This is a genomic window from Nocardia sp. NPDC059691 (assembly GCF_042733915.1).
GTDB classification, from domain to species: Bacteria; Actinomycetota; Actinomycetes; order Mycobacteriales; family Mycobacteriaceae; genus Nocardia; species Nocardia sichangensis.
In genome coordinates, this window is sequence record NZ_JBHWFB010000002.1 from 226,841 (window position 1) to 284,387 (window position 57,547).

General features: G+C 68.9%; 52 protein-coding genes (1 of these 52 only partly in view). 31 read left to right on the forward strand and 21 right to left on the reverse strand.

The annotated features are described in order from the left end of the window. Positions 1-938 precede the first annotated feature (938 nt). The gene (locus ACFV2O_RS05445) at positions 939-2,651 is read left to right on the forward strand and encodes a glycoside hydrolase domain-containing protein (protein WP_379250395.1); all 1,713 of its coding nucleotides are present in this window, start codon (positions 939-941) and stop codon (positions 2,649-2,651) included. Between the two features lie 193 nt (positions 2,652-2,844). Here ACFV2O_RS05445 and ACFV2O_RS05450 read toward each other — a convergent pair whose 3' ends face one another. Further along, the gene (locus tag ACFV2O_RS05450; RefSeq protein ID WP_356963645.1) at positions 2,845-3,270 is read right to left on the reverse strand and encodes an HIT family protein; all 426 of its coding nucleotides are present in this window, start codon (positions 3,268-3,270) and stop codon (positions 2,845-2,847) included. 50 nt (positions 3,271-3,320) lie between these two features. Next, the gene (locus ACFV2O_RS05455) at positions 3,321-3,698 is read right to left on the reverse strand and encodes a PH domain-containing protein (RefSeq protein ID WP_356963646.1); all 378 of its coding nucleotides are present in this window, start codon (positions 3,696-3,698) and stop codon (positions 3,321-3,323) included. Positions 3,699-3,879: 181 nt separating this feature from the next. Here ACFV2O_RS05455 and purD point away from each other — a divergent pair, with 181 nt between their 5' ends. After that, complete coding sequence (gene purD, locus ACFV2O_RS05460) at positions 3,880-5,151, forward strand: phosphoribosylamine--glycine ligase (RefSeq protein ID WP_379250396.1); 1,272 nt, start codon at positions 3,880-3,882, stop codon at positions 5,149-5,151. Between the two features lie 363 nt (positions 5,152-5,514). Here purD and ACFV2O_RS05465 read toward each other — a convergent pair whose 3' ends face one another. Beyond that, on the reverse strand, positions 5,515-6,492 hold the full coding sequence (locus tag ACFV2O_RS05465; RefSeq protein WP_379250397.1) for a M23 family metallopeptidase: 978 nt from the start codon (positions 6,490-6,492) through the stop codon (positions 5,515-5,517). Between the two features lie 53 nt (positions 6,493-6,545). On the opposite strand from ACFV2O_RS05465, the gene ACFV2O_RS05470 reads away from it, so the two are divergent. The 4 genes from ACFV2O_RS05470 to ACFV2O_RS05485 all read left to right on the forward strand — a co-directional run bounded on the left by ACFV2O_RS05470 (position 6,546) and on the right by ACFV2O_RS05485 (position 10,485). Further along, a complete protein-coding gene (locus ACFV2O_RS05470; protein ID WP_379250398.1) occupies positions 6,546-7,712 on the forward strand; it encodes a pyridoxal phosphate-dependent aminotransferase in 1,167 nt (388 codons plus the stop codon). Positions 7,713-7,840: 128 nt separating this feature from the next. Beyond that, on the forward strand, positions 7,841-8,539 hold the full coding sequence (locus ACFV2O_RS05475; protein WP_355076926.1) for a TetR family transcriptional regulator: 699 nt from the start codon (positions 7,841-7,843) through the stop codon (positions 8,537-8,539). Between the two features lie 6 nt (positions 8,540-8,545). After that, positions 8,546-9,967, forward strand: a complete 1,422-nt coding sequence (gene purB, locus ACFV2O_RS05480; protein ID WP_379250399.1) for an adenylosuccinate lyase — start codon at positions 8,546-8,548, stop codon at positions 9,965-9,967. Positions 9,968-10,065: 98 nt separating this feature from the next. Continuing rightward, a complete protein-coding gene (locus ACFV2O_RS05485; protein ID WP_379250400.1) occupies positions 10,066-10,485 on the forward strand; it encodes an HIT family protein in 420 nt (139 codons plus the stop codon). Between the two features lie 132 nt (positions 10,486-10,617). On the opposite strand, the gene ACFV2O_RS05490 is transcribed toward ACFV2O_RS05485, so the two are convergent. Beyond that, complete coding sequence (locus ACFV2O_RS05490; protein WP_379250401.1) at positions 10,618-11,706, reverse strand: alkene reductase; 1,089 nt, start codon at positions 11,704-11,706, stop codon at positions 10,618-10,620. Positions 11,707-11,752: 46 nt separating this feature from the next. Here ACFV2O_RS05490 and ACFV2O_RS05495 point away from each other — a divergent pair, with 46 nt between their 5' ends. From ACFV2O_RS05495 to ACFV2O_RS05505, 3 genes are all read left to right on the forward strand, one after another. Beyond that, positions 11,753-12,124, forward strand: a complete 372-nt coding sequence (locus ACFV2O_RS05495) for a MerR family transcriptional regulator (protein ID WP_355077056.1) — start codon at positions 11,753-11,755, stop codon at positions 12,122-12,124. Between the two features lie 10 nt (positions 12,125-12,134). After that, positions 12,135-14,303 (forward strand): S9 family peptidase, encoded by a 2,169-nt coding sequence (locus ACFV2O_RS05500; RefSeq protein WP_379250402.1) that lies wholly within the window; start codon positions 12,135-12,137, stop codon positions 14,301-14,303. A 144-nt stretch (positions 14,304-14,447) separates the two neighbouring features. Then, positions 14,448-15,149 (forward strand): DUF2334 domain-containing protein, encoded by a 702-nt coding sequence (locus ACFV2O_RS05505; protein WP_379250403.1) that lies wholly within the window; start codon positions 14,448-14,450, stop codon positions 15,147-15,149. 121 nt (positions 15,150-15,270) lie between these two features. On the opposite strand, the gene ACFV2O_RS05510 is transcribed toward ACFV2O_RS05505, so the two are convergent. Further along, positions 15,271-16,662 (reverse strand): glutamate decarboxylase, encoded by a 1,392-nt coding sequence (locus tag ACFV2O_RS05510; RefSeq protein ID WP_379250404.1) that lies wholly within the window; start codon positions 16,660-16,662, stop codon positions 15,271-15,273. Positions 16,663-16,855: 193 nt separating this feature from the next. Here ACFV2O_RS05510 and ACFV2O_RS05515 point away from each other — a divergent pair, with 193 nt between their 5' ends. After that, positions 16,856-18,211, forward strand: a complete 1,356-nt coding sequence (locus tag ACFV2O_RS05515; protein WP_379250405.1) for a dipeptidase — start codon at positions 16,856-16,858, stop codon at positions 18,209-18,211. 2 nt (positions 18,212-18,213) lie between these two features. Here the strand turns inward: ACFV2O_RS05515 and ACFV2O_RS05520 are convergent, their stop codons facing one another. After that, positions 18,214-18,858, reverse strand: a complete 645-nt coding sequence (locus ACFV2O_RS05520; protein WP_356963656.1) for an MBL fold metallo-hydrolase — start codon at positions 18,856-18,858, stop codon at positions 18,214-18,216. A gap of 131 nt (positions 18,859-18,989) precedes the next feature. Between ACFV2O_RS05520 and purS the strand changes: the two genes are divergently transcribed. Together purS and purQ are read left to right on the forward strand one after the other, a co-directional pair. Continuing rightward, complete coding sequence (purS, locus tag ACFV2O_RS05525) at positions 18,990-19,226, forward strand: phosphoribosylformylglycinamidine synthase subunit PurS (protein ID WP_195078153.1); 237 nt, start codon at positions 18,990-18,992, stop codon at positions 19,224-19,226. Continuing rightward, positions 19,223-19,900 carry a phosphoribosylformylglycinamidine synthase subunit PurQ gene (purQ, locus tag ACFV2O_RS05530; protein WP_379250406.1) on the forward strand — a complete coding sequence of 226 codons (678 nt, stop codon included), beginning with the start codon at positions 19,223-19,225 and terminating at the stop codon, positions 19,898-19,900. Before purS ends, purQ begins: the two co-directional genes overlap by 4 nt. Positions 19,901-19,918: 18 nt before the next feature. Here the strand turns inward: purQ and ACFV2O_RS05535 are convergent, their stop codons facing one another. After that, positions 19,919-20,995: a substrate-binding domain-containing protein gene (locus tag ACFV2O_RS05535; RefSeq protein WP_355076945.1), complete on the reverse strand. Its 1,077-nt coding sequence runs from the start codon at positions 20,993-20,995 to the stop codon at positions 19,919-19,921. Between the two features lie 49 nt (positions 20,996-21,044). On the opposite strand from ACFV2O_RS05535, the gene ACFV2O_RS05540 reads away from it, so the two are divergent. Next, positions 21,045-21,476, forward strand: a complete 432-nt coding sequence (locus tag ACFV2O_RS05540) for a MarR family winged helix-turn-helix transcriptional regulator (RefSeq protein WP_379250407.1) — start codon at positions 21,045-21,047, stop codon at positions 21,474-21,476. A gap of 228 nt (positions 21,477-21,704) precedes the next feature. Then, complete coding sequence (locus tag ACFV2O_RS05545; protein WP_379250409.1) at positions 21,705-23,003, forward strand: M18 family aminopeptidase; 1,299 nt, start codon at positions 21,705-21,707, stop codon at positions 23,001-23,003. Here ACFV2O_RS05545 and ACFV2O_RS05550 read toward each other — a convergent pair. Beyond that, positions 22,952-24,265 (reverse strand): glycosyltransferase 87 family protein, encoded by a 1,314-nt coding sequence (locus ACFV2O_RS05550; RefSeq protein ID WP_379250411.1) that lies wholly within the window; start codon positions 24,263-24,265, stop codon positions 22,952-22,954. The two genes, ACFV2O_RS05545 and ACFV2O_RS05550, sit on opposite strands and share 52 nt — an antisense overlap. A 170-nt stretch (positions 24,266-24,435) precedes the next feature. Here ACFV2O_RS05550 and purL point away from each other — a divergent pair, with 170 nt between their 5' ends. After that, positions 24,436-26,730 carry a phosphoribosylformylglycinamidine synthase subunit PurL gene (purL, locus tag ACFV2O_RS05555; RefSeq protein ID WP_379250413.1) on the forward strand — a complete coding sequence of 765 codons (2,295 nt, stop codon included), beginning with the start codon at positions 24,436-24,438 and terminating at the stop codon, positions 26,728-26,730. A gap of 61 nt (positions 26,731-26,791) precedes the next feature. Here the strand turns inward: purL and ACFV2O_RS05560 are convergent, their stop codons facing one another. Then, positions 26,792-27,082, reverse strand: a complete 291-nt coding sequence (locus ACFV2O_RS05560) for a YiaA/YiaB family inner membrane protein (protein WP_355076953.1) — start codon at positions 27,080-27,082, stop codon at positions 26,792-26,794. 185 nt (positions 27,083-27,267) lie between these two features. On the opposite strand from ACFV2O_RS05560, the gene ACFV2O_RS05565 reads away from it, so the two are divergent. The 3 genes from ACFV2O_RS05565 (at position 27,268) to ACFV2O_RS05575 (ending at position 30,248) form a co-directional block, all read left to right on the forward strand. Next, entirely contained in the window at positions 27,268-29,001 is a 1,734-nt protein-coding gene (locus tag ACFV2O_RS05565) for an alpha/beta hydrolase (RefSeq protein WP_379250415.1), read from the forward strand. A 14-nt stretch (positions 29,002-29,015) separates the two neighbouring features. Next, entirely contained in the window at positions 29,016-29,720 is a 705-nt protein-coding gene (locus ACFV2O_RS05570) for a CPBP family intramembrane glutamic endopeptidase (protein WP_379250417.1), read from the forward strand. A gap of 138 nt (positions 29,721-29,858) precedes the next feature. Next, complete coding sequence (locus ACFV2O_RS05575) at positions 29,859-30,248, forward strand: sterol carrier family protein (protein ID WP_355076959.1); 390 nt, start codon at positions 29,859-29,861, stop codon at positions 30,246-30,248. Positions 30,249-30,278: 30 nt separating this feature from the next. Here the strand turns inward: ACFV2O_RS05575 and ACFV2O_RS05580 are convergent, their stop codons facing one another. Continuing rightward, positions 30,279-31,547 (reverse strand): YhgE/Pip domain-containing protein, encoded by a 1,269-nt coding sequence (locus ACFV2O_RS05580; protein ID WP_379250837.1) that lies wholly within the window; start codon positions 31,545-31,547, stop codon positions 30,279-30,281. 205 nt (positions 31,548-31,752) lie between these two features. On the opposite strand from ACFV2O_RS05580, the gene purF reads away from it, so the two are divergent. From purF to purM, 6 genes are all read left to right on the forward strand, one after another. Next, a complete protein-coding gene (gene purF, locus ACFV2O_RS05585) occupies positions 31,753-33,342 on the forward strand; it encodes an amidophosphoribosyltransferase (protein WP_355076960.1) in 1,590 nt (529 codons plus the stop codon). Between the two features lie 411 nt (positions 33,343-33,753). Continuing rightward, entirely contained in the window at positions 33,754-35,325 is a 1,572-nt protein-coding gene (locus ACFV2O_RS05590) for an ABC transporter substrate-binding protein (protein ID WP_379250839.1), read from the forward strand. Between the two features lie 125 nt (positions 35,326-35,450). Next, the gene (locus ACFV2O_RS05595; RefSeq protein ID WP_379250841.1) at positions 35,451-36,461 is read left to right on the forward strand and encodes an ABC transporter permease; all 1,011 of its coding nucleotides are present in this window, start codon (positions 35,451-35,453) and stop codon (positions 36,459-36,461) included. Next, on the forward strand, positions 36,461-37,459 hold the full coding sequence (locus tag ACFV2O_RS05600) for an ABC transporter permease (protein ID WP_379250419.1): 999 nt from the start codon (positions 36,461-36,463) through the stop codon (positions 37,457-37,459). The genes ACFV2O_RS05595 and ACFV2O_RS05600 overlap by 1 nt, the downstream gene beginning before the upstream one ends. Continuing rightward, entirely contained in the window at positions 37,452-39,140 is a 1,689-nt protein-coding gene (locus ACFV2O_RS05605) for an ABC transporter ATP-binding protein (protein ID WP_379250421.1), read from the forward strand. The genes ACFV2O_RS05600 and ACFV2O_RS05605 overlap by 8 nt, the downstream gene beginning before the upstream one ends. Before the next feature lie 130 nt (positions 39,141-39,270). Next, entirely contained in the window at positions 39,271-40,347 is a 1,077-nt protein-coding gene (gene purM, locus ACFV2O_RS05610) for a phosphoribosylformylglycinamidine cyclo-ligase (RefSeq protein WP_355076965.1), read from the forward strand. 149 nt (positions 40,348-40,496) lie between these two features. Here purM and ACFV2O_RS05615 read toward each other — a convergent pair whose 3' ends face one another. The 5 genes from ACFV2O_RS05615 to ACFV2O_RS05635 form a co-directional block, all read right to left on the reverse strand. Then, on the reverse strand, positions 40,497-40,709 hold the full coding sequence (locus ACFV2O_RS05615) for a DUF3073 domain-containing protein (protein WP_039794982.1): 213 nt from the start codon (positions 40,707-40,709) through the stop codon (positions 40,497-40,499). Between the two features lie 175 nt (positions 40,710-40,884). Continuing rightward, entirely contained in the window at positions 40,885-41,838 is a 954-nt protein-coding gene (locus ACFV2O_RS05620) for an asparaginase (protein ID WP_379250423.1), read from the reverse strand. Further along, entirely contained in the window at positions 41,835-42,551 is a 717-nt protein-coding gene (locus ACFV2O_RS05625; RefSeq protein WP_379250425.1) for an MOSC domain-containing protein, read from the reverse strand. The genes ACFV2O_RS05620 and ACFV2O_RS05625 overlap by 4 nt, the downstream gene beginning before the upstream one ends. Before the next feature lie 101 nt (positions 42,552-42,652). Continuing rightward, positions 42,653-43,765 (reverse strand): YgfZ/GcvT domain-containing protein, encoded by a 1,113-nt coding sequence (locus ACFV2O_RS05630; protein ID WP_379250427.1) that lies wholly within the window; start codon positions 43,763-43,765, stop codon positions 42,653-42,655. An 89-nt stretch (positions 43,766-43,854) separates the two neighbouring features. Then, entirely contained in the window at positions 43,855-44,100 is a 246-nt protein-coding gene (locus ACFV2O_RS05635; protein ID WP_355077071.1) for a hypothetical protein, read from the reverse strand. Here ACFV2O_RS05635 and ACFV2O_RS05640 point away from each other — a divergent pair. The 5 genes from ACFV2O_RS05640 to cydC all read left to right on the forward strand — a co-directional run bounded on the left by ACFV2O_RS05640 (position 44,008) and on the right by cydC (position 51,449). After that, positions 44,008-44,868, forward strand: coding sequence for an aminodeoxychorismate lyase (locus ACFV2O_RS05640; protein WP_356963894.1), 861 nt, complete (start codon positions 44,008-44,010; stop codon positions 44,866-44,868). The genes ACFV2O_RS05635 and ACFV2O_RS05640 overlap by 93 nt on opposite strands. A gap of 176 nt (positions 44,869-45,044) precedes the next feature. Next, positions 45,045-46,535 (forward strand): cytochrome ubiquinol oxidase subunit I, encoded by a 1,491-nt coding sequence (locus ACFV2O_RS05645; protein WP_379250428.1) that lies wholly within the window; start codon positions 45,045-45,047, stop codon positions 46,533-46,535. A 9-nt stretch (positions 46,536-46,544) separates the two neighbouring features. Continuing rightward, on the forward strand, positions 46,545-47,576 hold the full coding sequence (cydB, locus tag ACFV2O_RS05650) for a cytochrome d ubiquinol oxidase subunit II (protein WP_379250430.1): 1,032 nt from the start codon (positions 46,545-46,547) through the stop codon (positions 47,574-47,576). A gap of 4 nt (positions 47,577-47,580) precedes the next feature. Continuing rightward, positions 47,581-49,668 (forward strand): ABC transporter ATP-binding protein/permease, encoded by a 2,088-nt coding sequence (locus tag ACFV2O_RS05655; protein ID WP_379250432.1) that lies wholly within the window; start codon positions 47,581-47,583, stop codon positions 49,666-49,668. A 71-nt stretch (positions 49,669-49,739) separates the two neighbouring features. Further along, on the forward strand, positions 49,740-51,449 hold the full coding sequence (gene cydC, locus ACFV2O_RS05660; protein ID WP_379250843.1) for a thiol reductant ABC exporter subunit CydC: 1,710 nt from the start codon (positions 49,740-49,742) through the stop codon (positions 51,447-51,449). 476 nt (positions 51,450-51,925) lie between these two features. Here the strand turns inward: cydC and ACFV2O_RS05665 are convergent, their stop codons facing one another. From ACFV2O_RS05665 to ACFV2O_RS05690, 6 genes are all read right to left on the reverse strand, one after another. Continuing rightward, positions 51,926-52,633: an FABP family protein gene (locus ACFV2O_RS05665; protein ID WP_355076977.1), complete on the reverse strand. Its 708-nt coding sequence runs from the start codon at positions 52,631-52,633 to the stop codon at positions 51,926-51,928. A gap of 189 nt (positions 52,634-52,822) precedes the next feature. Beyond that, positions 52,823-53,128, reverse strand: a complete 306-nt coding sequence (locus ACFV2O_RS05670) for a DUF1416 domain-containing protein (protein WP_063023277.1) — start codon at positions 53,126-53,128, stop codon at positions 52,823-52,825. Positions 53,129-53,133: 5 nt separating this feature from the next. Continuing rightward, complete coding sequence (locus ACFV2O_RS05675) at positions 53,134-53,967, reverse strand: sulfurtransferase (RefSeq protein ID WP_355076979.1); 834 nt, start codon at positions 53,965-53,967, stop codon at positions 53,134-53,136. A 29-nt stretch (positions 53,968-53,996) separates the two neighbouring features. Continuing rightward, entirely contained in the window at positions 53,997-54,491 is a 495-nt protein-coding gene (locus tag ACFV2O_RS05680) for a DUF4395 domain-containing protein (RefSeq protein ID WP_364425042.1), read from the reverse strand. Between the two features lie 288 nt (positions 54,492-54,779). Then, on the reverse strand, positions 54,780-55,223 hold the full coding sequence (locus tag ACFV2O_RS05685) for a thioredoxin family protein (protein WP_379250435.1): 444 nt from the start codon (positions 55,221-55,223) through the stop codon (positions 54,780-54,782). After that, on the reverse strand, positions 55,220-56,020 hold the full coding sequence (locus tag ACFV2O_RS05690) for an LmeA family phospholipid-binding protein (protein WP_379250437.1): 801 nt from the start codon (positions 56,018-56,020) through the stop codon (positions 55,220-55,222). The genes ACFV2O_RS05685 and ACFV2O_RS05690 overlap by 4 nt, the downstream gene beginning before the upstream one ends. A gap of 294 nt (positions 56,021-56,314) precedes the next feature. Between ACFV2O_RS05690 and ACFV2O_RS05695 the strand changes: the two genes are divergently transcribed. Together ACFV2O_RS05695 and mshD are read left to right on the forward strand one after the other, a co-directional pair. Beyond that, entirely contained in the window at positions 56,315-57,079 is a 765-nt protein-coding gene (locus ACFV2O_RS05695) for a response regulator transcription factor (protein ID WP_355076986.1), read from the forward strand. Positions 57,080-57,193: 114 nt separating this feature from the next. After that, positions 57,194-57,547, forward strand: partial view of a mycothiol synthase gene (gene mshD / locus ACFV2O_RS05700; protein ID WP_379250439.1) — the 5' end (the start) only. 567 nt of this gene lie beyond the right edge of the window; 354 of the gene's 921 nt are visible here — the first part of the coding sequence; its start codon is at positions 57,194-57,196; its stop codon lies beyond the right edge, outside the window.

The following is a 57,547-nucleotide window of genomic DNA, read 5'->3' on the forward strand; positions in this document are numbered from 1 at the left end:
TCTGTCGCTCAGTGGTAGAGGCCGTGCTCGATGTTGTAAGCGAGCGGTCGTCAGTTCAATCCTGACAGGGGGCTCCGCAGTCGCTGCGCGTCTGTCGCTCAGTGGTAGAGGCCGTGCTCGATGTTGTAAGCGAGCGGTCGTCAGTTCAATCCTGACAGGGGGCTCCGCAGTCGCTGCGCGTCTGTAGCTCAGTGGTAGAGGCCGTGCTCGATGTTGTAAGCGAGCGGTCGTCAGTTCAATCCTGACCGGGACACCATTCGGCACCTCTGTGGTTGCAACCCGTGAGGTCTCTGCGGGGCAGGATGCCGCTCGATTCGATCGGCGGCCCCGACACCGTTCGTCGCGGTCGCGGTCGCGGTCGCGGTCGTCTCCGGCTCGAGTTCGGCTGCGTGATTCGGTCGGGCCGGGCGCTCTCGGGAGTCTCCGAGAGGGCGTCACGATCGCGGCAGGCGAGAGCCGAGGCGCACCGGGCGCACCGCTTGCGCTGGCAGTTGGACGATCTGCGGGCTGTGGCGCGGCCAGAGGGAACGATCGCGGTGGCCGCGAAAGACCTGCCGCCGAACGCGCCGATTCGAATTCGGTGCCTGCGGTGAAGAATTCGTCATCCTAGCCCGCTCCCGAGTGCTCAGCGAAAACGGCTGACCAGTTCGAGAGTGGCGGCAAACAGTTGGCAAATCTGATTACCGACTGGCGAGCATGTTTCCCGCTACGAGTCCGTTTGTAGTCTGGTGTGCGCAAATATTTCTCGTGCCGAGCATGTTCAGATCACGCGCAAACACCGGATGGGCCACAAACGGGGCATCTCGGCATACTTCGCGCACATTCGGGTGACTCTAGCTCTGTCGGGTTCTCCATCTGCCGAAAGTTGCTTCAGATGTACGAATACAACGCGTTGCCGCCGACCGTTGCGCGGGCTCGTACGACCAGGGGGGCGCGCGATGACTGAGCTGATCGACTTCTCCGCCGCGCTCATCGAGCCGCAAGCGATCAAAGACGCTGGATACGCGGGCGTCATAGGCTACTTCAGCGATTCCCGTCCTGGCACGAATTTCGGTGCGAAGCCGCTGCGGCGGGATTACTGCGACCGATTACGCGCCATCGGGCTCGAGATAGTCACCAATTACCAGTACGGCAAGGGGGAGACGTCGGACTGGAAAGGCGGTTACGACGCGGGCGTGCGCCACGCGCGGATCGCGCTCGGTTACCACCGCGCGGCCGGCGGGCCGGATTCCCGCCCGCTGTATGCCCCCGTTGACGCGAATCCGTCACTGGACGAGTGGAATTCGCTGATCGCGCCGTTTCTCCGGGGCTGGGCATCGGTCGTCGGTCTGGAATGGACCGGCATGTACGGCAACGCCCGGTGCATCGACTGGGCGCTCGAGGACGGCGTCGCCACGTGGTTCTGGCAACACAACTGGTCCGGTGATTCCTCGATCAACGGCGACCATCCCGCCGCGCACCTCCATCAGATCCGCATCGACGCCGACCGGGTCGGCGGCGTCGTCGTGGATGTCGACAAAGTCCTCGCCGCCGACTACGGCCAATGGTCGAAGGCGAATCCGAACTCAGGGGGAACAATGCAGAAGCCCGATTACGTCGAATTGGACCGGATGGGTGACTCCGCGTCCAGCCGCCACGGTGCGCGCGTCGAGAACTTCCTGCTGCATACCCAGGAAGGCAACGGAACCGCCGAAAGCTTGGCCAACTATCTGAACAACCCGGCGAACGGCGTGAGCTACCACTACACCGTCCGCGATGGCGTGGTGGTCGACGTGGTCGACACCGACCTGGCCAGCTGGTCGGTGCTGGACGCGAACTCGTTCACCATCAACCTCTGCTTCGCGGGCAGCCGCGTCGCATGGAGCCGGGACGACTGGCTGCGCATCCGCGACGATATCCGCATCGCGGCCTGGCTCGCGGTGCAGGACGCGCGCAAATACGGCTTCGACACGTATGTCATCACGCCGCCCTACCAGCGGCGCCAGGGCATCTCCGACCACAAGTACGTCACCGAGTGTCTCGGCATCGGCACGCACACCGATGTGGGACCGAATTTCCCCTGGGACGTGTTCGCCGACGACGTGCGTGGCTTCGCCACCGGCGAGCCGAGCGGATCGGAGCCGAACGCGATCAACGATTGCGCGGCGGCGAATCCGTGGCTCGGTACGCGGATCACGGCAGGGGAGATCGCGACACCCGACGGCGCGGGCCGCTTCGCCCAGTTCGAGCACGGGTACATCTATTGGCATCCGGACACCGGCGCGCACGCCATCCCGGAGACGCTGTGGGGAAAGTTCGAAGCATTGGGTTGGGAGGCAGGCCCGCTCGGCTACCCGATCACCGACCGCACCGTCGTGCACGGGGCGGACGGTCAGACGACGGGTGAGGTGCAAGGCTTCCAAGGCGGAGCGCTCTACCGGCGCCAATCGAGCGACAGCGTGTGCTGGGTGCACGGCGCGATCCGCGACCGCTGGAACCGCTCGGGCTACCAGAGCGGCCCGCTGGGCTGGCCGACGACCGACGAGATCCCCTGGGACACGGGTACCTACCAGGACTTCGAGCACGGCCGGATCTACTGGACCCCGCGCCAGACCCTGGCCACCGTCGCGGTCGGCGGAGTCGACACACCCTTGCACGACGTCGCGAGCTGACCGATGGATGCAGAAAGGTAAGGGTCGACCGCGACGAGCGGTCGGCCCTTACCAAAACCGAGGCGACGACTGATCTCGTACGAACATGGGTAACTCACGGGGTACGCCCAAAACTACGTGGCACGCAACGCAGGACCTGAACGCAAATCACGCACCACCCGACCAGTACGGCCTGAATACCCGGAGAGGCGGGCTAGCCTGGGACGTTGTCGCCGTGGCCGAGGTCGCGCAGCGCCTGCTTGATCTTGGCTTGGGCCTCGTCCAGGGACTCCGGGCTCGGGTTCGGGTCGGCGCCGGAGATGTCGAAGTCACCCAGCGAGAAGGCCGGGAACACGTGGACGTGCAAATGCGGCACTTCCAGACCGGCGATCAGCAGACCGGCGCGCGGCGCGTCCCAGGCCGCGCGCACGGCCTGGCCGATCTTCTGTGCGACGGCGGTCAACCGGGCGAGGGTGTCGGCGTCGATGTCCTGCCAGTGGTCGATCTCCTTGCGGGGCACCACGAGGGTGTGACCGGGAGTGACCGGGGCGATGGTGAGGAAACCGACGAACTCGTCGTCCTCCCAGACGAAACGGCCCGGGAGCTGACCGGCGATGATCGCGCTGAAGACAGAAGCCATGTCCCGCAGCGTAGACCGGCCCGTGTGCCCAGGCGCCGGACCGCCCCGCGCTACACCGCGACGAAATGCGACAGGATGCCCTGCACCTCGTAGATGTCCACCTGCCGGTTGAACCGCTTCAGCAGCGGCTCGTCGCCGCCCGAGATCCAGATGGCCAGCTCCGCGTCCAGATCGAAGGTGCCCGCGGTCTCCACCGAGAAGTGGGTGATCGCGCGATAGGGAACGCTGTGGTAGCTCACCTTGCGGCCGGTGACGCCCTGCTTGTCGATGAGGATCAGGCGGCGGTTCGTGAACAGCATCGCGTCGCGGACCAGCAGGTACGCGGCATAGACCTGTTCGCCGTTGCCGAGGAGCTTGGCGTACTCCTGTTGCGCCTGTCCCGGATCGATCCGGCCGGCGTTGCCCATCAGTCCGTCGATCAGACCCATCTCAGCACTTCCTTCGGGTGCTCCGGCGGCACGAGTGGTCAGGCCCCCGCTCGTGCCGGAAAGGACGACAGTGGTCGGTGTGGGCCGTGTCACGCCCCACATCCGTTGTCCCCTTTCATCATCCCCTCCGCGCGCACCGGCAGCGGCGAAGACGCCGAACGGCTCGTTTAGGCTGTCTGCCGTGCGTGTACTCGTCATCGGTTCCGGAGCCCGTGAACATGCCCTCGTCCTGGCGCTGCGCCGGGACCCCGCGGTGACCGCGCTCTTCGCCGCCCCCGGCAACGCCGGGATCGCCCAGCACGCGCAGGTCCGCCCGGTCGACCCGTGCGCCGCGGAGGACGTGGTCGCGCTGGCCACCGAGGTGGACGCCGACCTGGTGGTGATCGGCCCCGAGGTCCCGCTGGTGCTCGGCGTCGCCGACGCGCTGCGGGTGGCGGGCTTCCCGTGCTTCGGTCCGTCGGCCGCGGCCGCCCGGATCGAGGGCTCCAAGGCGTTCGCCAAGGATGTGATGGCCGCCGCGGGCGTGCGCACCGCGCACAGCGAGGTGGTGGACAACCCGGCCGAGCTGGACGACGCGCTGGACCGTTTCGGTCCTACCTGGGTGGTGAAGGACGACGGACTCGCGGCGGGCAAGGGCGTGGTGGTGACCGCCGACCGCTCCGCCGCGCGCGAGCACGGGGCCGAACTGCTCGAACAAGGCCACCCCGTGCTGCTGGAATCGTTCTTGGACGGACCGGAAGTCTCGCTGTTCTGCCTGGTCGACGGCGAGACGGTGGTTCCGCTACTGCCCGCGCAGGATCACAAGCGCGTCGGTGACGGCGACACCGGCCCCAATACCGGCGGCATGGGCGCGTACACGCCGCTGCCCTGGCTGCCCGCGCAGACCGTCACCGCGATCGTCGACGACGTGGTGAAACCCGTTGCCGCCGAATTGGTGCGGCGCGGCAGCGGCTTCTCCGGCCTGCTCTACGCGGGACTGGCGATCGGCGCGGCCGGGCCCGCCGTGGTCGAATTCAATTGCCGCTTCGGCGATCCCGAGACGCAGGCGGTGCTCGCGTTGCTGGAAAGCCCGCTCGGCGAGCTGCTGTACGCCACCGCCACCGGCACGCTGGCGCAGGTCGCTCCGCCGCGCTGGCGCGACGGCTCCGCGATCACCGTGGTGCTCGCCGCGGAGAACTACCCGGGGCGTCCGCGTCTCGGCGACGCGATCTCCGGCGCGGGCGAGGGCGCGTCCGACGAGAACGCGACGGTGCTACACGCGGGCACCACGCAGCGCGAAGACGGCGCCCTGCTCTCCGCGGGCGGGCGGGTGCTGAACGTGGTCGGCGTCGGCGCCGACCTTTCCGAGGCCCGCGCCCGCGCCTACGACCGCATCGCCGCGATCAAACTGCCGGGCAGCCATTACCGCACGGATATCGGCTTGGCCGCCGTCGAGAACCGCATCGAGGTCTGAGCGGGCGGCTCGGTCGGCGCAGGCCTTGGTGGCCGCGCAGCAGAGCCGACGGATCGGGGTCGAACCGGCTCGGTCGGCGCAGGCGCCCTGGTGGCCGTACAGCAGAGCCGACGGATCGGGGTCGAACCGGCTCGGTCGGCGCAGGCCCTGATAGCTGCCCAGCAGACGGCAGTGTGGGGCTCGAACTGCTGAGCCTGCTACTGGTCGGGCCTGGTCCGCGGCGTCGATCTCCTATGCCGCTACGCGGCCGACTGTCGGCCACACCAGCGCAGGGCCGGTCCTCGCCGCAGGTGCGTGGAACCGCTCCTGTGCCGACGGTTGCGCGTGCCCCGATGCCGCTCGAGCCACCGGGTGCGTCGCGGTTCATCCGAACGTGAGTCCGCGCACCGCCAGCCACTGCTGCGGGTCCACGTGCTGTCCGCCGACGATCACCTCGAAGTGCAGGTGCGGGCCCGTCGAGTCGCCTCGGTTGCCCATGCGGGCGATCTGCATCCCCGCGGGCACCCGCTCGCCGACCGAGACGAAGAAGTCGTACATGTGCCCGTAGACGGTGATGCTGCCGTCATCGTGGCGGATTCGCACCCACAGGCCGAAGCCCTGCGCCGGTCCCGCGTCGATGACGGTGCCGTCGGCGACCGCGTAGATCGGGGTGCCGATCGGGCCCGCGATGTCGATGCCGTTGTGGAACGTGCCCCAGCGCGAGCCGAAGCCGGAGGTGAAGACGCCGTGGGCGGGTAGAACGAAGCCCCGGCCGCCCGGCAGCATCGCCCCGGGCTGCACCGGTGCGGTTCCGGTCATCCACGGCTGCTGCGCACCGGCGACGGCGGCGGCGGCCTCGGCCTTCGCGCGTTCGAGGGTCGCGCGTGCGGCGGCCGCGACCACCGCCTGTTCGCGCAGACGCTCACCGTTGGCGATGGCGTTCAGCAACCTGGTAACCGAGGGCGGAGTGTTCTGCATCTGCGGTGGATATGCGACGGCGACGAGCTGGGCGGCGTCCGGCGCGGGCGTGCGATCGGTGACCGTCCCGGCGAACGACATGTCGCTCGCGGCGAACACCGCGGTCGCGGCGAGCCCGCCGAGCAGCACCTTGTGCTTGCGCGCCAGTCCGAGCAACGCCTCGCCGCTGGGTTTGCGGCGCCACAGGTCACGGGGATCCGGCCTGCGCCGCCACCAGGCCCGCAGGTGGCGGCGGCGCGCCCACAGCGCGCGCGGATCGAGTCTCCCGAAAAGTCGAGGTCGGGAACGTCGCGGTAGGCGCGCACGCCAGTCGCGCGGAATGACGCCTATGCCGGCTACTCCGCGCACTCGGTCGAGTCCGTCTCGTCGAGACTTATCGAGCATCGGGTAGACCATAACCGCGACTGCGCGGTGAAGCGTGCTCTACCGTCTGTCGAGTGTCCAGAGAATCTCGCCGGTCGACCATTCCACCTTTCTACGTGATGGATGTGTGGAAAGCCGCCGCGGAACGCGCCCGGACGCACGGTGATGTGCTCGTGCTCGCGGCGGGGCAGCCGTCGACGCCTGCGCCCGCGCCGGTCCTGCGCGCGACCCAACTGGCCATTCAGTCCGAATTGCTGGGCTATACCGAGACTTTCGGCATCCTGGCGATTCGGGAAGCGATCGCCGAACATCATCGGGAGACCTACGGTTATCAGGTCGATCCGGACGACGTCGTCGTGACGACCGGCTCGTCCGGCGCCTTCTCGCTGATCTTCCTCGCCGCGTTCGACCCCGGCGACACCGTCGTGGTCGCGCGTCCGGGCTATCCGGCCTACCGCAACACGCTCGCCGCGCTCGGCTGCCGCGTGCTGGAGCTGGACTGCGGCGCGCAGACCAGGTTCCAGCCCACCGTCGCCATGCTCGAAGCGCTTCCGGAGCCGCCCGCCGGTCTGGTGGTTGCCAGCCCCGCCAACCCCACCGGCACCATGATCGCTCCGGCGGAACTCGCGGCGCTGGCCCGCTGGTGCGAGGAGCACGGCACGCTGCTGATCTCCGACGAGATCTACCACGGCATCACCTATGACACGGGGCCCGACAGCGCGACCTCGTCGGCCTGGGAGACCTCACGGGAAGCGGTGGTGATCGGCTCGGTCTCCAAGTACTTCTCCATGACGGGCTGGCGGCTGGGCTGGATGCTGGTGCCGAGCGGGTTGCGCCCCGCGTTGCAGCGCCTGGCCTCGAACCTGACGGTGTGCCCGCCCGCGATCTCGCAGTACGCGGCGTTGCACGCGTTCGGCGCGGAGGCCAAGGCGGAACTCGACGGGCACGTCCGCCGGTACGCGGTGAACCGCAGGTTGCTGCTGGACGGACTGCCGAAACTGGGCATCACCGACCTCGCCCCGGCCGACGGCGCCTTCTACGCCTACGCCGACATCGGCCACCTCACCGACGACTCCCGCGCCTGGTGCGCCGACGTGCTGAACCACACCGGCGTCGCGCTCGCACCGGGAGTGGATTTCGACACCGTCAACGGACACCGAACGGTACGTTTCTCGTTTGCCGGAGCCACCGCCGACATCGAGGCGGCGCTGCTGCGTCTAGGGCACTATCTACGCGTTTGAAAGCTATGCCCGGCAAGAACTTTTCGCAGTTCGGCACCCCGGCCGCGCGGATGCGGTAAAACAACGATGGTTGCTTTTCCTCGCTGATTTCCCCTGGAAGAACTGATGACGACTGGCACGATGGCACGGTGATCACCGCGACGACCCCGAAAGGCGAACGGCGTCGCCAGGCTTTGATAGCCGCCGCTGCCGAGCTGTTGCTCGAAGGCGGATTCGAGGCGGTGCGGCATCGTTCGGTTGCGACGCGCGCTGATCTGCCTCTGGCGTCGACCACCTACTACTTCGAATCGCTGGACGACCTCATCGCGCGAGCGGTCGAGTTCAGCGGCAACGCCGAGTTGGACGCGATGCGCAGGCGCGTCGGCGAGGTGAGCCACCGCCGCCGCGGCGCGGAGGCCACCGTCGACCTGGTGCTCGACCTGCTGGTGGGCAGCGACGGGGCCGACGAGGGCGCGCGCGGGCAGCTCATCGCCCGCTACGAGCGATCGGTCGCGTCGGCGCGGCACCCGGAGCTACGCGAAGTCCAGCTACGGCTGCGGGCCCAGCTGGACGAGCTGCTGGCCGACGTGCTGCGCCGATCCGACCGGATGGTGCGGCCGGAACAGTTGCGCCGACTCGTCGCGGTGGTGGACGGAGCCGTGGTCGCCGCGCTCACCGAGATGGACCCGGAGCCCCGGCGGATGGCTCGCGGCGCGCTGCTGGAAGTGATCGACATCGTCGCGCCCCCGGCGCGGTCGGCGCCCCCGGAGGCGGCGGCATACGCGGCCGCGGACAGCCCCGTGCGTGCCACGCCCCAGCAAGTGGATCGTTACCGAGCACTAGACTGACCGGACGTGAGCATCGTCCCCAATGTCCTCGCCACCCGCTACGCCAGTCCCGGGCTGGTGCATCTGTGGTCGCCGGAGCACAAAGTCGTACTCGAGCGGCGGTTGTGGCTGGAGGTGCTGCGGGCACAGGCGGAGCTGGGCGTCGACGTGCCCGACGGGGTGATCGCCGACTACGAGCGGGTGCTCGACGAGGTGGATCTGTCCTCCATCGCCGAACGCGAGCGGGTCACCCGGCACGACGTGAAGGCGCGCATCGAGGAGTTCAACGCGCTGGCCGGGCACGAGCACGTGCACAAGGGCATGACCAGCCGCGACCTCACCGAGAACGTGGAGCAGCTGCAGATCCGGCTCTCGCTCGAGCACGTGCACGCGCACGGCGTCGCGATCGCCGCGCGACTGGCCGAGCGCGCCGCGGAATACCAGGCGTTGGTGATGGCGGGCCGCTCGCACAACGTCGCGGCGCAGGCCACCACCCTCGGCAAGCGGTTCGCCTCCGCGGCCGACGAATTGCTGATCGCGCTCACCAGGCTGCGCGAGCTGATCGACCGCTACCCGCTGCGCGGGATCAAGGGCCCGATGGGCACCGCGCAGGACATGCTCGACCTGCTCGGCGGCGACCCGGCCAAGCTCGCCCGGCTGGAGCAGCAGGTCGCCCGGCACCTGGGTTTCGCGACCGTGCTCACCAGCGTCGGCCAGGTCTACCCGCGCTCGCTGGATCACGACGTGCTGTCCACGCTGGTGCAAGTGGGCGCGGGCCCGTCCTCGTTCGCGCACACCATCCGGCTCATGGCCGGGCACGAACTGGTCACCGAGGGTTTCCAGCCCGGGCAGGTGGGCAGCTCGGCGATGCCGCACAAGATGAACACCCGCTCCTGCGAACGGGTCAACGGTCTGCAAGTGGTGCTGCGCGGTTACGCCTCGATGGCGGCCGAGCTGGCCGGTGCGCAGTGGAACGAGGGCGACGTGTTCTGCTCGGTGGTCCGCCGCGTCGCGCTGCCGGACGCGTTCTTCGCCATCGACGGGATGATGGAGACCTTCCTCACCGTGCTGGCCGAGTTCGGCGCCTACCCGGCGGTGATCGCCCGCGAACTGGACCGATACCTGCCGTTCCTCGCCACCACCCGCATCCTCATGGCAGCCGTCCGGACCGGTGTCGGCCGCGAGACGGCGCACGAGGTGATCAAGGAGCACGCCGTCGCGGTTGCCTTGGCCATGCGCGAGCAGGGCCGCGAACCCGACCTCCTGGACCGCCTCGCCGCCGACCCGCGCCTCCCGCTCGACCGCCCCGCCCTCGACGCGGCGCTGTCCGACAAGTCCGTCTTCGTCGGCGCCGCCGAAGCCCAGGTCGCCGACGTGATCGGCCAGGTGCAAAAACTCGTCGACCGGTACCCGGACGCGGCCCGATACTCGCCGTCACCGATCCTCTAGCGGACTGCGCCTTTCGCGGCGAATCCTTCGTCGCGCGGGCGGGAACCGGAAGGGATTGCGTAGCACGAAGACACAGACGACCGCATAGGCTGCGAGTCGTGAATCCCTACACGATTTTCGCCGATATCGTCGCCGGGCGAGCGCCGTCGAGCAAGGTCTACGAAGATGACGATGTTCTGGCGTTCATGGACATTCTGCCGATGACGCCGGGGCATCTGCTGGTGGTGCCGAAGGTGGCGGCGCGCAGTCTGGCAGAGCTCGATCCGGTCGTCGGGGGGAAGTTGTTCCAGGTGGGTCAGCGGCTCGCGGCGGCGTTGCGGGCCAGTGAGGTGGGGTGCGACGGGGTGAATTTCTTTCTGGCGGATGGGGTTACCGCCGGGCAAGAGGTATTCCACGTCCACTTGCACGTAATCCCTCGCACGCCGGGCGACGGGTTCGGCTTGCGCGGCCGCCCGACCAGTCCGCGGCGGGAGGATCTGGACTACCTGGCCTCCTCGATCCGCGGCGCGCTGGGCTGAGCTCGCCGCCGCTCGGCTCATGGTCGGCGATCATCGCCGAGGCGTCATCGATCGGCGCGGTGATGCCCCGGCCTCTCGGGTTTTCGCGGGACGCGAGGAATCGGCCGCGCCCGCGTTTCCCGTAGTGACGAGTCAGTCGCGCACCAGTTCGGCCGCGGTCCAGTTCGGATAGTCGCTGTAGCCCTCGGCGGTGCGGCCGTACAGGTACTCCTCGCGGATGGGAGCCAGCGGCAGGTCATGGCGAATGCGGTGCACGAGATCGGGATTCGAGATGAACTGCCTGCCGAAGGAAACCAGGTCGGCGTGACCGGCGCGCAGCACCTGTTCCGCGCCCGCCGCCGTGGTCGGCTCGCGGTTCTCGCCGATGTTCGCGATGAGCGTGCCGTGCCAGCGCGGCCGCAGGTCGGCCAGCGCCGGGTAGCGGTCGTTGTCGGTCAGGTGCAGGTAGGCCAACTCGCGCCGATCGAGCTCGCTGACGAGTGCGCGGTAGAGCGGGGCCGGGTCCGCCTCGTACATGTTGAACTGGGGATTACCCGGCGAGAGCCGGATGGCGGTGCGGTGCGCGCCGATGGCCTCGCTCACCGCGTCCACCACCGCGAGGGGCAGCCGCATGCGGTTGGCGATCGAACCGCCGTATTCGTCGTCGCGCAGGTTGGTGTTGTCGGCGAGGAATTGGTGCAGCAGATAGCTGTTCGCGCCGTGGATCTCGACGCCGTCGAAGCCCGCTGCCACGGCATTGCGCGCGGCGGCGGCGTAGTGCTCGATCGTGGCCTCGATATCCGCGCGATCGAGTTCGGCGGGAGTGATCGGATCGGCCTTGCCGCCGTCGATCAGGTGCACTCTGTCGTCGTCCAGCACCGCCGACGGTCCGGCGGGCCAGGATCCATCGATCCGGGCGAGCGGATGACCCTTGCGCCCGCCGTGCATGAGCTGCGCGAAGATCCGTCCGCCGCGCGTGTGCACCGCCTCGGTGACCCGGCGCCACGCCGCGACGTGCGCGGGCGTCTGCAAGCCGGGCACCCACGCTTCGCTCTGGCCGGTCGAATGCGGCCAGATGCCCTCGGTGATGATGAGTCCCGCCGTGGCGCGCTGGGCGTAGTAGGCGGCGACGTCCGCCGTCGGCGAGCCGTCGGGCAGCGAGCGGAGCCGGGTCATCGGCGCCATGACGATCCGGTTGGGGAGGTCGAGCGGGTGGTTGCGGTATTCGGTCAACAGCAGCATGGCTGTACCGTAAAACCTGACATTGATGTTAGGTCAAGGAGCGATGGTGCGGATCGGTGAACTCGCCGAGCGGACCGGCGTGAGCGTCCGGTCGCTGCGGTACTACGAGACGAAGGGACTACTGGCCTCGGAGCGGACCTCCGGCGGGCAGCGAGAGTACGCGGAGGCGGCGGTCGACCGCGTCCGGCGCATCCAGCAGATGTTCGCCGCCGGCCTGCACAGCGACACGATCGGCGAACTGCTGCCGTGCATCCACGACGTCGACGGCACGCCCAACGCCAGGGCGACGCCGTTCCTGGTGGAAAAGCTCACCGAGGAGCGCGCCAGGATCGATCAGGCGATGCGCGATCTGCGCCGGACCGGTGACGTGCTCGACGGCATCATCCAGGCGGCGGGCGGCGAGGCATCCGAACAGTAGGGTGGACGCCATGGCTCTCGACAGCGGAACGATCTCCGAACCCGGTAGCGGCGCGGTGGCGCCGCCGGTCGCCAAGACGGTGCCCACCGAGCGGGTGCACCACGGCGACGTGTTCGTCGACGAGTACGAGTGGCTGCGGGACAAGGACAACCCCGACGTCATCGCCTACCTGGAGGCGGAGAACGCTTACACCGAGGCGCAGACCGAGCACCTGAGCACGCTGCGCGAGACGATCTTCGACGAGATCAAAGCGCGCACGCAGGAGACCGATCTGTCGGTGCCAACCCGGCTGGGCGACTACTGGTACTACTCGCGCAGCTTCGAGGGCAAGCAGTACGGCGTGCACTGCCGGTGCCCGATCGCGGCGAGCGCCGAAGGCATCGACGCGTGGACTCCGCCGCAGCTGAACGCCGAGACCGAGGTCCCGGGCGAAGAGGTGCTGCTCGACAGCAACGAACTGGCCGAAGGACACGATTTCTTCTCGCTCGGCGCGTTCTCGATCAGCCACGACGGCACGCTGCTCGCCTACTCGGTGGACAACGTCGGTGACGAGCGGTACGTGCTGCGCTTCAAGGACCTGCGCACCGGCGAACTGCTCGGCGACGAGATCGCGGGCACCGCTCCGGGCGCGACCTGGTCGCTGGACGGTAGCCACGTCTTCTACCAGACCGTCGACGAGTCGTGGCGGCCCGATACGGTGTGGCGGCACCGGCTCGGCGCCACCGATCCCGACGTCAAAGTGTTCCACGAACCCGACGAGCGCTATTGGGTCAGCATCGGCGCGAGCCGCTCGGAGAAATACCTGATGATCTGGGTCGGCTCCAAGATCACCAGCGAGGGCTGGGTCCTCGAGTCCGACGATCCCGAGGGCGAGTTCCGTGTGCTGCTGCCGCGCCGCGAGGGCGTCGAGTACTCCGCCGAGCACGCGGTGATCGGCGGCGAGCATCGCTTCCTGATCCTGCACAACGACGTGGTCGACGGCGTCAAGGCGGAGAACTTCGTGCTCGCCGAGGCCCCGGTGGACGACCCGTCGAACCTCACCCAGCTGATCGGCCATCGCGAGGACGTGCGGCTGGAGGATATCGACGCGTTCCGCGACCACCTGGTGCTCAGCTACCGGCGCGAGGCGCTCACCCGGATCGCGGTGTGGCCGCTGACCGACTCCGGTTACGGCGAGCGCCGCGAACTCGACTTCGATCTGGAACTCTTCGCGGTCGGCGTCGGCTCCAACCCGGAGTGGGCGCAGCCGACCCTGCGCATCGGTGTGACGTCGTTCATCACGCCGATGCAGGTGTTCGACTACGTCCCGGTCACCGGTGAGCTGCTGTTGCGCAAGGAACAGCCCGTGCTCGGCGGCTACGACGCGAACGAGTACGAGCAGCACCGGGATTGGGCCGTGGCCGAGGACGGCACCCGGATTCCGATCTCGCTCGTGCGGAAGAAGACGACCGCCGACGGGCCGAAGCCGCTGCTGCTGTACGGCTACGGCTCCTACGAGGCGAGCATCGACCCGTCCTTCTCGGTTGCCCGATTGTCGCTGCTGGATCGCGGCATGGTCTTCGCGGTCGCGCACGTGCGCGGCGGCGGCGAGATGGGCAGGCTCTGGTACGAGCACGGCAAGACGCTCACCAAGAAGAACACCTTCACCGACTTCGTCTCCGCCGCACGGCATCTCGTCGACACCGGGGTCACGGCCCCGGACCGGTTGGTCGCCGACGGCGGCAGTGCGGGCGGCTTGCTGGTCGGCGCGGTGGCGAACCTGGCTCCCGAACTGTTCACGGGCATCCTGGCGAACGTCCCGTTCGTCGATCCGCTCACCTCCATCCTCGATCCGTCGCTCCCGCTCACCGTGATCGAGTGGGACGAATGGGGGAATCCGCTCGCCGACGAGGACGTCTACGCGTACATGAAGTCCTACTCGCCGTACGAGAACGTCGAGGCCAAGGACTATCCGGCGATCCTGGCCATCACCAGCCTGAACGACACCCGCGTGCTCTACGTCGAGCCCGCGAAGTGGATCGCCAAGCTGCGCGCCACCGCGACCGGTGATGCGCCGCTGTTGCTGAAGACGGAGATGAGCGCGGGCCACGGCGGGGTCAGTGGGCGCTACGAGAAATGGCGGGAAGTGGCCTTCGAGCACGCTTGGATTCTGGACACGCTCGGTCTCGCAGGCGCGTAGCGCACCGGCGCGCCGACGCCCGCCATCGGGTGGCATCGGCGCGCCGACCGCGGGGCGACCACTCGGCACAGGCGTGGCGGAGTGTTCGCCACGTGGTCATACACTCTGCACATCACGGACACGTGCGGCTGGCACCGTGGGGTCATGAACGCTGAGTTGATCGTGTCGATTTCCGGGATCAGGGACACCACCCGGGACACGGCGATCGAATTCGCCGAAGAGATGGATCGGCGCGGCGTGCCGCTCTCGCTGCTGGTCGCGCCGCGGCTGAAGGGCAAATACCGGCTGCTGGCGGATCCCGCGACGCAGGCCTGGCTGCGCGGCAGGCGGGCTCGCGGCGACGCGATCGTGCTGCACGGCTACGACCAGGCGGCCACCAAGCGGCGGCGCGCCGAGTTCGCCACGCTGCCCGGCCACGAGGCGCGGCTGCGGCTGACCGCCGCGGACCGGGTGCTGGAGCAGGCAGACCTGCGCACCCGGCTGTTCGCCGCTCCCCGCTGGGATGCCTCGACGGGGGCGCTCGAGGCGCTGCCAGGAGCCGGTTTCCGGCTGGCGCTCGGCCTCACGTCGATCGTCGACCTGGAGCGCAACACGGCGCAGAAGGCCAGGGTGTACGGCATCGGCGAGGGTTTCCGCGCGGAACCGTGGTGGTGCCGCGCCCTGGTCATGGGCGCCGCGCGCACCGCCCGTCGCGGCGGGGTGCTGCGGCTGGCCGTGTCCGCCGCCCAGCTGGGGCGGTCCGGCCCGCGCCAAGCCGTGCTCGACGCCGTCGACCTCGCGCTGTTCCACGGCGCGGTGGGGGCCACCTACCGGTGGGAGCCCTTCGCGGCGGCTCGGGCCGCATGACTGACGCCGCGGGCGACGGTGGGTCGGCTCCGTCGCCCGCGGCCGGTCGGGACCGCCTTCGCGCGACCGATCGGCGCCGCCGCCCGCGAATGGCGTAGCCGGGCGGCGGCGCTGTCATTGCTCAGGACGCGGCGATCGATGGCTTCGCTACGGCGGGCGCCGCGTCGTGTGTGAATCCGCCCGCCTCGGCGCGCGTGAGCGAGGTCGAGAACGGCCGCTGCCGCAGCTGCCGCATGCAGCGGTCGAGGTCCGCGAGCAGCAGGTCGGCCATGTCGATGGTGAAGCCGTGGCGCAGCACCGCCCGCATCACCGTCTCGTCGTTCCGGTCGGCGGGCAGCGGATAGGCGGCGATCAGCCAGCCTCGGGCACGCAGCCGGTCGGACAGGTCGTAGAGGTTGAAGCCGGGATCGCCGGTCAGACGCCAGCACACCGCCGTGATGCCGCGTTGCGGGTCGCCGTCGTGGATCAGTTCGAAGACCCCGAGCCCGCGCACTCCCGCGGCCAAGTGCTGCGCCGCGCGGTAGATCGCGGACTGCACCCGCGCGTAGCCGGTGCGCCCCAGCCGGATGAACTGGTAGTACTGCGTGATCGCCTGCCCGCCGGGCCGGGAGAAGTTCAGGTTGAAGGTGGCCATGCTGCCGCCGAGGTAGTCGACGTCGAAGATCAACTCCTCCGGCAGGTCGCCGGCTTCGCGCCAGATCGCCCAGCCCGCGCCGAGTGGGGCCAACCCGGTCTTGTGGCCGGAGGCGTTGATCGACTTGACCCTGGGCAGCCGGAAATCCCAGACCAGATCCGGTGCGGCGAACGGGGCCAGGAAGCCGCCGCTGGCCGCGTCGACGTGAATGGGGATGTCCAGGCCCTTCTCGCGCTGCAAGCCGTCGAGCGCCGCGCTGATCCCGGCGACATCCTCGAACAGGCCGGTGTAGGTCTGCCCGAAGGTGGGCACGACCATCATGGTGTTCGCGTCGCAGTACTGGGCGAGGTCGTCGGGGTGCATGGTGAGCCGCTCGCCACGTAGCGGAATCTGGCGGATCTCGACATCGAAATAGCGCGCGAATTTCTCCCAGCACACCTGGACCGGTCCACAGACGAAGTTGGGCGTCCCCGTGCCGCCGCGCTTGCGCCAGCGGAATTTCGCCGCCAAGCCGCCGAGCATGGCCGCCTCGCTGGATCCGGTGGTCGAGGTGCCGTGCGTGACGGCCGGATCCGGCGCGTGCCACAGATCGGCGACCATCCGGACGGCTCGGCGCTCCAGTTCGGCGGTCTGCGGATACTCGTCCTTGTCGACGATGTTCTTGTCCAGGCATTCGGACATCAGCCTGCGCGCCTGGTCGTCCACCCAGGTGGTGCAGAACGTGGCCAGGTTCATCCTGGAGACGCCGTCGAGCATCAGTTCGTCGTGCACGATCTCGTAGGCGACCTGAGGGAACATCTCGTGCGCGGGGAATCCGGACCGGGGCGCGGACCGGCTGAGCCCCGGCAGGGCGAACAGGTCATCGGCTGCTTCGGACATGAGAACGGCCTCCCGATTAGACGTTGTGCGGGTGTGCCTGCCGAGGATGCCGACAGTTAGCCAACGCCCTCGACGCTCAGCTTGGCACACCCTTTCCACCATCGGGCGCACTTCCCGCTTCCGCGCGCGGACCGTCCGAACACCCGGTCGGCGGCGCGAACTCCGCCCGAGGAACGGGGGATAGGGTGGGGGAATGGCGGAGGATGTGCGGGTGGCGGAATTGCGCGGTGCCGTGGCCGGATTGATGGACCAGGCGAAAACCGATTTGGCGCAGCTTGTTTCGTTCCAATCGGTGGCCGATCCACGGCAGTATCCGATCGAGGAGTGCGACATGGCGGCCCAGTGGGTGGCGGACGCGTTCGTCGCCGCCGGGCTGACCACGGTCGGCTTACACGAAACGCCGGACGGCACCAAGGCGGTCGTCGCGTCCCGGCCTGCCCCCGACGGCGCGCCCACGGTGTTGCTCTACTGTCACTACGACGTTCAGCCCCCGATGGACGAGGCGGCGTGGCGCACCCCGCCGTGGGAACTGACCGAGCGCGACGGGCGCTGGTACGGACGCGGCAGCGCCGACTGCAAGGGCAACATCGTCATGCACCTGACGGCGTTGCGCGCGCTCGGCCCGGATCTGCCGTTGGGGGTGACTGTCGTCGCCGAAGGTTCCGAGGAGCAGAGCACCGGAGGACTGGAGCGCTTCGTCGAGGCCAATCCGGAGCTGCTGCACGCGGACGCGATCGTGGTCGGCGACTGCGGCAACTTCGCCGCAGGTGTGCCGACCCTGACCCAGACGTTGCGCGGCGGCGTGAACGTGGTGGTCGCCATCGAAACGCTCGCCAGCCCTTTGCATTCCGGCATGTTCGGCGGCCCCGCCCCGGATGCGCTGGCCGCGCTGATCCGCTTGCTGGCCTCGCTGCGCGACGAGCGGGGCAACACCACCATCGACGGGTTGTCGAACGATCAGGTCTGGCCGGGGGTCCAGTACCCGAGCGAGCAGTTCCACGCCGACGCGCGCGTCCTGCGCGACGTCGAACTCATCGGCGACGGCACCGTCGCCGACATGCTCTGGGCGCGACCGGCGCTGACCGTGCTCGGCATCGACGCGCCGCCGGTGGTCGGGTCGGCCGCCGCGATCCCCGCGACCGCGCGGGCCCGCCTCAACCTGCGTATTCCGCCCGGCACCGATCCGGAAGACGCGTACCAGGCGCTGCTCGCGCATCTCGAGGCCAACACGCCGTGGCGCGCCAGGCTGACCGTCGAACTGGAAGGCACCGCAGCGCCGTTCCGTTCCTCGACCGGCGGACCCGCGCGCGCCGCGATGGAAGCGGCGCTGGCCGCGTCCTACGGCCGCCCGGCGACCACCCAGGGGCAGGGCGGCTCGATTCCGCTGTGCAACGTCTTCGCCACCACCTATCCGGAGGCGGAGATCATGCTGATGGGTGTCGAGGAGCCGAAGTCATTGATCCACGCGCCCAACGAGAGCGTGGATCCGAAGGAGATCGAACACATGGCGCTGGCCGAGGCGATATTCCTCGCCACCTACGCCGGGTAGCGCTACAGATCGGTGTCTTTCTCCGCCTCGAGCACCCGGAATTCGGTTCCGGCCGGGGCCATCTCCGACAGCCTGCCGAAATAGATGCCCTGGGCCTCCTCCCGGATGATGCCGTAGTGGATGGGCAGCGCCACACGCGGAGCGACCGCGCGGAGGTAATCGACGGCTTCGCTGATCCGCATCCAGGGCGCGGCGGCCGGAGCGGCGAGCACGCCGACCGGGACCGGCGGCACCCACAGCGAGTCGCCGGGGTGGACGAGCTGGGCCGGGTCGTCGGCGGTGCCCAGCTGGAAGACGGTGTTGTCGATCACGGGGATCTCCGGATGGATGACCGCGTGCCTGCCCCCGCCGCCGGTGATCCGGAGATCGCCGAGGGTCAGCACGTTGCCCGCGTGCACCGCCTCCCACCGTTCGCCGCGCTGCTCGGCGGTCTGCGGGTCCGACAGCAACCGTGCGCCGGGGTTCGCGTCGATCAGCGCCTCGATCCGGTTCGGGTCGATGTGGTCGGGATGCTGATGGGTGACCGCGATCGCGTCCAGGCCGGTGAGGCCCTCGAAGCCGTGCGAGAAGGTGCCCGGATCGAACAGGATCTTCTTGCCGTGCAGCTCGACGAGGAGGCAGGAATGACCGAAGTGGGCTATGCGCATGCCGCCATGCTAACCACGCCGGGTGTGTTCTCCACGACAGCGCCACGGTCTCGGCCGACCCCGCGGATGACGCACGCGACCAGCACAACTACGCTGCTGAGGTAACCCCCCAACCACATGAGGAGCAACGCGTGGCACGAGTCGTGGTCGAGGTGATGCCGAAGGCCGAGATCCTGGATCCGCAGGGGCAGGCCATCGTCGGCGCACTCCCGCGTCTGGGATTCGAGGGCATCTCGGACGTGCGGCAGGGCAAGCGATTCGAACTCGACGTCGACGACAGCGTCGACGACGCGGCGCTCGAGCAGATCGCCGAATCGCTGTTGTGCAACACGGTGATCGAGGAGTGGAAGGTGGTTCGCGTCTCATGACCGCGCGCATCGGGGTCATCACGTTCCCCGGCACGCTCGACGACATCGACGCGGCCAGGGCGGTGCGTCTGGCCGGCGCCGAGGCGGTCGACCTGTGGCATGCCGACGCCGACCTGAAGGGCGTCGACGCGGTGATCGTGCCCGGCGGCTTCTCCTACGGCGACTACCTGCGTGCGGGCGCCATCGCCCGTTTCGCCCCGGTGATGGGCGAGGTCGTGCGAGCGGCGGGCTCCGGGCTGCCGGTGCTCGGCATCTGCAACGGCTTCCAGGTGCTGTGCGAGGCCGGCCTGCTGCCCGGCGCGCTGACCCGCAACGAGGGGCTGCACTTCATCTGCCGCGACGAGTGGCTCACCGTGGAGTCGGCGTCGACCGCGTGGACCTCCCGCTTCGAGACGGGCGCGCAGATCCTCGTCCCGCTCAAGTCCGGGGAGGGGCGCTACCAGGCGTCGGAGGCCGTGCTGGACCAGCTCGAAGGCGAGGGCCGCGTGGTCTTCCGCTACGCGAGCGACAACCCGAACGGCTCGCAGCGTGGTATCGCGGGTATCGCCTCGGCCAACGGTCGCGTCGTCGGCCTGATGCCGCATCCCGAACACGCCACCGAGCCGCTGACCGGCCCCAGCGACGACGGGCTCGGCCTGTTCCTCTCGGTGCTGGACACGCTGGTCGGGGTGTGATCGTCCCGCGGCGTCGGGTCAGCTGATCCGGTCGACGATCTCGAAGTCGACGCCGTTCGCGCGGGCGATGTAGCCGTGCTGAATCGCCTGATTGCCTCGGAAACCCCTGATTCCGGAAGGGGTTTCGAGGTGCAGGCCGTGGTCGAGGGCGTCGAGGATCTCCGGCACCTCCAGTGATCCGACCGTCCGCGCGAGCGCGCCCAGCGTGTGGACGGCTTCGTAGGTGGCGTTGCTGAAACTGGTCAGCGCGGGAGCGAACGCGCCGTGCCGCGCGCGATAGCGGGTCATCCGGTCGCGTCCGTCGGACATACGGTCGTCGAGGAAGAAGCTGGATGCCACGAAGAAGTCGTGGTTCGCCTCCGCACCCGCTGCCAACAGCACGTTTTCGTCGGCGGCCGGACTCACCCGCAATTGCGTCGCGGCGCGGCCACTGGCCGCGTACTGCCGGTTGAAGCGGGCGACATCGGCGCCGACCATCAGGATCACCACGGCGTCGGCCAAGTCCAGCGCCGGATGGGCGAGGAAGTCCGCGAAATCCGCGTATCCCAGTGGCACATACCTTTCCAGCACGATCGCGGCCGGGTCGGACAGGCTTTCCCGAATCGCCTTGGCGGACCGGCGCGGCCAGATGTAATCGTTGCCGATGACGGCCCAGCGCCGCACGCCGTACTCGCGTTCGAGCCAGTGCACGGCGGCCACGGTCTGTCCGGCCGGGTGCTCGCCGAGCATCAGCACGCCGGGTAGCTCGTCGGTCAGTCCCTCGTGGCTGGTGGCGTACAGGTACGGCACCCGGCCCGCACCGGCTCGCGCCACGGCCCGCCGCACCGCGGAGGTGTGCCAGCCGGTGATGGCGTGCACCATGCCGGTGGCCAGCAGGGCGGAGACCTCGGCGGCCACCTCGTGCGGCGACCGTCCCCCGTCGATATTCGTAGTACGAATTTCCCGCCCTAGAATTCCCGCGCCTCGGTTGATTTCGTCGACCGCGAGCGATATCGCCGCATCGCAGGACGGCGCGACGATACCCCCAGGTCCCTGCCGTGGCACTATGTTCAGGACCTCGATCGTGCCGTCGGGGCTCTCGATCGGCGTCGACATTCGGTACTCTTCTTCTCGTTCGAACGGAATTCACGGCAGGCGGGAAATAATGACGTCCATTGTAAGCGGAAATTCGACGCTGCATGGCGCGCTGCGTGCCGCGGAGCGCGGTTGGGTACGGAATTTGGACGCGGCGCTGTGCGCCAGGCAGCTCTCGCCGGATCAGTGGTCGATGCTGTCGAATCTGTGCGGCGACGCGGGTATCACGATGACCGAGCTGGCGGCCAAATCGCAGCTCGCGCCGTCCTCTGCCACCAGGCATGCCGACTATCTGGCCGAGCGCGGCCTGATCTTCCGGCTCGCCGCGCAGGACGATCGGCGCCGCATCCTGATCGGCCTGAGCAGGCTCGGCGCCGACTTGGTCGGCGAGGTGCGCGCGGAGGAGGCGCGCGCCGAGCAGGAGTTGCGCGGGCGAATCGGCGCACGCCGATATACCGAACTCATGCGATTGCTCGACCTGGTTTCCATCGCCTCGGAGTAAATACTCCGGCGTACCGGACATTCGTCCGATGAATGCCGCGTACGTCCGATTCGTGATCGGTCGCCGGACCATTATTGCCCTTATGTTGTGGGATGAATCGACGGGCGCCTCGAGCTGATCTCGGTGCGGCTATAACGGCATAGTCCGCACCGTTTCGGACGGTATTCGCCACGCGTGCCCAGCGACCGGGACACGCCGGTCGCGCCCCGCTTGCCTAGGATCGCAGGCATGCCCGTCTCCACCACCGCAGCCACGGCCGCCGGGCTGTGCGCGTTCATCGATGCGTCCCCGTCGCCGTTCCACGTCTGCCGCACGGTCGCCGCGGAATTGGACGCGCGCGGGTTCACCCGGCTCGCGGAGTCGCAGACCTGGTCTGCGGAGAGCCCGGGCAGGCATTACGTGATTCGCGGTGGGTCGCTGGTCGCCTGGGCGGCGGGGGACACCGCGGCCGGGACGGGGTTCCGCGTCGTCGGAGCGCACACCGACAGTCCCAACCTGCGCGTCAAGCAGCATCCCGACCTGACCTCGGCGGGCTGGCAGCTGGTCGGGCTGGAGCCCTACGGCGGTGCGTGGCTGAACTCGTGGCTCGACCGGGAGTTGGGTGTTTCCGGTCGGCTGAGCGTGCGGGACGGAAACTCGGTGCGCGAGCGCCTGGTTCGCATCGATGAGCCGATCCTGCGGGTGCCGCAGCTTGCCATCCATCTGTCCGAGGACCGCAGGGGTGTGACGCTGGATCCGCAGCGGCACGTCAACGCGGTGTGGGGCGCGGGGTACGAGGCGGCCGCCTTCATCGATTTCGTGGCCGACTGGGCCGAGGTCGATCCGGGCGACGTGCTCGGCTGGGAGCTGATGACCCACGACCTGACGCCGAGCAGGCTGATCGGGCGGGACCAGGACTTGGTCAGCGCGCCGCGACTGGACAACCAGGGCACCTGCTTCGCGGGCTTGCAGGCGTTCCTGGCCGCGATCGAGGAGCCGGGCACGGTCGTCCCGGTGCTGGCCATGTTCGACCACGAGGAGGTCGGCAGTCAGTCCGACCGCGGCGCGCAGTCCGATCTGCTGCCCGCGGTGCTGGAGCGGATCGTGCTCGCGCGCGGCGGCGGCCGCGCCGAATATCTGGCCGCACTGGCCGGTTCGGTGTGCGCGTCCGGCGACATGGCGCACGCGACGCATCCGAACTATCCGGAGCGGCACGAGCCCGCGCACCGGATCGAGGTGAACGGCGGGCCGGTGCTGAAGGTCAACCAGAATCTGCGCTATGCCACGGACTCCACCGGCGCGGGCGCGTTCGCGCTGGCCTGCGCGCAGGCCGCGGTCCCGTTGCAGCGTTACGTCCATCGCGCCGACCTGCCCTGTGGCTCCACCATCGGGCCGATGACCGCGGCGCGTACCGGCATGTCGACCGTCGACGTCGGTGCGCCGCAGCTGGCGATGCATTCGGCGCGCGAGCTGATGGGCGCGTTCGACGTTCCGGCCTACGCCGCTGCGCTGGCCGCCTTCCTCACGCCCGAGACCACCGGGCGATAGGTGAATACCGCGACGACCAACACGGCGAAAGTGGCGAGCACGTAATTGCTTCCGATGATCTGCTGCCACCAGGCCCAGTCCAGCTCGCGGTCGCGCGAGTGCGGCAGCAGCCAGTGCGGGCCGACCAGGAACAGCGCGGCGACGACCGTGACCACGCCGATCGCCCGCGGGCTGCGCGCACCGCGCACCATGAAGTCGGCGGCGACGACCAGCGCGGGCGCGATCCACACCCAGTGATGCGACCACGACACCGGCGAGACCAGCAGCACCGCCGCGGCGTTCACCAGCAGTGCCGCCACGGTGGCGCCCGCCTCGATCAGCCTGCGCATCCACACCGCGGCCAGCGCGACCGCCAGCACCGACAAGGTGATCCACACCAGTGTGGCCGCCGTGTCGCCGATGCCGAGGCGGAAGGCCATGCCTTTGATGGACTGGTTGCCCGCGAAGTAAGGAGGTCCGATCCGGCCGGTGTCGGCGAGGGTGTGGAACCAATAGTCCACGGAATCGCTAGGGAACAGCAGGAATCCGAGACCCACGGCCGCGATCGCGGAGACCACCAGCGTGCCCGCGGCTTTCCAGTCCTTGCGCAGCACGAAGTACAGCAGATAGCCGGCGGGGATCAGCTTCACCGACACCGCGATGCCGATCAGCATGCCGCGCGGCCAGAAAGGCTTGCGCGCCAGGCAGTCCAGTGTGATCGCGGCCATCAGCACCAGGTTGATCTGGCCGAAGCCGAAGGTCTGGCGGATGGGTTCGAAGAATTGCGCCACCGCGACCGCGCCGATGACCAGCGTGAGCAGGATCGGGCGCGACAGCTCGGGCCGCAGGCGGGTCAGCACCAGCCACAGCGAGATGCCAAGGCTGACTACATTCGTGACGACCACCAGCACCTCGGCGGCGACCAGCGGCATCAGGGCTAGCGGCGCGAAGAACAACGCGGCCAAGGGTGGATAGGTGAACGGCAGTCCGATTCCCTCGACCGGCGGCATCGGGCCGTACAGGTCGCCGTTGTCCAGCCAGACCCGGGCGCCGTTGCGATACACCTGGAGGTCGATGTAGCCGTGCCACCAGTGCGCGAGCAGCGAGACGATCGCCGACACCGCGAACAACGCGATCGCAGCAATCAGCCAGCGTACTTGCGGGGTCAGTGGGTTCGGCGACGCCTGACCGGATGCGGTCCCCGATCCGCCGCTGCCGGTCGGCGCGGCATCCGAGGTGACCGATCTCTCACCCGGATTCGCGACCCCCGATCCTTCGTTCACGGGCCCAGAGTAGCCGGTGCGCATGGTCGGTACCCAGTGCCTCTAGACTTACACCTAGGCATCTCGCCGCCGCCCAGTGACAACGCTCGTCGCTTCGCTGAGCTCGCCCACCCCGCCGGCTCCGCCGGCTTGCCGACCCCCATGCCCGGCCGAAAGGACCCTGGTACTCCGTGACTCCGCAGGTCGACACCGTCAGCGCAGCCGCAGCAAACCCCGACGTGGCGCAACCCTACAAAGAACTCGGCCTCAAAGACGACGAGTACGCCCGCATCAAGGAGATCCTCGGTCGCAGGCCGACCGACGCCGAGCTGGCGATGTACTCGGTGATGTGGAGCGAACACTGCTCCTACAAGTCCTCCAAGGTGCACCTGCGCTACTTCGGCCAGACCACCACCGACGAGATGCGCGAATCCATGCTCGCGGGCATCGGCGAGAACGCGGGCGTCGTCGACGTGGGTGACGGCTGGGCGGTCACCTTCAAGGTGGAGAGCCACAATCACCCCTCTTACGTGGAGCCGTACCAGGGCGCGGCCACCGGCGTCGGCGGCATCGTGCGCGACATCATGGCGATGGGCGCGCGCCCGATCGCGGTGATGGACCAGCTGCGCTTCGGCGCGGCGGACGCGGCCGACACCCGTCGCGTAGTGGACGGCGTGGTGCGCGGCGTCGGCGGCTACGGCAACTCGCTCGGCCTGCCGAACGTCGGCGGCGAGACCGTGTTCGACGCCTCCTATCAGGGCAACCCGCTGGTGAACGCGCTGTGCGCCGGCGTGATGCGAGTCGAGGACCTGCACTTGGCCTTCGCCTCCGGCACCGGCAACAAGATCGTGCTGTTCGGCGCGCGCACCGGCCTGGACGGCATCGGCGGCGTCTCGGTGCTGGCCTCGGACACCTTCTCCGGCGACGAATCCGGCTCCGGCCGCAAGAAGCTGCCGTCGGTGCAGGTGGGCGACCCGTTCACCGAGAAGGTGCTCATCGAGTGCTGTCTCGAGCTGTACGCGGCGAAGCTGGTGGTGGGCATCCAGGACCTCGGCGGCGCCGGATTGTCCTGTGCCACCTCCGAACTCGCGGCGGCCGGTGACGGCGGCATGCACATCGAGCTGGACAAGGTGCCGCTGCGCGCGACCGGTATGACGCCCGCCGAAGTGCTCTCCAGCGAATCGCAGGAGCGCATGTGCGCGGTCGTCACTCCCGAGAACGTGGACGCTTTCATGGCCGTGTGCCGCAAGTGGGACGTGCTGGCCACAGTGATCGGCGAGGTCACCGACGGTGACCGGCTGGTGGTCACCTGGCACGGCGAGACGGTGGTCGACGTGCCGCCGCGCACCGTCGCGCACGAGGGTCCGGTGTACGAGCGCCCGGTCGCGCGCCCCGACGAGCAGGACGCGCTGATCGCCGACGCCCCGGACCGGCTCGCCCGTCCGAAAACCGCCGACGAACTGCGCGCGACGCTGCTGCGGATGATCTCCAGCCCGCAGCTGTGCAGCCGCAAGTGGATCACCGAGCAGTACGACCGCTACGTGCGCGGCAACACCGTGCTGGCCGATCAGGCCGACGCGGGCGTCATCCGGATCGATGAGGAGACCGGCCGCGGCATCGCGCTGGCCACCGACGCGTCCGGCCGCTACACCAAGCTGGACCCCTATGCCGGTGCGCAGCTGGCGCTGGCCGAGGCCTACCGCAACGTGGCCAGCACCGGTGCCACGCCGAAGGCGGTCACCAACTGCCTGAACTTCGGTTCGCCCGAGGATCCCGGCGTGATGTGGCAGTTCCAGCAGGCGGTGCGCGGCCTGGCCGATGGTTGCGTGGCGCTCGGCATCCCGGTCACCGGCGGCAACGTCAGCTTCTACAACCAGACCGGCCAGACGGCGATCCTGCCGACCCCGGTGGTCGGCGTGCTCGGCGTGATCGACGACGTGCACCGCCGCATCCCGACCGGGATCGGCCTGGAGCCGGGCGAGACGCTGATCCTGCTCGGCGAGACCCGCGACGAGTTCGGCGGGTCGATCTGGTCGCAGGTGGCCCACGACCATCTCGGCGGCGTCCCGCCGAAGGTCGACTTCGCCCGCGAGCAGCTGCTCGCCGAGGTGCTGACCGCCGGTTCGCGCGACGGCATGATCAGCGCCGCGCACGACCTGTCCGAGGGCGGTCTCGCTCAAGCTGTCGTCGAAGCGGCGCTCGCCGGTGAGACCGGTTGCCGCATCCTGCTTCCCGAGGACGCGGATCCGTTCGTCACGCTGTTCTCCGAGTCGGCGGGCCGTGTGCTGGTCGCCGTTCCCCGCTCGGAGGAGACCAGGTTCACCCGCATGTGCACCGCGCGCGAACTGCCGTGGGTGCGCATCGGCGTGGTCGACCAGGGCTCGGATTCGGTCGAGGTGCAGGGCCAGTTCTCGATCACCATGGACGAGTTGCGGACCGCGCACGAGGGCACGCTGCCGAAGCTGTTCGGCGCCGGAACCGTCTGACGAGACGCCCACCTGGGCGGGCCTGAACCCCTCGTTGCCGGGCCCGCCCAGGTGCGCGTACTCAGGCGACGGAATTGAACGGATCGTGCTCGGAGAGCAGCTTCTCCATCCGCGCCTGATCGATGCGACCGTGAACGGTCGCCGCCTCGTGCTGGTCGCGCACCACTTTCGCCAGCGTGAAGGTGCTGGTCACCAGGAAGAACACGGACATACCGAGGAATCCGCGCTGCCAGACGTCCAGCGGCAGCGCGTAGATCCCGATGCCGATGCCGACGAAACTGATGCCGAAGGCGATCGCGGCCTGTGCGACGTAAGCGGCGCTGGCTTTCTGCGCCGCGGTCGTTGTGCTCATGGACCAAAGTTTCCGGATGGCGCGACCCGCGCACCCGTGTACAACTACTCGAGCGAAATGGGTAGTTGCCATCCGCGCGAAGGCGTCCGATCACGGGGTCGCGCAGGGTGTGATCCGCGTCGTGCGCGCCCGCGTCACGGTGGGCGACGCGCCGGGCCGTCGGTGGCGACCGCCATACTGATCGAATGCTGGAGACCGCCGGGACCATGCGGAAACTGCGCACGCGCGCGGTCGCGGTGATCCGGCGCGTCGAGGACGTCATCGACCTCAATTACGTCGGCTTGGTGGTGGCGACGGTGTTCTTCGCGCTGTCGGTGACGCCGTCGCTGCTGCCGCGCGACTGGCTGTTCCAGGGGCTGATCAGCGGGATCAATGCCGCCATCGGATACGGCGCCGGCTGTTTGCTGGAGTGGCTGTTCCGGCTGTGGGTGCGGCCGCGGCTGAAGATCGCGCCGCCGCCGACGTGGGCGCGTTACGCCGTCAAGTCCGCAGTGCTGCTCACCGCGGCGCTGAGCGCCGCGCTGATGCTGGTGCAGTCGGCGCGCTGGCAGCGGGAGATCACGGCGTTGATGGGCATGGCGGGCACCACCACGCCCGCCTATCTGCGCACCGGACTGCTGAGCATGGCGGTCGGCGCCGCGGCGGTCGCGGTCTACCGGACCGTGCGCGAGTTCATCCTGTTCCTGGCCCGCCTGCTCAACCGGTGGGTGAAGGTGCCCCGCGAACTCGCTCCGGCCGCCGGATTCCTGGTGCTGGTGGTGCTGGCGGTGACGATCTTCAACGGTGTCGCCACGCAAGCGTTCTTCGCGGTGGCCAACTCCGCGTTCAGCGTGCGCAACGACCACACCTCGGCGAACGCGGTGCAGCCGCAGCAACCGGAGCGCTCCGGCAGCCCCGCCTCGCTGGCCAAATGGGAGACCCTCGGATTCGAGGGGCGCTGGTTCGTCTCGCACGGACCCACCGCGAGCCACATCACCTCGCTCACCGGCCGCCCGGCCAAGGAGCCCATCCGGGCCTACGTCGGTCTGGAGTCGGTCGACGGGAACCAGGAACCGGCCGAGCTGGCGGTGTCCGAGCTCGAGCGAACCGGTGCGTTCGACCGGAAGGCGCTCGTGGTGGTCACCACCACGGGGACCGGATGGGTGAACTCGCTGGCCGCGTCCGCGCTCGAGTACATGTACGACGGCGACACCGCGATCGTCGCCACCCAGTACTCGTATCTGCCCAGCGTGCTGTCCTTCCTGGCCGACCGGAGCAAGGCCGCCGCGGCGGGCAGGGATCTGTTCGACGCGGTGTACCAGCATTGGACCGCGCGCCCGCCGCAGGCACGACCCAAATTGCTGGTGTACGGGGAGAGTCTCGGTTCGCAGGGTTCCGAGGCGGCGTTCGACGGTCTGGCCGATCTGCGCGCCAAGGTCGACGGCGCGCTGTGGGTCGGTCCGCCCAATTCCAACCGGCTGTGGCAGCAGTTCGTCGCCCGCCGCGATCCGGGCTCCCGTGAGGTGGAGCCGCTGTACGCCGACGGGCTGGTGGTCCGGTTCGCCTCCGACAGCGGTGACCTGGCGCGCCCGTCGTCGGAATGGCGGCCGCCGCGCATCGCGTATCTGCAGCACGCGTCCGATCCCATCGTCTGGTGGTCGCCGGATCTGATCTTCTCGCGGCCGGATTGGCTGTCGGAGCCGCGCGGTTCGGACGTCTCCTCCCAGATGCGCTGGTGGCCGTTCGTCACCTTCTGGCAGGTGGCCGCCGATCTGACCAACGCGCAGGGCGTCACCGACGGGCACGGACACCGCTACGGCAGCCTGGTCCTGGACGGCTGGGCCGCCATCGCCGCGCCACCGGACTGGACCGCCGAGCGTTCCGAACGGATCCGGGTCGAAGTCGAGGCCGCGGAGGAATTCGAGCGGAAGATCAAGTGAGCCGGGAACGGGCCGTGCGAACCATTGCGGCCGTTGCCGTTCCGTTGTTCTGGAGCAACGCGGTCCTGCCCCGCCTCCGTCTCGGCATCCGCGGACGAACCGCCGCCAATGCCGGTTTCGCCACCGCCTACGCAGTCGCGCTGCGCGCCGAACCTGGCCGGTGGTCGAAGAGCGGCGTGCGCTGCGGGCTGCTCGCCGCCTCGGTCGTCGTGGTTGGTTACGCAGCGGCCCTTGCCGTTCCGTCGCTGCGATGGCAACTGGCCGAACTCGCTGAACGGGGGCCCGCTGTGTCGACGCAGGAGTGGGTGGCTGTGCACATTCCCCTCGGGACTGTCTACAGCGAGGAACTCGTCTTCCGCGGCACGCTGGATCCCATGCTGGACCGCCTTTTCGGTCCGCGAGCCGGTGCATTGGTCGGCGCGACGACCTTCGGACTCTGGCACATCACTCCCGCGCGGGCCGTGGGCGACAGTGTTCCCGCCACCGTGGCGGTGACTACGGCGGGCGGACTCGTGTTCGGTTTGCTGCGCCGCCGCACCGCGGGCACCGCCGCCCCCGCGCTGCTGCATCTCGCCATGAACGCGGGCGGAGCGATCGCTCCGCGCCTGGCCCGCCACTTCCCGGGTTCCGCGCGTGCGATGCGGGTGGCACGTTCGGACCTCGGGACGACTGTGGATGAATTCGCAACTCCGGCTTCGGATATACCGCGAGCCCGTTGACGGGCGGCCGACGCCGGGCACCGCGCCGCCGCCGTTCCGAAGCCGCGCCGACACCGTCGTGTCGACCGCCCTCGCCGAAGCACGGCTGAGGTCGATCACGTGCGCGAGGCGAACGGAGCGCGAAGTAGGGTCGGGCAGGTGGCAGGACGAGGCACGGTCGACCCCGCGCAGACGCGGGCAGCGGTGGCGGTGGTGAGCGAATGGTTGCGTGACGAGTCGGTCGACGCGCCCGCGCGCGCCGAACTCGCGGCGGCTGTGCGTACCACGGCGCGCTCGCTGGCGGCCTCCGCGCCCGGGCACTCGGTCGAGGTCCGGGTGCCGCCGTTCGTCGCGGTGCAGTGCGTCGAGGGCCCGCGGCACACCCGGGGTACACCGCCGAACGTCGTGGAGACCGACCCGCGTACCTGGCTGCTACTGGCCACCGGACTGCTCGAGTTCGACGACGCGCTCGACTCCGGCGCGGTGAGCGCATCCGGCACCCGCGCGGCCGAGATCACGCACTGGCTGCCGATCGTCCGAGTCGACTGAGACCGAGCCGATCGTTTCGGCGCGGACAGTTCACGCCCGGACGATGTTGCGGCGCTCCAGCCCCTTGCGGTCGTAGAAGCGGGTGACCGACGCGCCGAAGATCAGCCCGATCGCGAGCCCGAGGACCGCCATCCACACACCACGCGTGAGCCCGGCCTCGAAATCGGCGTCGAAGTACAGGATCGACCGCACACCGAGGAACACCTGGTGCATGGGTTCGAAGGAGGCGAGCCAGCCGAAATATCGCGGCGTCGCCTCGATCGGCACGGTGCCGCCCGAGGACGGCAAGCCGAGGATGACGAACAGGATGAGGTTCACCAGCAGGCCCGCCGAGCCGATCGCCGCCAACATGGACAGCCCGGTCACGCCGACGGCGATCATGGCGAGCGCGCTGTAGAGGTACAGGGCCAGCGGGTTGCCGATCGGCATGTCCAGCAGTTCGCCCACGATGAGGAAAACCCCGGCGACGATGTTCGCCGCCAGCACGAACACGCCCCACTTGATCAGCAGCGTCCTGAACCGCGAGATCGGCGTGGGCGGGTAGTGCACGTACCACGGGCCGTACTCGGTGGGCACGAATCCGAGCTGCGCATCGATCATGGTGTGGATGACCATCGCGCCGACCACGCCGGCCAGCAGCAGCAACAGGGAGTAGAAGAACGCGGTCAGGCCCTGGCCGCTACCGTGCGGCAGCGGGTGGTACTGCTGATGCACCACCTCGATCGGCGACGCCAGCGCCACCCTGGTCGCGCCGGTCAGTTCGGGCGCGGGCGGACCGCCCGGACGCGGAGCCAGCTGCGCGTTCACCTGGTCGAGCAACTGCTTGCCGACCTGCTTGTTCACCTCGGTCAGCGCCTCGTTGCCGACCCGCAGCACGATCTGCGTGCCGAACGCGCCCGCGCGCGGGTTGGTCTGCACCGTGATGATCGGGCGCGGGATGTCACCGGGTATGACACTGCCCACACCCAGATTGCCGAGCTGCTTGCTGAAATCGCCCGGGATGACGATCGCGCCGTAGACCTGTCCGGACTGCATCTGCCGCTCGGACTCGTTGATGCTGAGCACGCGCAGGTCGACCTTGTCCGACGGCACTCCGGCGGCCAGCGCCTTGGTGATCTGATCGCCGAAATTGACCTTCTGCTCAGCGCTCCCGCTGCCGATGGTGTCGCCGACATCCTGGTTCACCAGCGCGATCGGGAAGTCGTGCAGGTTCTGCTCCGGGTCGACGACATAGTCGAGGTACATGATGCCAAGCAGCGCGGTGAGCAGGCTCAACACCGCGACCGGAAACAGCACCATCCGAGGCCATGGCCTGCGCACCGGCCCCGTCGCGCCCGCGTCGTCCGTAGTCGTCACGGTCCGCACCGTAACAGCCGAAGGCGTCGCGGCGACCCCGCTTCGGTCACCTGGAATTGCTGCTCGGATGCGGCGGCGGTGCGCGGGCACCGCCGCGGCATCCGTAGAATGAAATCTGCCCCCAGCCCGCCCGAACAGGGAGCAAACGGTGACCAACGCCGAACTGCCGGTCCAGAGCATTTCCGCCGCCTCGTGTCCCACCCCGGACGTCGACGAGAACGAGCCGCGCGAGGAGTGCGGAGTCTTCGGAGTCTGGGCGCCGAGCGAAGAAGTGGCGAAACTCACGTATTACGGGCTTTATGCTCTGCAACACCGTGGACAGGAGGCGGCGGGCATCGCGGTGTCGGACGGCTCGCAGATCCTCGTGTTCAAGGATCTCGGTCTGGTCAGCCAGGTGTTCGACGAGCAGACGCTGGCGGCCATGCCGGGTCACATCGCCGTCGGTCACTGTCGCTACTCCACAACGGGCGGGGTGACCTGGGAGAACGCTCAGCCCATCTTCCGCACCACCGCGGTGGGCTCCGGACTTGCCCTGGGGCACAACGGCAATCTGGTCAACACCGCCGAATTGGCGGGCCGTGCACGGGAACTCGGCCTGCTCGCCTCCGTCCGGGGCGGGCGCCCGCAGCCCGCCGCGGCGACCTCCGACTCCGACGTGGTCACCGCGCTGCTCGCGCACGCCGCCGCCGACTCCAGCATCGAGCGGGCCGCGATGGAACTGCTGCCCACCCTGAAGGGCGCGTTCTGCCTGACCTTCATGGACGAGCACACCCTCTACGCCGCGCGCGACCCGCACGGCGTGCGCCCGCTGTGCCTGGGCAGGCTGGAGCGTGGCTGGGTCGTTGCCAGTGAGACCGCCGCGCTGGACATCGTCGGCGCCGCCTTCGTCCGCGAGATCGAACCCGGCGAATTGCTGGCGATCGATGCCGACGGCGTGCGCTCGATGCGCTTCGCCAACCCCGAGCCCAAGGGCTGCGTCTTCGAATACGTGTACCTGGCGCGGCCGGACAGCACCATCGCGGGCCGGTCGGTGCACGCCACCCGGGTGGAGATCGGCCGTCGCCTGGCGAAGGAGCACCCGGTCGACGCCGACCTGGTGATCCCGGTTCCCGAATCCGGCACACCGGCCGCCGTCGGCTACGCGCAGGGGTCGGGCGTGCCCTACGGCCAGGGCCTGATGAAGAACGCCTACGTCGGCCGCACGTTCATCCAGCCCAGTCAGACCATCCGTCAGCTCGGCATCCGGCTCAAGCTCAATCCGCTGCGCGAGGTCATCCGCGGCAAGCGCCTGATCGTCGTGGACGACTCGATCGTGCGCGGCAACACCCAGCGCGCGCTGATCCGGATGTTGCGCGAGGCGGGGGCGTTGGAGATCCACGTGCGGATCGCCTCGCCGCCGGTGAAGTGGCCCTGCTTCTACGGCATCGACTTCGCCTCGCGGGCGGAACTGATCGCCAACGGCGCGGGCACCGAGGGCGACGTCGCGGACATGGTCGAGGGCGTGCGCCGGTCGATCGGCGCCGATACCCTCGGCTACATCTCGCTCGACGGCATGATCGCCGCCACCGAACAGCCGCGCTCGCGGCTGTGCGCCGCGTGTTTCGACGGCAACTATCCGATTCCGCTGCCCACCGAGGCCGCGATCGGGAAGAACGTGCTCGAGGGCATGCTCACCGGTCAGACCGAGGCCGAGCTGCTGGGCGACAACGCGAATGCGAGCGCGCTGAGCCGTCCGTGAATCGCTGATCATGTGCGCCGGGCGGTCACCGACTCTCGGTAATCGCCGTAAGGCCGATCGCTTCGGCGCGTGATGGTTTCCACCGATGCGTTTGTGGGTACGGTCGGTTGCTGTCGCGCGCCGTGATGTGGCCTGCTCGAGACATCGCGCCGTGCACCGTCCGGCGATTCTGGACGTACGACCGGTTTTTGGGCCGGTCGTAGTCGCCGCGCATAACACCTGCTGAGAGCGCCGCGGATTTTCTTCGAAAACGTAACGTGCCGAAAATGCTTCGTAGGTACGGTGCCGATCAGATCGGAAGTTCACCCGTGTCCGCACCGGGCCTGCGATCCAGGGCAACGCGTGCGGCGCTCGAGAAGTGGGGCCGTGATGAGGAATTCGAGGTTGGGGCGACAGATCGGGACGCGAACCATCGCGGCCGTCGGCTTGCTGGCATTGGCGGGTTCGGTGCTGGCGGGATGCGGTTCCGGGCGAACCGGGGAAGGCGGTGACGGCGGCGGCTTGGTGGCGGGCACCACCGACAAGATCTTCTCGCTCGATCCCGCGGCCGCCTACGACAACGGGTCGCTGGTCGCCGAGACGCAGATCTATCAGTACCTGCTCAACTTCGCACCCGGTGACGCGACGCCGAAGCCGGACGCGGCCCAGAAGTGCGAGTTCACCACGCCCACGGTGTATACCTGCACGTTGAAAGACGGCCTGAAGTTCGCCAACGGCAACCCGCTGACCGCGACCAGCGTGAAGTTCTCCTTCGACCGGATGCTGCGGATCAACGACCCGAACGGTCCCGCCTCGCTGCTCGGCAACCTGGAGAAGACCGACGTAGTGGACCCGCGCACCGTCGCGTTCACGTTGAAGGTGGCCGACGACCAGACCTTTCCCGCGATCCTGCCCACCCAGGCCGGGCCGATCGTCGACGAGAAGGTATACGCGCCGGACAAGGTGATGCCGGACGAGGACGTGGTGAAGGCCAAGGGTTATTCCGGCCCGTACGCCATCGCCAGTTACGACAAGAACAAACTCGTCGAGTACCAGGCGTTCGCCGATTACAACGGCATCCTCGGCAAGCCGAAGACCGAGACGGTGTCCACCAAGTACTACGCCACCACCGACAACATGAAGCTCGACCTGCAGAACGGTTCGCTCGACGTCGGATATCGGTCGTTCACGCCCACCGACATCGAGTCGCTGCGCAACGATGGCAAGGTCGCCGTGCACGAGGGTCCCGGCGGGGAACTGCGCTACATCGTGTTCAATCTGAACACCATGCCGGGTGGCACGCCCGCGCAGAAACTGGCCGTGCGCAAGGCCGTCGCGGCCACCGTCGACCGTGCCGCGCTCGCCGACGGCGTCTACAAGAAGACCTACCTGCCCGCGTATTCGTCCGTGCCGCAGGGCATGCCGGGCGCGGCCGAGCCGTTCAAGGAAATCTACGGCCCCCAGCCGAACAAGGACCAGGCGGCGAAGTTCCTCGCCGACGCGGGGGTCGCGACGCCGGTCGAGCTGAATCTCCAGTACAACCCCGACCACTACGGCTCCAGCAGCTCCGAGGAGTACGCGGCGATCAAGTCGCAACTGGAGGCCACGGGTTTGTTCAAGGTCGATCTCCAATCCACCGAATGGGTGACCTACCAGCGAGAACGCGCCCGTGATGCCTACCCGCTCTTCCAATTCGGCTGGTTCCCGGACTTCCCGGACCCGGACAACTACCTTTCCCCGTTCTTCGGGCCGAACAACTTCCTGCAGTCGCATTTCGAAGACCCCGGCATCTCCGCCCAGCTGATCGCCCAGGCGACCCAGCCCGACAAGGACAAGCGGCTCGCGCAGATCCAGCAGGTGCAGCGTGATCTCGCGCAGAACTTCCTGCCGATCGTTCCGCTGCTGTCCGGCAAGCAGATCGCGGTCTCCGCCACCGGGGTGCGGGGTGTGGAACAGACGCTCGACGCATCGTTCAAGTTCCGCTATACGGTGCTGAGCAAGTGAGTTCCGGCGGTCCGGCCGGGCCCGGGACGACCACATCGGCGGACATCGCGCCGACACCCGTCCGGGCCCGGCCCTTCGCCCTGCGGCGAACCGGCAAGGGTGGCGACGATTCTCGCCACGGCGCGTTGCTGCGCTATCTCGGCGTCCGCCTGCTGCTGATTCCGGTGACCGCGTGGATTCTGGTCACGGTCGTGTTCTTCCTGATGCGCGTGGTCGGCGACCCGATCAGCGCGGCGATGGGCGGACGCATGACCCAGCAACAGATCGAGGCGCGCAAGGAGGCGGCCGGGCTGAACCGGCCGACCCTGACCCAGTACTGGGACTATCTGTCCGGGCTTCTGCACGGGAATCTCGGTCGCTCCCAGGACAACCGGGAGATCAGCGAGGTGGTGGTCACCTACGGCGCCGCCTCGCTGGAACTGGTGTGCTGGGCACTCGTGGTCGCGTTCGCGATCGGCGTCCCGCTGGGTAGGTACGCTGCCACCCGGCGGGATTCCGCCGCCGACACCACGTTGCGGTTGCTGGCCATCTTGTTCTACGCCGCGCCGGTGTTCTTCGTCGGCCTGCTGCTGAAGCTGGTGTTCGCGGTGCGACTCGGCTGGCTGCCGGTGGCGGGCCGGGCGAGCACCAACGTGGAACTGCGGCTGCAACACGTCTCGCCGAAGACCAACATCATGGTGATCGACGCGATCCTCTACGGCGACGCCGGATACCTGCTCGACGTGCTGGAACACGCCGTGCTGCCCGCCATCGCGCTCGGCTTGCTCACCGCGGGCATCTTCTTGCGGCTGGTGCGGATCAACCTGATCCAGACCCTCCGCGCCGACTACGTGGACGCGGCACGGGCCCGTGGCTTGTCCCGCCGCGTGGTGACCGGGCGGCATGCCTTCCGCAACGCGCTGATCCCGATCGTCACGGTGATGGGCATGCAGATCGCCATGATGCTCGGCGCCTCGGTGCTCACCGAGACCACGTTCGAGTGGAAAGGCCTCGGCTATCAATTCGCGCAATACCTCTCGGCGCGCGACTTCATCGCCGTGCAGGGCATCGTCGCGTTCATCGCGCTCATCGTGGCGGTGATGAGCTTCCTGGTCGACGTCCTGGTGGCGCTGATCGATCCGAGGGTGAGGTTCTGATGACGGCTCCGGAACTGCTGAACGAAACCCTGGTCACGCCACCCGCGGCGCGGCGGGGTGTACCCGGCCTCCGGTTGTTCTCGATGACCTCCGGTTTGCAGCGTGCGACGCTGGTCCTCGGACTGGCTCTGGTCGGTGTCTTCGTGGTCGCCGCGCTCTTCGCCCCGCTGATCGCACCGTACGGATTCGCCCAGAGTGCCGCCGACGGCGTCGATTTCGTTCGCCAGCAAGCACCGTCGGCCGAGCATTGGTTCGGCACCTCGGTGCGCGGGGAAGACGTGTTCTCCCGGGTGATCTATGGCGCGCGGACAGCCTTGTGGGTGATCACGATCTCCCTGCTGCTCTCGCTGCTGATCGGGGTACCGCTCGGACTGCTGTCCGGCTACGTCGGCCGGTGGCCGGACCGGTTGCTCGTGCTGTTCATGGACGCCATGTACGCGTTCCCGACACTGTTGCTGGCGATCGTGGTGTCCATCGTGGTCGCGGGCGGTCGCTCGACCAGCCTGGGCGGTGTGCTGTCCGCGGCGGTGGCCATCACGGCGGTCTTCGTCCCGCAGTACTTCCGGGTGGTACGCAACGCGACCGTGGCCGTGAAGCAGGAGCCGTACGTCGACGCGGCGCGGGTAACCGGCGCGTCGACCACGCGAATCCTGTTCCGGCACATCCTGGCCAATGTCACTCAATCGCTGCCGGTGATCATCACGCTAAACGGGTCGGAAGCCATCCTCACCCTGGCCGGCCTGGGTTTCCTCGGTTTCGGCATCGAACCGACCCAGGCCGCGGAATGGGGTTTCGATCTGAACAAAGCGCTGCCGGACGTGTCCAACGGCATCTGGTGGACGGGCATCTTTCCCGGTGTCGCCATCGTGCTCGTCGTGCTCGGCATGACCTTGGTAGGTGAAAGCCTCAACGAAGTGCTGAACCCCGTCCTGCGCACCCGCCGCGCCGCGGCGGTGGCCGGACCGGACGGCGGCGGAAAGGACGCGACCGATGCCTGAGTCCTCCGCGACGGAGCGGGGCCGCCCCGCCCTGTCCATCGAATCGTTGTCGGTCACCTTCGCCACCGACGCGGGGCCGGTGCACGCGGTCACCGACGTCTCCTACGAGGTCTACCCCGGCGAAGTGCTGGCCATCGTCGGGGAGTCCGGTTCGGGCAAGTCCGTGAGCTCACGCACCGCGATGGGCTTGCTGCCGGAGACGGCCACGGTGCGCGGCCTGGTCACCCTGGGGACCGAGCAGGTCACCACGATGAACGAGAGGCAGCTCACCGCATTGCGCGGCGGCGCGATCTCGATGGTGTTCCAGGAACCAGGCCTGGCCCTGGACCCGCTGTTCACCGTCGGCTTCCAGATCGGCGAGGCGCTGCGCGCCCACACCGACCTGACCAAGAAGGCGGCCAAGGCGCGGGCGGTGGAACTCCTGCGCCTGGTCGGGTTGCCCGATCCGGAGCACCGGGTGGACTACTACCCGCATCAGCTCTCCGGCGGGCAGAAACAACGCGTGGTGATCGCCATCGCCATCGCCTGCGAGCCGAAGGTGATCATCGCCGACGAGCCGACCACGGCGCTGGACGTCACGGTGCAGGCCGAGATCCTCGCCCTGCTGCGGGACCTGCGCGACCGGATCGGCAGCGCGATCGTGCTGATCACCCACAACATGGGCGTGGTCGCCGACATCGCCGACCGCGTGGTGGTGATGCGCGACGGAGCGGTGGTCGAGCAGGCGCCGGTGGACGAACTGTTCGCGCGTCCCACGGCGGACTACACCCGCGCCCTGCTTGCCGCGGTCCCGCACCTGGGTACCGAGCAGATCGAGCACGGCCCGCCCGACAGTGCCGAGACCGAGGGCGATCCGGTACTCGAGGTCCGTGATCTGGTGGTCGAATTTCCCGGCCCGTTCGGCAGGCCGCGTTTCCGCGCTGTCGACGGCGTGAGTCTGCGCATCGGTCCCGGCGAGACGCTCGGCCTGGTCGGTGAGTCCGGCTCGGGCAAGTCGACCATCGGCCGCTGCGTCGCGGCGCTGCAACGGCCCACCTCCGGAACGGTGCGAGTGCGCGGGCAGGACATCGTGGGGTTGTCACAGCGCGAGCTGCGACCGATTCGGCGGCGCTTCGGATTCGTCTTCCAGGACCCGGCCAGTTCGCTGAATCCCCGGCTCACCGTGGGCGAGTGCGTGTCCGAACCGCTGCTCGTGCACAAGGCGGGCAACTCGGCGGAGATTCGCGCCAGGGTGCGCCTGCTACTCGACGACGTGCGGTTGCCCGCGGGCGTCGAACGCCGGTACCCGCACGAGTTGTCCGGCGGGCAGCGTCAGCGTGCCAGCCTCGCCCGCGCGCTGGTGCTCGACCCGGACCTGCTGGTCGCCGACGAGCCGACCAGCGCGCTGGACGTCTCGGTGCAGGCCGCGGTGCTGGAGCTGTTCGGTCAGCTACAGCGCGAGTGCGGCTGGGCCTGCCTGTTCATCAGCCACGACTTGGCCGTGGTCGACCAGCTCGCCGACCGGATCGTGGTGCTGCGCGACGGTGCGGTGGTGGAAGCGGGCGATCGGAATCGCATCCTGCGCGCCCCACGGGAGGAGTACACCCGCCGCTTGGTCGCCGCGGTGCCGATACCGGATCCGGTGCGGCAACGCCACCGCCGGGTGCGGGCCGCGGGGTTCGATGGCGACGAGACGGACTGATCGTCCGCTTTACGGTTGGCTCTGCCCTATTGTCAAGAGGGCGAGCCAACACCGGTGCGGGGTCGTTATCCGGCTCCGGTAGCGTGAGCAGGCATCTATCCGCCGATTCGGTTTGGAGCTTTCCCCGAAAATGACTGAACAGACCCCCAGTGGTGGTGCTTCGTACGCCGCGGCAGGCGTGGACATCGAGGCAGGTGATCGCGCAGTCGAGTTGTTCGGGCCATTGGCGAAGAAGGCGACCCGGCCCGAGGTCCAAGGCGGCCTCGGCGGCTTCGCCGGGCTGTTCGCGCTGAAGGGCGGTTACCGGGAACCGTTGCTGGCGGCCTCCACCGACGGCGTCGGCACCAAGATCGCGGTGGCGCAGGCGATGGACAAACACGACACCGTCGGCCTCGACCTGGTGGCCATGGTTGTGGACGATCTCGTGGTCTGCGGCGCGGAGCCGCTGTTCCTCCAGGACTACATCGCCATCGGCAAGGTCGTCCCGGAGAAGGTCGCCGAACTCGTCTCCGGCATCGCCGAGGGCTGTGTGCGCGCCGGGTGCGCGCTGCTCGGCGGCGAGACCGCCGAGCATCCCGGGCTGATGGATCCGGACGACTACGACCTGTCCGCCACCGGCATCGGCGTGGTCGAAGCCGACGCGGTGCTCGGACCCGACCGGGTCCGTCCCGGCGACGTGGTGATCGCCATGGGGTCCTCGGGACTGCACTCCAACGGCTACAGCTTGGCCCGCAAGGTGCTGCTCGAGATCGATCGCATGTCGCTCACCGGCCACGTCGAGGAGTTCGGCCGCACCCTGGGCGAGGAACTGCTCGAGCCGACCAGGATCTACGCCAAGGACTGCCTCGCGCTGATCGCCGAAACCGATGTGCGCACGTTCGCCCACGTCACCGGCGGTGGCTTGGCGGCCAATCTCGCCCGGGTGCTGCCCGCGGGCATTGTGGCCGAGCTGGATCGAGGCACCTGGAACCCGGCGCCGGTGTTCAAGATGATCGCCCAGCGCGGCCGGGTCGAGCGGCCCGAGATGGAGAAGACGTTCAACATGGGCGTCGGCATGGTCGCCGTCGTCGCTCCCGAGGATGTGGACCGGGCGCTGGCGGTGCTGACCGCACGGCATATCGAGTGCTGGACGCTGGGCACGGTCAAGAAGGCCAAGGACGCCGACGCCGCGCGCGCCGTGCTGGTGGGTGAGCATCCGCGGTTCTGATTCGCGGTGAAGACACGTGAGAGTCCCGCATCTATGTACGATGCGGGACTCCGGTGTGTTGCAAGCCTTTTCGGCGCCAGAGACGTCAACCCGCGACAACGATCGAAGGGGGAGGCCCGTCGGCCTCCCCCTTCAGACGTAAATCCGAGTCAGCGGCGCCAGTCGTCGTAGTCGTCGTCCTCGTCCCAGCGGGACAAGGAGTCGTCCGCGTCGTGCTCATCGGACAGCACACCACCACTCCGCTGGGAGTTGGGGCTTCCCGAAAGCTCGCGCTGAAGGCTCGCGAAGTCGGTCGTGGGCGAGCTGTACTTCAGCTCGCGTGCGACCTTGGTCTGCTTTGCCTTAGCCCGGCCACGGCCCATGGCTGACCCCCTCGCGTCACAGCGGGGCGGCCTGGGGTTTGGTGGCGGCCCCGTTCGAATTAATACTCTTCCTGACAGACACTTTAGCGTGTGTCCGGCGGTCTCGCTTCCAGGAGTGGGTGAAGAACTCCGGAACCAGTGCCGTTTGCCCGCTTGTCGCCCTGCCGTGGAATACCTAGACGACCCCGGGTATAGCACGAATCACACCGACTCGGATACCCCCGCCCAGCACCGCGGGGGCCGCCAGCTCCGCGTGCGCATCGGTCCACTCGATTCCCATTCGATGCAGAATCGCCAGCGTCAGCGGCATTCGCGCGCGATCGTGGCCGTCTTCGATCTTGTACGCGAAAGCCGATCCGTCCGGCAGCGCGCCCGCGTGCACACCATCCGCGCCGATCTTGCACACCAGCCCGGGAGTGGCCAGCATGGTCATCAGATCGGGCGCGTTCGTGCCGGAAATCACTCGCGGATGCGCGCGCACCGCGTCGGCGACCCGGCGTTCCGGGCTCCCCGGCTCGGCCGTCGCGATGGTCGAGAACACCCGCGCGAGGTTGACGAGTGAGACCGGGATGATCGGCAACCCGCAGCCGTCGATGCCCAGATCGGCTTCCGGCTCGCCGGTCAGGTCGGCCACGGTCGCGATCACCGCGCGCTGCAGCGGATGCGCCCGGTCCTGGTAGCCCTCGGTCGGCCAGCCGTTGATCGCGCAGGTCGCGAGCATCGCCGCGTGTTTGCCCGAGCAGTTCATGTAGATGGGGCGGGGTTGTCCTCCGCCGGACAGCAACGCGGTGCGGGCGCCCTCGTCGTACGGCAGATCGGCCGGGCAGGCCAGGGCGGATTCGGGCAGGCCGAACCGGTCCAGCAGCCTGCGCACCAGCGCGACATGGTCGGGTTCGCCGTAGTGCGAGGCGGTGGCAATCGCCAGTTCGGCGTCATCGACCGGCTGGAAACCATTGCGCAACAGGGTGATCGCCTGCATCGGCTTGTTCGTCGAGCGCGGGAAGATCGGCAGGTGCACTTCGCCGAGCTCGAGGGTGGGCTCGCCCGCGGCGTCGAGCACCACCACCGAGCCGCGGTGCACGCATTCACGGAAGCCCGAGCGGACCACTTCGACCAGTTCCACACTCACGATTTCGCTCCCGTGCCGATGTCGTCGGTGCTCGTCGTCGCGTGCCGGTGCGCGGTGGCGCGCACGGCGTTGCCATGCCTGCGCGCGTGCCGTTCCACTTGCATGCGCACGTCGTCGGAGATGGTCGGCTCGTCGGCGAGCAGGATCGCCAGCAGATCCGGATCGGCGCCGGTGAACAGATCGCGGACCGTGATGCCGTGCTCGGGGACGTGCACCACCGAGATCCGGTCGCCCGCCGCGATCGTGCCCTCGGTGAGCACCCGCAGATAGGCGCCGGTATCGCTGCGCAGGGTGAACCGTTTGACCCACTGCTGCTCGCCGCTCCAGTGCTGGAACGTGGCGCACGGCACGCGCGGAGCGCTCACCTCCAGCACGGTGTCACCGACCGCCCAGCGCGCGCCGATCACCGAGTCGCTGACCGGAAGGCCACGCACGCGCAGGTTTTCGCCGAACCAGCCCGCGGGCAGTTCCCGGCCGAGCTCCGTGCCCCAGCGGCGGGCGTCCTCGTCGGCGTAGGCGTAGACGGCCTGGTGCACGCCGCCGTGATGCTTGGTGTTGCAGACGTGATCGCCGTCCAAGCCGAGGGCGCGTACCGCGACTCGTCCCGCCGCCGGGCGCTTGTCGATGGCGCTGCGACCGACTCTTCCCGGTACCTCGATATCGGCGTGCACGACGCACGCCGCGAGCACCTCTCCGGAATCACCGACGCGCATGAAAGGCGCTCCTCTCGTCGCGAATGGGGAGCTCGGCGCTGAGCAAGAGTGCGGATGTCGGCTGAGGAAAACGTCCCGTTCGCCGGTGGCCGGTCAACAGGTCAGCGCCCACGCAGCCGGTCGACCGCGAGCCGGCCCGCTTGCGGTTCGTCGTCGGAGGGCATCGAATCGGGATCGATGGACGCCGCGACCGGGCCGGCGACCAGCGCGGTGTCGGCCGGAACCGCGCGCTTGACCAGCGCCAGGGCGATCGGGCCGAGTTCGAAGTGGTCGACGACCGTGCCGAGCCTGCCGACCGCGCGGCCGCCGGCGGTGACGTCGTCGCCGATGACCGGGCGCTCGTCCGCCGAGCCGTCCAGGTGCAGCAGCAACAGGTGCCGCGGCGGCTTGCCGAGGTTGTGCACCCTGGCCACCGTCTCTTGGCCGCGGTAGCAGCCCTTGTCCAGGTGGACGGCTCCGTGTTCGGCGACGCCGCCGATCCAGCGGGCCTCGTGCGGGATGGTCCGATCGTCGGTGTCCAGTCCGATCCGCGGCCGGACGGCCGCGACGCGCAATGCCTCGAACGCCCACATTCCGGCGGGAACGGCGCCTGCCGCGGTGAGCCGGCCCCACAGGCCGGTCAGCTGATCGCGCGGGACGACCAAGTCGAAGGAGTCGGCCGTCGGCCACGGCATCCGGCGCAGGAATCCGCCGCCGGGCAGCGGCGTCGCCTCGTACACGCCGGGAAGGGCGGTGATGCCGAGTGTTTCGGCCAGGTCTGCCACTCCGGGGCCGAGCAGGCTGAGTACCGCGTGGTCGGCGGCTTCGGGTTTGGCATCGGCCCAGAAGACCATCTTCTGCAGGAACGCGAGCAGGTCGGGTCCGCGCTCGGCTTCGGTATCGATCCAGACGGCGCCGTCCAGTTCGGTGAGCACGAAGTGATGCTGGACCCGGCCGTTCAAATCCAGGTCGAGGTTCTCGGCGGACTGCCCGTCGCCGAGGGCGGCGACATGCTGACTGGAGATGGTGTGCAACCAGGAGAGCCGCTCCGCGCCGGTGATGCGCAGTACGAATCGGTGTGACCGGTCGACGATCGCGGCGCGCTGCGTCGCGGCGCGCTGCTCGCCGAACGGATCGCCGTAATGCCACGCGACGGCGGCGTCGGGCGAACCCGCCGCTCCCGCGACGGCTCCCGACACACTGAGGATGGGGCTGGGCGCAACGACCACGGACACCTCTCCCACTCTAGGCGGGCCCGCCCGGCGGTGCGCGAACCGGGCCAGGGCGCCGGAGAACGGCATAGCCGATCGGCATTGTCCGAGCATTACAGCGGGCCTCGTGGGGCGGCTGCACAAAAGGTCTGGCAAAAGCGGCCGTGACATAGGCATTGTCCGCTCACACCGCCTACGCTCGTCGCATGGTGGATCGAGTTCTGGTAACTCTCGATGGCGCGGTCCGGGATGCGGATGCGCCGTTGTTGTTTGCGGACGATATTGGCGTATTGCGTGGCGATGGTGTCTTCGAAACGGTGCTCGTGCGCGCGGGCGTCGCGTGTGCGATCGAATTTCATCTAGGCAGATTGCGCCGCTCCGCCCAGGCGCTCGATCTGCCCGAGCCGGAACTGGGCAAATGGCGCGAGGCGGTGGAGACCGCCGCCAAGGAGTGGGGCAGCGAGCGCGAAGGCGTGATGCGGCTGGTGCTCACCCGCGGGCGCGACTCCGAGCTGGCCGCAACGCCCGACAAGGTCAAGACCGGTGACCTCGCCGCCGCCGTGCCCGTGCCGACCGCTTTCGTGCTCGTGGTGCCGGTGCCCGAGCGCGTCGAGAAGGCCCGCACCGAGGGCGTCGCCGTGGTGAGCCTGTCGCGGGGCATCTCGGTCGACCTCGCGCAAGCGGCGCCATGGCAACTGCTCGGCGCCAAGACGCTGTCCTATGCCACCAATATGGCCGCCCTGCGGTTCGCCGCGCGGATGGGCGCGGAGGACGTGATCTTCACCAGCACGGAGAACCGGGTGCTGGAGGGGCCGCGATCCACCGTGGTGATCGCCCGCGACAAGCAGCTGATCACGCCGCCCGCGAAGAACGGGGTGCTGCCCGGCGTCACCCAGCGCGCGCTGTTCGCCGAAGCCGAGAAGGCCGGCTGGCAATGCCGCTACGACTCGCTGTTCACCGCCGACCTGCTCACCTGCGACAGCATCTGGATGCTGTCGAGCATTTCGCTTGCGGCGCGGGTGAATTCGCTGGACGGGCTGCGGATGTCCGCGCCGGACAACGCCGAAGAGATCATCGGGCTGGTCGATCGCGGTATCGAGCGGGCGGGAGCCATCGGCGACTGGTGAGTGTGCGCCGCTCCGTGATCTCCGTCCTACTCGGGCGGGCACGGGGCGGTGATGAGCACGGAAAACAGGCCGAACAGGCAGTATCAGCCCTGGTGGCGTGGCCTAGGACTCATTTTTCGAGGTCTGCTCCGGCGTAGGCTTTACTACGACATGTCGTAGACACGCAGGAGGTCGGCTTGAACGCCTTGGACATCTCCCGATGGCAGTTCGGCATCACAACCGTTTACCACTTCCTGCTGGTGCCGCTGACCATCGGTCTCGCGCCGCTGGTCGCTGCCATGCAGACGGCATGGGTCGTCACCGGCAAGCAGCACTGGCTGCGGCTGACGAAGTTCTTCGGCAAGCTGTTCCTGATCAACTTCGCGCTCGGCGTCGCGACCGGCATCGTGCAGGAGTTCCAGTTCGGCATGAACTGGAGCGAGTACTCCCGCTTCGTCGGTGACGTGTTCGGCGCCCCGCTCGCGCTGGAAGGGCTGATCGCCTTCTTCATGGAGTCGACCTTCCTCGGACTGTGGATCTTCGGCTGGACCCGGTTGCCGAAACTGTTGCACCTCGGTGCGATTTGGATGGTCGCGATCGGCGTGAACGCCTCGGCGTACTTCATCGTCGCGGCCAACTCGTTCATGCAGCATCCGGTCGGCGCCCGCTATAACCCGGAAACCGGTCGCGCGGAGCTGGAGAGCATCGTGAAGGTGCTCACCAACAACACCTTGCTGGCGGCTTTCCCGCACGTGGTGGCCGGATCCTTCCTCACGGCGGGCACCTTCGTCGTCGGCATCGCCGGCTGGTGGATGGTGCGCAACGCGCGCAGTGGCGACGAGGCGAAATCGGCTGACGCGCGCGAGATGTGGCGGCCCGCCGCGCGTGCGGGCATCGTCGTGGTGATCGCGGCGATGGCCGCTCTGGTCTACACCGGCGACGTGCAGGGCAAGCTGATGTTCGAGCAGCAGCCGATGAAGATGGCGTCGGCGGAATCGCTGTGCCACACCGCCCTCGACCCCGACTTCTCCGTGCTGACCGTCGGCACGCACAACAACTGCGACAGCGTGACGCACGTGCTCGAAGTGCCCTATGTGCTGCCCTGGCTGGCGAAGGGGGAGTTCACCGGTGTGACGCTGGACGGCGTCGTCGACCTGCAGAAGACCTACAACGAGAAGTTCGGTGTCGGTGACTACCGGCCCAACCTGTTCGTCACCTACTGGTCGTTCCGTGCCATGATCGGGCTGTCGGCGGGTTCGGTGCTGCTCGCGCTGGCCGGGCTCTGGCTGACCCGCCGCGGACGAGTGCCGGACCAGCGCTGGTTCGCCTGGCTGAGCCTGCTGGCCATCCCCACCCCGTTTTTGGCCAACAGCGCCGGGTGGGTGTTCACCGAGATGGGGCGGCAGCCCTGGGTGGTCGCGCCCAACCCAACCGGCGACCCGAATCTGCGCCTCACCGTTCAGCAGGGCGTCTCCGATCACGCGCCGGGCGTCGTGCTGTTCTCGCTGATCACCTTCACGCTGCTGTACGGCGCGCTCGCGTTCGTGTGGTTCTTCCTGATGCGCCGGTACGTGATCCACGGACCGGATCCGGCGGCGCCCGCCGCCGAGCCGCACGACACGGATACGACTTCGGGCGACCGCCGCCTCGAAGAGCCCGCCGTCGAACAACTTTCGTTCGCCTACTAGGAGCCGGCGATGAGTCTGCAAGAGTTCTGGTTCGTCCTGATCGGTGTGCTGTTCACCGGCTACTTCGTGCTGGAGGGCTTCGATTTCGGCGTCGGCATGCTCATGCCGATCCTCGGCAAGGGGTCCGACCGGCGCAGGCGCGCGGTGCTCAACACGATCGGGCCGGTGTGGGACGCCAACGAAGTCTGGTTGATCACCGCGGGCGCCGCGATGTTCGCGGCGTTCCCGGAGTGGTACGCAAGCCTGTTCTCCGGCTTCTACCTGGCGTTGCTGCTGGTGCTCGTCGCGCTGATCCTGCGGATCTGCGCCATCGAGTACCGCGGCAAGATCGATGATCCGCGCTGGCGGGCCCGCTGCGACATCGGCATCGGCATCGGCTCCTGGGTTCCGGCGCTGGCATGGGGCTGGGTGTTCGCCAATGTGGTGCACGGTGTCCCGCTGAACGAGAAGAAGCAGTTCGCGGGCTCGGTCGCCGACTTGTTCGGGCCCTACGCCCTGCTCGGCGGGCTGGCGACCGGACTGCTGTTCGCGCTGCACGGAGCGATGTTCCTGGTGCTCAAGACCGCGGGCGAGGTCCGCGACGACGCACGACGCACCGCTCGGCTGCTGCTGGTCCCGACCGTGGTCGTCGTCGGCGGATTCGGATTGTGGACGCAGCTGGCCTACGGGAACGGCTGGACCTGGATCCCATTGGGGCTGGCCGTGCTCGGTCTGGTCGTGGCGGCGGCGGCCGATCTCGCGCAGCGCGACGGGTGGGCGTTCACCGGCACCACGGTGACCGTCGCGGCGGCGACCGCGCTGCTGTTCGGTTCGCTGTTCCCCGCGGTGCTTCCCTCGACGATCGATGCGGCGTTCGACCTGACGGTTTACAACGCGTCCTCCACGCCGTACACGCTGAAGGTGATGAGCTGGGCCGCCGCGCTGGTCACGCCGGTCGTGCTGGTGTACCAGGGCTGGACGTACTGGGTGTTCCGCAAGCGCATCACCGTCGAGCAGATCCCGCCCCCGGTCGGCCTGCCCCTGCGGGTCGCGCAGGATTGACGCCATGGCCCGCCCGCCGATCGATCCGCGCCTGTGGCGTTATGCCCGCTCGGCGCGCAGCTACCTCGCGCTGAGCGTCGCGCTGTCGCTGGTCGTCACCGGCGCGATCGTGGTCGCGGCGGTGACGATCGGGCGGGTGCTCGCCGGGGTGGTCACCGATCCGAGTGCGCGCACGCTCGGCGCATGGACGGTCGAACTCGTCGTGCTCGCGGTCGCGATCGCGGCCCGGGTGCTCGCCACGTGGGCGCAGTCCCGGCTGGCGCACCGAGCGGGCGCGAGCGTGGTGGCGGAGCTGGAAGGCGCGGTGCTCGGTGCGGGCGCACGGCTGTCGCCTCGCGAACTCGACGCGCGTCGAACCGAATTGGCCGTGGTCGTCGGCTCGGGCCTGTCCGGGCTGCGCGGATATCTCGTCGGCTACCTGCCCGCTCTGCTGCTGGCGGTGCTGGTTCCGCCGATCGTGCTCGCGGTCATCGCGGCCCACGATGCGACTTCCGGTGTGATCGTGGTGATCACCTTGCCGCTCATCCCGATCTTCATGATCCTCATCGGGCTGCTGACCCAGGGCCGGGCGGAAGCCACGCTCGCGGCCACCACCCGGCTGTCGGACCAAATGCTCGATCTGTTCGCGGGCATGCCGACATTGCGTGCGCTCGGCCGGGAGACCGGCGACGCGGAACCCGAGCCCACTGCGCGGGGCCAGCGGAACGACACCGGGACGGGCGGTTCGACCGGACACGCGCACACCATGCGGCACCGTGTTCGCGATCTCGGCGACGCGCTGCGCCGGCGCACCATGGGCGCGCTCCGCATCGCCTTTCTGTCTTCCATGGTGCTGGAGTTGCTCGCCACGCTGAGCGTGGCACTGATCGCGGTCTCCATCGGGCTGCGATTGGTCTTCGGTGAGATGAGTCTTTACGCGGGCTTGGTGGTGCTGGTGCTCGCCCCGGAGGTGTATCTGCCGCTGCGCATGGTGGGCGAACGTTTCCACGCCGCCCAGGACGGTATGGCGGCCGCGGACCGAGCGTTCGCGATCCTCGAGTCCACGCCCGCCGAGCCGACCGAGCGGCTACCCGGCCGCGGCGCGCGGCGAGCGGCGGCGCACGCCGGTGTGGGCGCACCGGACGAGTCGGCCCACGCGGGTACATGCGACTGTCGACGCACCGAGCCGGAGAAGGCCGTGGTGACGGCTCGCCGCAGCAGTCCCCAGGACTCCGGCACGGCGACGGCGCCTGACCACGAGCCGGTCGAGTCGCTGCCCAGCCGGGGCGTGCAGGGGGTGGCGCTCATCGGTGCGGTGCGGGACGAGTCGGCGCGCGCCGGTGCATGCGACCGCTGTGCCTTGCCGGAGGAAGCCGTGGTGACGGCTCGCCGCAGCAGCTCCGAGTGCCCCGGCACGGTCGAACTCCGCGACCTGTCGGTCCAGGCGCGGGACGGGTTCGCTCCCGCGGGCCTGTCGGCGATCTTGCGGCCCGGTGCCCTCACGGTGCTCGCCGGTCCCAACGGAAGCGGTAAATCTACCGCGATACAGGCGATTCTGGGCCTGATCACACCCGACCGAGGTGCCGTGACCGTCGACGGGGTGGACGTCCGCGAACTGGACCAGGACCAATGGTGGGCGCGTGTGGCTTGGCTGCCGCAGCGGCCGGTGCTGGTGCCCGGCACATTGCGCGACAACCTCGAATTGCTCGGCGCGCGCACGGTGGACCACGCCGCACACGGCCCGGCACGCGTCCCCGATGATCTCGAAGTCGCTTGTCTGGCAACCGGTTTCGATGCCGTGCTCGATGACCTACCCGAGCGCTGGAACACGGTGGTCGGCCCCGGCGGCGTCGGCCTGTCGCTCGGTCAACGCCAACGCCTCGCGCTGACCAGGGTGCTGGCCACCGATCGCCCGATCCTGCTGCTGGACGAGCCGACCGCGCACCTCGACGCCGCCGCCGAAGCCACCGTGCTGGCCGCACTCCAAACCAGGGCCCGTATGGGCGCGACGGTCGTCGTCGTCGGCCACCGCCCGACCGTGCTGGCCGCCGCCGACCATGTCGTGCAGGTGCGCGCGGACCTGCGCACCTCGCGAGAGGAGGTGCCGGGATGAACACCGGCGGACGCGCGACGCGGGCCGTTCCGCGTGCCACCGGTTGCACGGTGCCCGGTGATCTGCGCCGAATGTGGGCGCTGCTCGAATTGTCCCGTTGGCGGGTCGCGGTGGCGATCGGATGGGGCGTGCTGGCGCTCGGCAGCGGGCTCGGGCTCGCCGCGTTGGCGGCCTGGCTGATCGCGCGCGCCTGGCAGATGCCGCCGGTGCTCGATCTGAGCATCGCCGTGGTGGCGGTGCGCGCGCTCGGCATCTCCCGTGGCTTGTGCCGGTACCTGGAACGTCTCGCCACGCACGACGTCGCACTGCGCGCTATGACAACAGCGCGAACCACGGTCTACCGGACGCTGGCTCGTTCGGATTTCTGGCTGCGCCGACCCGAGGTGTCGCCGAGTGGCGGCGATCGGTCGGGCAAGCCGCTGCGCCGCGGAGATCTCCTGGTCCGGATCGGCAGCGACATCGACGACTTGGGTGCCGTGGTGGTGCGCGCGTTCGTGCCGGTCGCGGTCGCCCTCGTGCTCTCACTCGCCGCCGTCGCTCTGCTGGCCACGATCTCGCCCGCCGCCGCCGCGATCCTGGCGGGTGCGCTGGTCCTCTCGGGCATCGTCGCACCGTGGTTGTCGGCCAAGGCGGCGTCCGAGGCGGAACGCGCCGTGCGGGCCGACCGGGCGGAGTTCACCGCTGCGGCCCTCACCGTGCTCGACCACGCCGCGGAACTACGCGTAGCCGGTCGCCTGGATGCCGCCCTCGCCGCGGCCGGGCAGGCGTCGCGCCGTGCGGTCGCCGCGGAAGACCGGGCGGCCGCGCGCAGCGCCTGGTCGGCCGCGGCCACGCCCCTGTCCATCGGCGCGGCTGTCCTCGGCGCGCTGCTGATCGGCATCACCCTCTACGGCCCGGACGGCGGCTCGCCAGGCGCGATGACGCCCATGGCGCTCGTCGTCCTGGTCCTCTTGCCCTTGTCGGCCTTCGAAGCGGTCGGCCCGCTGCCCACGGCGGCGCAGACGCTGACCACGGCCCGCGCGGCCCTGCATCGCCTGGATGGACTCGACCCCGATTCGCCCCCGAGCGCGTCGGTCGGCCCGTCGGCGCGGCAGACCACCCGCCCCTCACATGCCGAAGACGCGGCGAACGTCGCTCGGACTCCTCCCATCGACGCCCATGTGCCGGAACGGCCCTGCGGACGGCGGATCGCGGTGGTCGGCCCAAGCGGCGCGGGCAAGACGACTCTGCTCATGAAGTGGGCCGGGTTGTTCGACACGCCGCGCCCCGGCGTCACCTTCTTCGCCGAAGACGCGCACCTGTTCGGCACCTCCGTGCTGGAGAATCTGCGGGTCGCCCGCGGTGATCTGACCGCGGAAGAAGCCGAAGAAGCTTTGCGAACGGTCGGTCTCGGGAACTGGTTGGACGGGCTTCCGCAGGGTGTGCACACCGATCTCGTCGGGGGAGCGGCAGCCGTGTCGGGTGGCCAGCGTCGCCGGATCCTGCTCGCGCGCGCCCTGGTGTCACCGGCGCGGGTATTGCTGCTCGACGAACCGACCGAGCACTTGGAAGCCGAAGCCGGGGCGAAGCTGCTGCGCGACCTGTTGGACGCCGACAGCGGTCTCGTGGAACCGGATCGGATCGTGGTCGTCGTCACGCATCAGCTCCCGGAAGACCATCGGGCCGACGCGGTGCTGCGAGTATCCGCATCAGGGCAGGTCACGACGGACTTCGCGGGGCACGGAACGCCATGCGGCAGCGCCGATTCAGCCCACCGAGAAAATCCGTTGCCGAGCTACTGAGGCATCGCTAGATTCGTTCGTACACAGGAAGGAGGTGGTTCGAAGAATGATTATTCATAGGACACGTGAGGTGGCTGTCCGCTAGCGCCACCGCTGCAGGTGGATTTCGCCCGCGCGAGCGCTAGCGAATTCCAGGCAGTCACCCGGCCCCCGAGCCCCGGTCCGTCCGACCGGACCCGTGCGACCACAATCGCACCGGTATGGCTCGGGGGCTGTTCTGTTCCGCCTCTCCGGGTATTCAGGCCGTACCAGTGGGGTGGGGTGTGGGTTGGTCACAGGGCCTGCGTCGGGGATTTGGGTGGGTTTTGGGCGTTCCCGGTGAGTTACCCATGTGCTCGCGAGATCGGGTGTTGCGTTGGGGTGGAGTCGGTCAGGCGTTGCAGCAGACCACGTACTGCGTTCCGCTGCGGCTAGCCTGCGATTGCGTTTGGGCAGCGTCGAGCGCGGCGGGGTTCCGTGCTGGCGAGGAGAAAATCTCAGCCGATGTAGCGCTGGAGGCGGGCCGAGAGGCGGGGTTGGAGGGGGCCGTCGGCTACCACGCGTTCTTCGACGTAGGCCAGGTCGCCGCCCTCGACGATGCCGTAGAGGCGCTTGGCGCCGCCCACGACGATGCCGGACTGGCTGCGGATCACCACGTCGGTGGCCAGCTCCCAGGACGACTGGGACAGCGCTTGCCCGTAGAACAGCTCCACAATGCCGCCGCTGTGTGACAGCAGCAGTTCGATGACCTCGTCGTTGCCGTCGATGCCGACCCGCCAGAAGCCGCTCTCGCGCAAGTCGGGGCCGCCGTAGGCGCCGTCGGCCTCGATGACCCAGGACCGGGATTCCCAGGCGAGATAGTCGCCGCCGTCGTGTGAGACGACGATCTGCTGGCCGAAGTGGTAGTCCCCGCGCTCGGGATCGTTGCCCTCCCCCTCGCCGCGCCACACGCCCACCAGCGGGAGCAGCGCGAGCATCGAGGCGCTGAGGTCCGGGCCGAGGCGCAAGTTGGCCGTGTCCTCGGGCAGCGGAAGATCCGGTAGGACCGGGATGTTGCGGGCACCGGTCGATTTCGCCCGTTCGGCAGCCTCGGCTACGGCCTGGTCGCCGCTGCGGCGACCGGCGGAATCAGCCGGAGCGTTGCCGTTCAGTTGTTCACTCGCTCGCTCGGCCGGATTGGAACCTTCGCTCGCGAGTTCGCTCATGATTCGGTGAACAGCCGGTAGAAGACGTAGAGGCCGAACCAGCCGATCAGGACGGCCACGGCCACCAGCAGAATCTCGAAGAAGAGGACCACGTTTCGAGTCTAACGACCCCGCTTTCGCGGCGCGCAAACGGCCCCGGTGCTTCCGCGGAGCGGAAAGCGACCGGGGCCGTTCGACGACTGCGAGGTCTTACTTGGCGACCGCGACGTCCACCGCGTGGATGCCCGCGCCTTCGGGGCGCACCTCGGCGGAGCCGTTGCCCGCCGAGGACAGCGCGCGGACGGTCCACGAGCCGGGAGCCGCGAAGAACCGGAAGTCACCGGTGCCCGACGCGACGACCTCGGCGGTGAAATCACCGTTGCCGTCGAGCAGGCGCACGAACGCCCCGCCCACCGGCTGGCCGTCGGTGCTCAGGACACGGCCGGTGATGACCGTCTCCTTCTCGACGTCGACACCGGCCGGGATTGCCTGGCCCTGGGTAGGTGCTGCACACATATGGATTACTCTCCCAACTCGATCGGAGCGCCGACGAGCGAGCCGTACTCGGTCCAGCTGCCGTCGTAGTTCTTGACGTTCTGGTGGCCCAGCAGTTCCTGCAGCACGAACCAGGTGTGCGAGGAACGCTCGCCGATCCGGCAGTACGCGATGGTCTCCTTCTCGCCGTCCAGGCCGGCTTCCTGGTAGATCTCGGTCAGCTCGGCGTCGGACTTGAAGGTGCCGTCCTCGTTCGCGGCCTTGCTCCACGGCACGTTGATGGCGCCGGGGATGTGGCCGGGACGCTGGCTCTGCTCCTGCGGGAGGTGGGCGGGCGCCAGGATCTTGCCGCTGAACTCGTCGGGCGAACGCACGTCGACCAGGTTCTTGGTGCCGATGGCCGCGATGACCTCGTCACGGAAGGCGCGGATGTTCAGGTCGGGCGCCGACGCCTTGTACTGGGTGGCGGGCCGGTTCACCGGCTCGGTCGACAGCGGACGGCCGTCGAGTTCCCACTTCTTGCGACCGCCGTCGAGCAGCTTGACGTTGTTGTGGCCGTACAGCTTGAAGTACCAGTAGGCGTACGCGGCGAACCAGTTGTTGTTGCCGCCGTACAGGATGACCTCGTCGTCGTTCGAGATGCCGCGCGCCGAGAGCAGGTCGGAGAACTGCTCCTGGTTCACGAAGTCGCGACGAACCTGATCCTGCAGGTCCTTCTTCCAGTCGAGCCGGACGGCACCCTCGATGTGACCACCGTCGTAGGCGGAGGTGTCCTCGTCGACCTCGACGAACACGACGCCGGGGGCGTTGAGGTTCTCTTCGGCCCAGTCAACGGAGACCAGGACATCGGAGCGAGCCATTGTTTTCCTTTCAGAGATGACGTGCAGGGTCAGTTCGATGCCGGTGACGGGGTCCGGCGGAGGCGGGCTACCAGCGGATAGATCCGGCAACCCAGGCAGAGCCCGAACGCCGCGTTCAGGAACGCCGCGAACAAGGCGAAGCCGGCGAACACCGCGCCGACGATCGTGGAGCCGAGCGCGAAGCCCAGCAGGCTGACGGCCGCGAACACGAAACCGAGCAACTGCGCGAACCGCAGCGGGGCCGTCGGCTCGGTCTCGGTGGTCGGCGCGAGACGCGGCGCGACGACGGCCGCGTAGATCCGGCCGTAGGGGTGGCGGCGCGGGCCGAGGGCGGCGCCGACCGCGAAGACGACTGCTTGCAGGGCGATCAACACCCCCGCGGCGACCGGCGAGAACGCGGCGGCGAGCAGCACCACGACGAGGACGCCGGTGGTCACCCATGCGGCGAATCGTGGTCCGCGCACGTCGACCCGGTCGGAAGAAACGGGGATCGCTTCGGAAGTATTACGGATCTCGGTGGACATTGTGCGTACTCCTGCGCTGAATAAGTCCGATGACTGAAAATTTGCCAATTCGCCGGGGGATCGTGAGATCGCTCGCGCGGCGGACAGGGGTCGGCGTCAGGAAATCCGGAAAAGCCGACCGCTCAGCGGCACAGGCAGCAACAACCACCGAGCCGACACAGATCCACTGTGCGGCGTCGGGTGAGCATCAGCTCGTGGTTGGTAAGCACGTCAGCAGTTTACCCAATTCGGCGGGAGAATATGGACCCGGGGTGGATCACTTCCGTCCAGGGGGCTTGTCGTCGCAGCTCAGGCCGCCGCGGTCAGCGGCTCGAGCGCGGAGTGCAGATCCGTGGCCTTGGGCACGCCGGAGATGCGGAACCGTTCCCTGCCCGCGATGTCGAAGACGAACGTGGTGGGCAGCGAGAGCACGTTCAGCTCCCGGGCGAGCGCAGGCTCGGCGTCGATGTCCACCTCGATGTCCTGCGGCGGCTGCGGTGAGCCCGCGAGCTGGCCTGTGACGTTGGCAACCACCCGGCGAACAGCGGAGCACGGTCCGCACCACTCGGCGGAGAAATGCAGTACCGCGGGACCGGCGCCGGTCACGCCGACGGACGCCAGCAGTTCCGCGCGGGCGGTGTGGGACAGGTCGATGCCGTCGGCCGCGCGGATCTTGCCGTCGCGCCGGCGCAGCAGGACGCCCACCGCCAGCGCGGCGAGCAGTACTACTGCGAGGATGGTGACTTGGATCATGGTCGCTGCAATCGGTCGAGGTCGATCGTGACGTTCACGCCCTTGCCCTCCACGACGATCTGACCGCCTTGAGCGGAGACCTTGGTAGGCCGGACACCGAACGGCAACTCCTTGGTGTCGATGGTACGGGTGAAGCGGGCGAGGACCGCCGGGCGATCGGCCTCGGTGATCACCGCCACAGGCATGGTCTCGGTGCCGGGCGGGCCGCGGTAGAACCCGGTCGCCACGATCTTCACCTGATCGCCGTCGAGCAGCAGATCGGCCTGCACGCTGACTTTTTCACCGCCGTACTGCGCGCCTGGCGTCTCCGGCATGGTTCCGGTGAGCACCAGTGCGCCCGTGGTGGTCATGCCGGAACCGCCCGATCCGCCGGTCCCGTCGGACTTGTCGGCAGGCCGCGAGTGCACCTGCAGATCGGGAATGGCGAACAGCCTGCCGAGTTCGGTCGGCTCCACCCGCAACCGGCTGTCCACGCGCTCCACCGGGACGCCGCGCAGGCTGCCGTCGACGAGTTCGCCGACCGGCAGCCGCACCCCGGTCAGCGTCGCCTCGAGCGCGATCTCTCCCGGGATGTCCAGTCGCTTCGCGCGGGCCCGGATCTCCACGTGGTCGTAGCGGCTGTCCCAGGACTGGCCGAGGAAGGGGAAACCGTGGATCGTCACTTCGGGATCGGCGGTGAGATCGGCGCCGTCGCGCAGCGCTCGGGACACGCGATACTCCGAATAGGCCGCGGTACTGAAGTCGACGACGACGGCGAACCCAGCCAGACACAGCAGGCCGATGATCAGCTTGCGCATGCTCCCCCGTCTCTCCGGGTCTCGGGCCGCGGCGGCCGGGAGCCGCGCGGCGCGCGTTCGGCTACCGCCTCGGGGGCCTCGCCGGCGGCGGGCATGCCCGATGCGTAACCCATGTACGCACCATATCGGTTGGCCCGGGCGGGGCTCCCGAGTGTCCTCCGGTGCGCTCGCCGACCCCGGAATGCGTGGTCATGCCTTGTTACGCGCTAATCTTGCATCCGATTACCTGTGATTAGCGACGTGGCCGCGGCGGTGCTGCCGCATCCACGTGGCTACGAGATGGGAGGAGGGCCCGTGGAGCTGCTCCTGCTTACCTCCGACCCCAACCCCGAGTCGGTGTTGCCCTCGCTCGCGCTGCTCGCGCACAACGTGCGCCCTGCGCCCACGGAGGTGGCCTCGCTGCTCGAGGCAGGCACGGCGGATGTCGCGCTGGTGGACGCCAGGACGGACCTGGCCGCCGCCCGCGGTTTGTGCCGCTTGCTCGGCAGCACCGGGTCCTCGGTGCCGGTCGTCGCGGTGCTCACCGAGGGCGGCCTGGTCGCCGTGAACGCGGACTGGGGACTCGACGACATCCTGCTGCCCGGCACCGGCCCCGCCGAGCTCGACGCCAGGCTGCGGCTGCTGGTCGGCCGCAACGGCGGCGTGGCCAGCCCGGAGAACACCGGCAAGATCACCCTCGGTGAGCTGGTGATCGACGAGGGCACTTATACGGCGCGTCTGCGTGGCCGCCCGCTCGATCTCACCTACAAGGAGTTCGAGCTGCTGAAGTATCTGGCGCAGCACGCGGGCCGGGTGTTCACCCGCGCGCAGCTGCTGCAAGAGGTCTGGGGCTACGACTTCTTCGGCGGCACGCGCACCGTGGACGTACACGTGCGGCGGTTGCGCGCCAAGCTCGGCACCGAATACGAGTCGCTGATCGGCACGGTGCGCAATGTCGGCTACAAGGCCGTGCGCCCCTCGCGCGCGGCGGTCAAGGGGGAGCCGGTGAGCTTTCCGGACGACGACAACGAGGGCACCGACGATTCACCGCTCACGCCGGTCAACGGCTCCGTGCAGTAATCGTCGGCGGACCGTGCCCGCATCGCTTCGGCGGGGCCGAAATGCCACCTGCCGCTACGACGTTGCCAGGAGTGGACTCCATGCGGGGTCCGCAGGCTCGATGAACGGAGGCCGATGAGCGGCGCGACGACACAGTGGACCGACCGCCCCGACGCGGGCGACGCGCGGGCGGTCACCGATCTGCTCTCGCGCACCACCGAGGCCGACGGTGTCGCCCCGGTCTCGGAACAGGCCGTGTTGTCGCTGACTTCGGGCGCGGATACCGGAGCGCGCCATCTGCTCGCGCGGCGCGAAGGCGCCGTCGTCGGCTACGCGAATCTCGTTCCGGCCCACGGCGAACACCCTGCTATGGCCGAGGTCGCGGTCGACCCGGCTCGGCGCGGTCACGGCGTCGGTACCGATCTGGTCGCGGCAGCGCTGGCCGCGGGCGGTCCGGGCGCGCGGGTCTGGGCGCACGGCGACCGGCCG

Coding starts and splice junctions, on each gene's coding strand:
- ACFV2O_RS05445 (WP_379250395.1), top strand. CDS start 939: ATGACTGAGCTGATCGACTTCTCCGCCGCGCTCATCGAGCCGCAAGCG.
- ACFV2O_RS05450 (WP_356963645.1), bottom strand. CDS start 3,270: ATGGCTTCTGTCTTCAGCGCGATCATCGCCGGTCAGCTCCCGGGCCGT.
- ACFV2O_RS05455 (WP_356963646.1), bottom strand. CDS start 3,698: ATGGGTCTGATCGACGGACTGATGGGCAACGCCGGCCGGATCGATCCG.
- ACFV2O_RS05465 (WP_379250397.1), bottom strand. CDS start 6,492: ATGCTCGATAAGTCTCGACGAGACGGACTCGACCGAGTGCGCGGAGTA.
- ACFV2O_RS05490 (WP_379250401.1), bottom strand. CDS start 11,706: ATGCTGCTGTTGACCGAATACCGCAACCACCCGCTCGACCTCCCCAAC.
- ACFV2O_RS05500 (WP_379250402.1), top strand. CDS start 12,135: ATGGCTCTCGACAGCGGAACGATCTCCGAACCCGGTAGCGGCGCGGTG.
- ACFV2O_RS05505 (WP_379250403.1), top strand. CDS start 14,448: ATGAACGCTGAGTTGATCGTGTCGATTTCCGGGATCAGGGACACCACC.
- ACFV2O_RS05510 (WP_379250404.1), bottom strand. CDS start 16,662: ATGTCCGAAGCAGCCGATGACCTGTTCGCCCTGCCGGGGCTCAGCCGG.
- ACFV2O_RS05515 (WP_379250405.1), top strand. CDS start 16,856: ATGGCGGAGGATGTGCGGGTGGCGGAATTGCGCGGTGCCGTGGCCGGA.
- ACFV2O_RS05520 (WP_356963656.1), bottom strand. CDS start 18,858: ATGCGCATAGCCCACTTCGGTCATTCCTGCCTCCTCGTCGAGCTGCAC.
- purQ (WP_379250406.1), top strand. CDS start 19,223: ATGACCGCGCGCATCGGGGTCATCACGTTCCCCGGCACGCTCGACGAC.
- ACFV2O_RS05535 (WP_355076945.1), bottom strand. CDS start 20,995: ATGTCGACGCCGATCGAGAGCCCCGACGGCACGATCGAGGTCCTGAAC.
- ACFV2O_RS05540 (WP_379250407.1), top strand. CDS start 21,045: ATGACGTCCATTGTAAGCGGAAATTCGACGCTGCATGGCGCGCTGCGT.
- ACFV2O_RS05545 (WP_379250409.1), top strand. CDS start 21,705: ATGCCCGTCTCCACCACCGCAGCCACGGCCGCCGGGCTGTGCGCGTTC.
- ACFV2O_RS05560 (WP_355076953.1), bottom strand. CDS start 27,082: ATGAGCACAACGACCGCGGCGCAGAAAGCCAGCGCCGCTTACGTCGCA.
- ACFV2O_RS05565 (WP_379250415.1), top strand. CDS start 27,268: ATGCTGGAGACCGCCGGGACCATGCGGAAACTGCGCACGCGCGCGGTC.
- ACFV2O_RS05580 (WP_379250837.1), bottom strand. CDS start 31,547: ATGGTGCTGTTTCCGGTCGCGGTGTTGAGCCTGCTCACCGCGCTGCTT.
- ACFV2O_RS05600 (WP_379250419.1), top strand. CDS start 36,461: ATGACGGCTCCGGAACTGCTGAACGAAACCCTGGTCACGCCACCCGCG.
- ACFV2O_RS05605 (WP_379250421.1), top strand. CDS start 37,452: ATGCCTGAGTCCTCCGCGACGGAGCGGGGCCGCCCCGCCCTGTCCATC.
- purM (WP_355076965.1), top strand. CDS start 39,271: ATGACTGAACAGACCCCCAGTGGTGGTGCTTCGTACGCCGCGGCAGGC.
- ACFV2O_RS05615 (WP_039794982.1), bottom strand. CDS start 40,709: ATGGGCCGTGGCCGGGCTAAGGCAAAGCAGACCAAGGTCGCACGCGAG.
- ACFV2O_RS05625 (WP_379250425.1), bottom strand. CDS start 42,551: ATGCGCGTCGGTGATTCCGGAGAGGTGCTCGCGGCGTGCGTCGTGCAC.
- ACFV2O_RS05635 (WP_355077071.1), bottom strand. CDS start 44,100: ATGAAATTCGATCGCACACGCGACGCCCGCGCGCACGAGCACCGTTTC.
- cydB (WP_379250430.1), top strand. CDS start 46,545: ATGAGTCTGCAAGAGTTCTGGTTCGTCCTGATCGGTGTGCTGTTCACC.
- ACFV2O_RS05655 (WP_379250432.1), top strand. CDS start 47,581: ATGGCCCGCCCGCCGATCGATCCGCGCCTGTGGCGTTATGCCCGCTCG.
- cydC (WP_379250843.1), top strand. CDS start 49,740: ATGTGGGCGCTGCTCGAATTGTCCCGTTGGCGGGTCGCGGTGGCGATC.
- ACFV2O_RS05665 (WP_355076977.1), bottom strand. CDS start 52,633: ATGAGCGAACTCGCGAGCGAAGGTTCCAATCCGGCCGAGCGAGCGAGT.
- ACFV2O_RS05670 (WP_063023277.1), bottom strand. CDS start 53,128: ATGTGTGCAGCACCTACCCAGGGCCAGGCAATCCCGGCCGGTGTCGAC.
- ACFV2O_RS05675 (WP_355076979.1), bottom strand. CDS start 53,967: ATGGCTCGCTCCGATGTCCTGGTCTCCGTTGACTGGGCCGAAGAGAAC.
- ACFV2O_RS05680 (WP_364425042.1), bottom strand. CDS start 54,491: ATGTCCACCGAGATCCGTAATACTTCCGAAGCGATCCCCGTTTCTTCC.
- ACFV2O_RS05685 (WP_379250435.1), bottom strand. CDS start 55,223: ATGATCCAAGTCACCATCCTCGCAGTAGTACTGCTCGCCGCGCTGGCG.
- ACFV2O_RS05690 (WP_379250437.1), bottom strand. CDS start 56,020: ATGCGCAAGCTGATCATCGGCCTGCTGTGTCTGGCTGGGTTCGCCGTC.